Here is a 56042-nt window from a genome sequence, read left to right as displayed (position 1 = left end):
CCACCCAGACCACCTTCTTGCAGGAGGAGGCGGCCCAGGTCACCAGCGGGTCGTCGGCGTTGGCGATGACCACGGCCTCGGTGTCCTGGAGGCCCTCGCGCCACTTCTCGGCCATCATCCGGGTCTCGGCGGCGCGGTCGAGCTGGTCGCGGGAGAGGTTGAGCAGGGCGATCGCCTTCGGGCGGGTGTCGCGGGCGACCCCGGCCAGGTACTTCTCGTCCACCTCGATGACGCCGAAGCGGGCCTCCGAGCCACCGGCCAGGGCGGAGGTGATGCCGGCCGGCATGTTGGCGCCCAGGGCGTTGGAGACCACCGGGCCGGCGGCGCGCAGCGCCTCGGCGATCAGCCGGGTGGTCGTGGTCTTGCCGTTGGTGGCGCTGACCAGCACGACGTCCAGGTGGTCGGCGAGCGTGGCGAGCAGGTCGGGGTCGAGCTTGAGGGCGACCTTGCCGCCGATCACCGAGCCGCTTCCGCGGCCGGCCTTACGGGACACGGCGGCGGCCACCTTGCCGGCCGTGACCGCGATCTTGGCGCGGGCCGGCAGCGAGGCGTCGCGTGCGCCTGTGGGCTCCGATTCGGTGCCTGCCATGCTCAGTGGTTCCTCCTTGCTGCGGCACCGCCCGGGGCCGGATAACGAGCCGTTGGGCGGCGGGGACGGGGCCAGCCTACCGACTCCGCCACCCGGCTCGGCGATCCGGACCCCGTGCCGCCTGCTCCGGAGGCCCTGCCGGGGCCGTCGGCGGGCCCCTGACGCGGCGTCAGCAAAGACGGTGTACGGACGGGCCTTTCGCCGCTGGGGACGCCGTTCCGGGCTCCTGCGGTCCCCGCGGGCCGGGGCGCGGCGGGGCCGGACGGCGCGGTCGCCGTCCGGCCCGGGGTGTCCCGTGAGGATGTGGTGAAGAAACGACTACCGGCCCGGCCGGGTCGGCCAGGGCACGGGCAGCTCCTCGGCCGCCTCGGCCAGGTGCGCCGTGATCACCAGGGTGCCCTCCTCCACCTGGTAGTCCAGCGGGGCGGCCAGCTTCCGCATGGTGGCGATCAGTCCGGTGTTGGAGGACTGCGTGACGGCGTACACCGTCTCCACGCCCGCCTCCAGGGCCAGCGCCGCCATCCGCCGCATGAGGTCCAGGCCCAGCCCGCGCCGCTGCCAGGCGTCCTCGACCAGCACCGCGACCTCGGCGCCGTCGCCGTCCCACATCAGGTGCCCGAGGGCGACGATCCGCCCGTCCGCCGCCTCCACCGCGAGGGCCTGGCCGTGCCGGGCGTCCAGCAGGTGGTCCAGGTAGCGGTCGGCGTCCCGGACCGGGCCGTGGTAGCGCTTGCGCAGGGTGTCGGAGGAGCAGCGGTGGTGCATGGCCAGCGCCGCGTCCTTGTCGCCGGCGTCCGCGCGCCGCACGGTCAGGTCGGCCCCGGCGGGCTGGGCCAGCCGGGCCCGGACGTCCGGGACCCGCGGGCCGAGCAGGGTGTCCAGCTCGACCAGGGCCTGCGCCCGGGCGAACTCGGTCGGGGTGAACGGCAGCTGCGGGCGGCTGAGCTCGATCAGGTCGCCGGACGGCACCGGCAGGCGCATCACGTGGCCGTCCACGCCGGCGCCGTCGCGCCCGGCCGCACCCGGGTACTGCCGGATGGTGCACTGCCCGAAGAGCTGGCGCAGCGCGATCGGCAGCTCGGCGGCGTCCAGCGCGGTGCGGGTCGCCAGCGCCAGCACGTGGGTGGGCACGTCGACCAGGTCGTGCGCGTCGGCCGGGGCGCTCCAGATGTCGTGCCCGCCGGCGGCGGCCACCAGTGCGGCCAGGTCCGCCCGGGTCAGCGACCGCGGCGCGCGGACGAAGAACTCGTCCACGGTGCCGGTGGGCAGCGGGTGCGACTGCATCGAGACGATGTTGACCTGCCGCTGCGCGAAGGCCGTGCAGACCCGGGCCAGGCTGCCGGGGGAGTCCTGCACCGTGGTGCGCACCCGCCAGAGCGCGGTCTGCTCGAAGTCGTGCAGCGGCCCCTTCAACGGCTCCCCCGACACTCCCGGCTCTCCCGACACCCCCCGCGCCCCCGGCGCGGCCGGGGGTGCGGGCGCGTCCGGGGCCGGCGGCCCGTGCAGCTGGTGGCGGTGTGACCACCAGGTGTGGAAGAGCGCCGTGGCCACCAGGGCGACAGCGGAGGTGGCCAGCACCACCGGGCCGTCCGGGCCGTGCACCACGACCTTGGCCACCAGGTCGGCCGCGGTCACCGAGAGGAAGACCGCGGCGAGCTCGACGGTGTCGCGGCGCCAGCGGTGGGTGCGGGCGCCGCGCCGCTGGGCACGGGAGGGGGTCGGCGTCGAGGAGGCGGTCGGTTCGGTCGTCGTCAGCTGCTCCGTGTGCTCCATGCCGTCAAATCTGCCGCTCCGGTGTTTCGCGATCACGAATCCTCCGTGACCTGTCGGTTAATGTCTCCGGGCCCCGGTTAAGGCAGCTCGCGGGCGGCGGCCTTCACCTCGGCCAGCAGCAGTTCGAGGTCGGCCTCGGTGGTGGCGGCGTTGAGCAGGCAGGCGCGCAGCATCTCGCGGCCGTCCAGCCGGGCCCCGGTGACGAAGACCCGGCCGCGCCGCTGCACCGCCACCGGCAGCTCCCGGTTGACGGCGTCGAGGGCGGTCTCGTCCAGCCCGGCGGCGCGGTGACGGAACGCCACGATCGATGTCTGCACCTCGGCGAGGAGCTCCAACTCATCGTCCTTCTCGATGAGTTCGCCGAGCCTGCGGGCCAGGGCGGTGCACCGGGCGATGTCCCGGGAGAGGCCGTCGCGGCCGCGGTGGGCGATGGTGGCCCACACCTTGAGGGCGCGGAACGGGCGGGTCTGCTCGGTGCCGTACTCGGAGAACCAGCCGAGCGCGCCGGCCGCCTCGTCGCGAAGGTAGGAGGGGACGAGGCTGAAGGTCCCGCGCAGCTCCCCGGTGTCGCGGACCAGTGCGCAGCCGCAGTCCACCGGCACGCCGAGCCACTTGTGCGGGTCGAGGGCGAGCGAGTCGGCCCGCTCCATCCCGGCGTAGCGGTGCGCGATCGCCGGGTCCAGCACGCCGAAGGCCCCGTACGCGCCGTCCACGTGCAGCCAGAGCCGCTGCTCGGCGCAGAGGTCGGCGACCGGGTGGAAGGCGTCCACCGCGCCGGTGCCGACGGTGCCGGCCGAGGCGACCACCAGGAACGGCAGCAGTCCGGCGGCCCGGTCGCGCCCGATGGCGGCCCGCAGGTCGTCGACGTCGAGCAGGCCGTCTGGGCCGGTGGCGACGGTGCGCAGGTGCCTGCTGCCCAGTCCCAGCAGTTCGGCCGCCTTGCGGACGCAGGAGTGCGTCTCGCCGGTGACGTAGCCGACCAGTGGCGGCATCCCGGCGAGGCCGTCCTCGCGGACGTCCCACCCGGCCTCGCGGGCGGCCCGGTTGCGGGCGGCGGCCAGGCAGACGATGGTCGCCATCGAGGTGCCCGAGGTGAGCAGCCCGCCGCCGGCCGGGTGCGGGAAGCCGACGAGCTCGGCGATCCAGCGGACCACCGCCCGTTCCAGGTGGACGTCGGCGTGGTCGCCGCCGGCCGAGCTGGGGTTCATCGCGGAGGCGGCCAGCGTGGCGAGGACACCGGCCGGCGCGGGTGCGGAGTTCACCCAGCCGAAGAAGCGCGGGTTGCCGTTGCCCATCGGGTGCGGCAGGACGTCCCGGCCGATCGCGCCGAGCAGCTCGGTCAGCGGGCGGCCGGCGGCCGGCAGCGGCGCGTCCAGCAGGGCCCGGCGGGCTTCGTCGTCCATCGGCTGCCAGACCGGGCGGGCGGGCAGTTCGGCGAGGTAGTCGCTGACCAGGTCGGCGGCGGTGTGCGCGGCGGCGCGGAAGTCCTCGGAGGTCACGGCGGCTCCAGGTGGTGCGGGTCCTGGTGGCGCGGCGTCCTCGGCGCACCCGGGTCGGCCCGATCCTACGGAACCGGGCCCGCGCCGTGCGGCGCGGGCCCGGTGGGCGGGACGTGGCCCGGGGGCCGGGGCGGGGGCGGTCAGTCGAGCGAGGCGGAGAGCCCGCTCGCCGAGCGGCAGTAGCCCTGCATCTCCTTGTTGGTGATCTTGGCGCAGAGCCGTCCGGCCGCACCGGCGTCCGTGTAGTTCACCGTGTAGTAGCTGACCAGGCCCTCGGCGCAGGCCTTGCGCTGCCAGCCGTCGGCGGCGGTGGCGCACTGCTGGGCGGCCCAGTCCTCGCGGTCCAGGTTGTACTTCATGGTCCGCGAGCCGACGCCCCGGCTGCAGTCCACCGCGCCGCCGGAGGCCTTGCCGGCCAGGCACCACTTGAGCGCGTCGCCGTACACCTCGGGGTGGTTCGGGTAGTCGTGCGAGGAGAGGTAGAAGGTCGGCGCGTAGAAGTAGCAGGCGGACTGGAACAGCGCCGGCTGGTCCTTGCACGGGTAGAGCGGGTCCTGGGCGAGCTTGTCGGCGGGCAGGTTGGCCTTCGCCGTCTCGTCCTCCTCGTCCGGCCCGAAGAGCTGCATGAACAGGCCCTCGGAGCAGCGGATCCGGTTCTGGTCGGTGGTGAACTTGTTGCACAGGTCGCGGGCCTTGGCCACGTCCTGCTTGGCGACGAACATCGTGCCGTGGCCGACGCCGTGGATGCAGGGGCCGCTGTTCTTGGGTGCGCAGAGCTTCAGCAGGTCCACCTCGGGCTGGGTGGAGGCGTTCAGCATCTCCTCGACCGCGCCGTGCAGGTAGCCGGCCGCACACGTCTCGTGCGGGAAGGAGATGACCTTCTGGAAGTCGGCGTTGTACCGCTTGACCGCCTGGTGCCCGAGCTCGTGCGCGATCGGGTGGCAGAACCGGACGGTGTACGGCTTCTCCTTGGTGATCTTGTCGAGGTCGGCCAGCGCGACGCCGGGGTCGGTGGCCTCCATCTCGGCCATCATCTTGTTCCGCAGCGTCGAACGCGTCCAGACCGCGGGGTCACCGGTCGGGGTGGCCGCCGCCCCGGAGGCCTGGACGGCGCCGGCCCCCGGTGCCCCCGAGCCCGCCGCACCGGGGGCGGCCGACGCGGCCGCCTGGGTGCCGGTGGCGGGCGTCCAGTCGGTGACGGCCACCGATCCGAGGCCCAGGACCCCCAGCAGCAGAGCGGTGAGAATCGCGAAAGCTCGCGGTTGCATGACGGAGATCCCCCGGCGGATCGAGACGGACGGTTCGCTCCCCATCCTGACGGCACGCGGCTGCGAATCCGCGTTATCGGCCGCCATTCGGGAGGTGTCGGCGACGCTACCGCACGCCGCGCCCGCCCAACGAAGCGGGATGGCCGGGGGTCGCCACCCGGACGGCGCCGCGCCGTCCGGGGCCCGCGCCGCGCCGTCCGGGGGTGACGGCCGTTCAGAGTTCCAGCGAGACCCGGTACTCGGTCAGCCAGGTGTTGAGGTCCAGCGCCAGGTCGACCCCGAGGCGCACGGACTGCGGGTCGGTGTCCGGGGCGAGCGCGTCGACGAGCGCCCGGCGGTCCAGCAGCGGCAGGACGGGGGCGCCCGGGTCGGCGGCCACCTCGGCCAGCTCGGCCCGCAGCAGCGCCGGGTAGCGCGGGTCCTGGACGACGGGGTACGGGCTCTTCAGCCGGTCCGCGACCGCCGCCGGGAGGACGTCCCGGACGGCGGCGCGCAGCAGGCTCTTCTCCCGGCCGTCGAAGCTCTTCATCGCCCACGGGGTGTTGAAGACGTACTGGACCAGCCGGTGGTCGCAGAACGGCACCCGGACCTCGAGGCCGTTGGCCATGCTCATCCGGTCCTTGCGGTCCAGCAGGATGCCGACGAAGCGGGTGAGGTTGAGGTACGAGATCTCCCGCATCCGCCGCTCCACCGGGTCGGCGTCCGGCAGGTGCGGGACCTCGGCCAGCGCCTCGCGGTAGCGGGCCCGCCGGTACTCGTGCACGTCGAGCTTGCCGACCAGGCCCCGGTCCAGCAGCTGCTCGCGCGGCCCGGTGCCCGTGCCGCCCAGCTGGGCCACCGCACCCGCCCAGGGGAAGTCGTTGGCGGCGACCAGCTGCGGGTCGTGGAACCAGCGGTAGCCGCCGAACAGCTCGTCCGCCGACTCGCCCGACAGCGCCACCGTCGAGTGCCGCCGCACGCCGCGGAAGAGCAGCAGCAGCGAGATGTCCATGTCGCCGAAGCCGCCCGGCGCGTCCCGGGCGCGCAGCACGGTGGCGCGCTGCGCCGGGTCGCTGAGCGCGGCGCTGTCCAGCTCGACGACGCTGTGGTCGGCGCCGACGTGCTCGGCCAGCAGCCGGGCGTACGGGCCGTCCGGGGTGGAGCGGACCTCGTCGGCCTGGAAGTGCTCGCTCTGGCCGGTGAAGTCGACCGCGAAGGAGCGGATGGGGCCGGCCCCGGCGGCGCGCAGCTGCCTGGCGGCGAGCGCGGTGACGGCGCTGGAGTCGAGCCCGCCGGAGAGCAGCGAGCAGAGCGGTACGTCCGACTCCAGCTGGCGGTGGACGATGTCGTCGAGCAGGGCCCGCACGGTGGCCACGGTGGCCTCCAGGTCGTGGGTGTGCTCGCGGGCCTCCAGCGCCCAGTAGCGGCGGATCGAGACGCCCTCGCGGCGGACCCGGACCACGTGGCCGGGCGGCACCTCGACGACGCCCCGGTAGATCGAGCGCCCCGGGGTCTTGGTGACGGCGAACAGCTCGCGCAACCCGTCGAGGTCGACCACCGGCCGGACGTCGGGGTGGGCGAGCACGGCCTTCGCCTCGGAGCCGAAGACCACGCCGTGCCGGCTGCGGTGGTAGTGCAGCGGCTTGACGCCCATCCGGTCCCGGACCAGCAGCAGCTCCTCGCTGCGGGCGTCCCAGACGGCGAAGGCGAACATCCCGTTCAGCCGCTCGGCGAGGCCCTCGCCCCACTCCAGGTAGGCGTGCAGCACCACCTCGGTGTCGCTGCGGGTGCGGAAGCGGTGGCCGGCCGCGGTCAGTTCGGCGCGCAGCTCGCGGTGGTTGTACACCTCCCCGCTGTAGGTGAGGGCGGCCAGCACCCGGCCGTCGTGCTCCACCGTCATGGGCTGGGTGCCGCCCGCGATGTCGATCACGGCCAGGCGGCGGTGGCCGAGCGCGGCGTGCCGCTCCAGGTGGACCCCGCCGGCGTCAGGGCCGCGGCAGAGCTGGGTGGCCGTCATCGCGTCGAGCACAGGGCGTTCGGTGGTGAGGTCGCGGTCGAAGGCGACCCATCCGGTGATCCCGCACATCAGCAAGCCTCCGGTCTTCCGACACGCATCTCCGATGCGTGTGCGGAGAATCACGCTACGTGGCGATCCGGTGCCGCTTCAAGGGTGTGTCGACAAGGCGATGAACGTACTCCGCGCCCGCCGGGGCGGGCGGGTCGGGCGTCCGGCGGCGATCCTTGGGCCGAAAGCCTCGGGATCTGCCCGAATTCGGGCAGGATCTTTGATCTTCCCGGTCCGTCCGGCCTAGGCTCCTCACTCGTGTCCAGCTCACCCGGCGTCCCGCACCCCCACTCCTCGCACCACCCTCACGAGGAGCTGCTCGCCCACCTCACCCGGACCAGCCCGCTCGGGCCCCGGGAGGCGGCGCGGGTGGTCGCGGAGGTCCTGGCGTACTTCTCCGAGACGACCGAGGAGTACGTCCGCCGCCGCCACGGCGAGCTCCAGGCGCGCGGCCTGACCAACGAGCGGATCTTCGCCCGGCTCGCCGAGGAGCTTCCCGCCCGCCGGGTCGCGGCCCCCGGGCTCTCGGCCCGGCAACTGCGCCGGATCGTCTACGGCTGAGCACCGACCCCTGCTCGGCGAAGCCGCCCCCTCTGTCATTCGAAGGAGTCACCCAGATGTGCGGAATCGTGGCCTACATCGGCCCCAAGGACGCGACCCCCTTCCTGCTGGAGGGCCTGGCCCGGCTGGAGTACCGCGGCTACGACTCGGCCGGCGTGGCCGTCAGCGGCCGCACCGGCGGGCTGAAGGTCCGCAAGGTCAAGGGCCGGGTCGCCGACCTCGCCGCCGCCGTGCCCGCCCGGTTCAAGGGCACCACCGGCATCGGCCACACCCGCTGGGCCACCCACGGCGTGCCGAGCGACGCCAACGCCCACCCGCACCTGGACAACGCCGAGCGGATCGCCGTCGTCCACAACGGCATCATCGAGAACGCCGACGAGCTGCGCGCCCGCCTCACCGCCGAGGGCGCCGTCTTCCGCTCCGAGACCGACACCGAGGTGCTCGCCCACCTGATCGCCGCGCACGCCGCGGAGGGCGTCGAACTGGAGGAGGCCGTCCGCGCCGCGCTCGGCAAGGTGGTCGGCACCTACGGCATCGCCGTGCTCGACGCCGAGCAGCCCGACCGGATCGTCGTCGCCCGCAACGGCAGCCCGATCGTGCTCGGCATCGGCGAGAAGGAGATGTTCGCCGCCTCCGACGTCTCGGCGCTCGTCCGCTACACCCGCCAGGTCGTCCACCTGGAGGACGGCGAGCTGGCCACCGTCCGCGCCGACGGGTTCCGCACCTTCACCGAGGACGCCCGCACCACCCACCGCCAGCCGTCCACCGTGGACTGGGAGATCGACTCCTACGACACCGGCGGCTACGAGCACTTCCTGCTCAAGGAGATCCACGAGCAGCCCGGCTCGGTCGAGCGCACCCTCAGCGGCCGGCTCGACGAGCGGTTCAACACCGCCCACCTCGGCGGCCTCAACCTGGACGCCCGCGAGCTGCGCGAGATCCGCCGGGTCAAGATCCTCGGCTGCGGCTCCGCGTACTACGCCGGCGAGATGGGCGCCCAGCTGATCGAGGAGCTGGCCCGGATCCCCGCGCACAGCGAGCCCGCCTCCGAGTTCCGCTACCGCAACCCGGTGATCGAGGCGGACACCCTCTACGTCGCGGTCAGCCAGTCCGGCGAGACCTACGACACCCTGGCGGCCGTCCAGGAGATCAAGCGCAAGGGCGGGCGGGTGCTCGGTGTCGTCAACACCGTCGGCAGCGCCATCGCCCGGGAGTGCGACGGCGGCATCTACCTGCACGCCGGGCCCGAGATCTCGGTCGCCTCCACCAAGGCGTTCACCTCCACGGTCGTCGCCTTCGCGCTGCTCGCCCTGCACTTCGGCCGCATCCACGACCTCTCGCCCGCCGACGGCCGCCGCATCGTGGCCGGCCTCAAGGCGCTGCCCGGCCAGATCCGGGAGATCCTCGCCCAGAGCGACGCCATCGCCGAGCTGGCCGCCGAGTACGCCGAGTCCGAGGGCATGATGTTCATCGGCCGGGTCCGCGGCTTCCCGGTGGCCCGCGAGGGCGCGCAGAAGCTCAAGGAGATCTCCTACGTCCACGCCGAGGCCTACCCCGCCAGCGAGCTCAAGCACGGCCCGCTCGCGCTGATCAGCCCCGAGCTGCCGACCGTCGCCCTGGTGCCCGACGACGAGCTGCTGGACAAGAACCTCACCACCCTCGGCGAGATCAAGGCCCGCTCCGGCCGGGTGGTGGCCGTGGCCCACCGCCGGCCCGAGGCCAAGCTCGCGGACCACTGCATCCTGGTCCCGAAGAGCGAGCCCGAGCTCGACCCGCTGCTCCTCAACATCCCGCTCCAGCTGCTCGCCTACCACGCCGCCGTGGCGCTCAAGCGCGACGTCGACAAGCCGCGCAACCTGGCCAAGAGCGTCACGGTCGAGTAGCGGGCCGGGGCCGGACGTGCGCAGGCCCGCCGGGCTGCTGGGGCCGGGCGGGCCTGCGGGGTACCGGGCTACCGGCGGGGCCGGTGGCGTCGGAGCGGATGGGGGACGTTACAGCAGGTAGAGCTTGGCGAAGGGTGCAGTGATCCTCTTCTCCTGCGAGCCGAAGTCGACGAGGATCGCGGTGGCTCCGTCCTCGACGGCGACGACACGGCCGAGGCCGTACTCGTCGTGGGAGACGCGGTCGTCGAGGGCGAAGTGCTTGGGCGGTGGTGGCACCTTCGCGCGGAAGGGGCTGGTGGGCAGATGGCGCCTGGGCACGGGCTGGTTCGTCATTGCTGCCAGTATGCGCCCCTCCGGGCTCAGCCGGCCCGGTGGACCACCTCGCCGCCGACCACGGTGAGGTCGGCCCGGGCGTCAAGGAGGGCCTTCGGCTCCAGTGCGAAGAGGTCGTCCGAGAAGAGGACGAGGTCGCCCAGCTTGCCGGGGGTGATCGATCCCAGGCGGTCCTCCAGGAAGTTCGCGTGCGCGCTGCCGAGGGTGTAGCCGCGCAGGGCGGCGGCCAGCGTGACGGTCTCGTCGGGCATCCACGCCTCGCCGCCGGCCAGGCCCTGGCGGGTCACGGCGGTGTAGAGGCCGACCAGCGGGTCCATCTCGGCGACGTTCCAGTCGCTGGAGAAGGCCAGCACCGCGCCGGCGTCCCGGAGGCTGCGCATCGGCCAGGCCTTGGACCAGCGGTGCTCGCCGACCGCCTCGGCCCAGTCCTTGCCCGGGCCGGCGATGTCCGGGGAGCAGTGCCGGGGCTGCATGCAGGCGACCACGCCCAGCTCGGCGAAGCGCGGCACGTCGGCCGGGTCGAGGCACTCGACGTGCACCACCTGGTGGCGGGCGTCACGGGGGCCGTTGACCCGGCGGGCGTGCTCGACCGCGTCCAGCACGGTGCGGATTCCGCGGTCGCCGGTGGCGTGCACGAAGGCCTGGAAGCCGGCCGCGTCGAGGCGGGCCAGCACCTCGGCGAACTCCTCGGCCGGGTAGAAGGTCTCGCCCCGGTGGCTGTGGTGGCCCGCGTAGGGCTCCAGCAGCGCGGCCGTGTGCGGCTCAACGACGTCGTCGATGTACAGCTTCAGCGGGCCGACCCGGAACCGCTCGCCGTCGTGCCGGCGCGCCGCCGCCGCGAACTCGGCGAGCTCCGCGTCGGTGGTGCCCCGGGGGTGGAAGAGCGCGGCGACCAGGCGGGACCGGAGCCGGCCCTCGGCGATCGCCCGCTCGTACAGGGCCAGGTCGTCGAGGGAGTTCTGCGGTTCGACGACGGTGGTGATGCCGTAGCGGGCGGCCAGGTCGAGGCTGGCGGCGAGCCGGCCGTACTGGCGGTCGGGGTGGGCCCACGGGACGCCGGCGGCGCGCAGCGCGCGGTGGCCGTCGCGGGAGAGGCCGCGGACCGCGAAGTCGGTGAGGAAGCCGGTCGGCTCGCCGGTGGCCGGGTCCTTCTGCACCGTGCCGAAGGCGAGCTCGCGGGTGTCCGCGGTGATGCCGAGGCGCCGCAGGGCCGCGGTGTTCAGCCAGGCGGTGTGCACGTCGTAGCTGAGCACGAAAGCGGGCCGGCCGCCGGTGTACGGGTCCAGGTCGGCGGCGGTGGGCATCCGGCCGCCGGGGATCGCGGTGTAGTCGAAGGCCTCGGCCTCGATCCAGTCCGCCCCCGGGTTGCGGCGCAGCCAGTCGGCGATCCGGCGGCCGATCCCGGGCAGGTCGCCGGCGCCGGCGAGCTGGACGCAGGCGGAGTCGGAGCCGAGCCGGACGTGGTTGTGGCTGTCCACGATGCCGGGCACCAGCAGCCGGCCGCGGGCGTCCACCACCTCGGTGGCGGGGCCGGCCAGGTCGCGCCAGCCGTCGCCGTCGCCGACCCAGACGATCCGCCCGTCGCGCACGGCGACCGCCTCGGCGCGGGGGCGCCGGTCGTCGACGGTGTGGACGTGGGCGTTGTGGACGATCAGTTCGGCGGGGTGGTTCACGGGGTCTCCGAGGTGGCGGCGTAGGCGGAGGGGGCGGCGGTCGCGGAGGAGGCGTCCGCGGGGCCGGCCTGGTCGGCGGGGAGGCTGAGCACCCAGTGGGTGGCGCTGCGCGGGCGCAGGTAGAGGAACCAGTAGAGGACGCCGACGACCAGGACGGCGAGGGTGATCAGCAGGTCGCGCCCGGCCTGCTGGGTGAGCGTGTAGCCGAGGACCACGGTGGTGATCACCGGCGCGACGGGCCAGAGCGGCATCCGCCAGGCGTCGGTGGCGCGGTGGCGGCCCCGCCGGGCGGCCAGGGCGGCGACGCCGAGCAGCAGGTAGATCACCGCGACGACCACGCCGGTGAAGCCCAGCAGCGCGTCGATCGGCACGGTCAGCGCGAGGACGGCGCCGGGCAGGCCGATCGCCAGGGTGGCCACCCAGGGGGAGCCCCAGCGGGGGTGCAGGGTGCCCAGGGCGCGGTTCACCGGGCCGGGCCACGTCCGGTCACGGGCCGACGCGTACAGCACCCGGCCGTTCTGGATCACCATCACGATGACGGCGTTGAGGATGGCGGCGGCGATGCAGAGGCTGACGAACGTGCCGATGGCGCTGCCGGCCCAGTCGTCGACGATGGCGACCAGGTCCCCCGCGGCGAGCTGGTCCGGGGAGCTGACACCCAGGCAGATCGCGATCACCGGGAGGGTGATGACGAGGACCCCGGCCAGCAGGGACCAGAGTACCGTCCGGGCGACCGAGCGGCGCGGGTCGCGCAGGTCCTCGGACAGGTAGACGGCCGTCCCGAAGCCGTTGTAGGTGAAGATCGCGACGGCCAGGCCCGAGATCAGCAGCCCCGCGGTGAACGGGCTGGTGCCGCCCTGCCCGTCCGGGACGACCGCGTGCACCAGGGTCGAGGCCGGCTGGTGGACGTGGGTCAGGCCGAGGACGGTGACGACGCCGGCGGCGAGGACCTCCAGGCCCAGGAAGACGCCGGTGATCAGGGCGTTCGACTTGATGTCGAGGACGCCGACCGCGACGGCGAGGGCCATCACCGCGCCGCCGGCGACCGCCGGGTCCAGCGACAGCACCGAGCCCAGGTAGCCGGCGGTGCCCAGCGCGATGATCGGCGGGATCACCAGCAGCGAGACGATCGAGATCACGAACACCAGCCAGCCGGCCAGCCGGCCCAGCACCTGGCCCACGATCGAGTACTCGCCGCCGGCGCTGGGCACCAGCGTGCCGAGCTCGGCGTAGCAGAGGCCCACCCCGAGCGAGAGCACGGCGGCCACCAGCAGGCTGAGCACCGCGCCGCTGCCCTGCGACTGGAGCAGCGGGGGCACGACGATGAAGAGCGAGGACGCGGGCGTGACGCAGGACAGGGTCAGCAGGACCCCGCCGAACACGCCCAGGGAGCGCGGCAGCGCCTCGACCTGCGGCGGTGGGGGAGGAGAAGACGTCATCGGGGGACCGGATCTCTCGCGGGGGAAGGTGTCCGGCCATTGAAGGCGTGCGAAAAGAACGCGTCAAGAGTGGTTTGGAAACGATTAGCTTGCGACGGTGGCCATGCTGGGTGATTCGATGGTGAGGCTCTTTCCAGGCGATGGAATCGCCTAGTCGATGGGCAGATCGTAGGTGTAGGACTCCTTCACGATGTCCAGGTGCACCCACGACTCCGAGCGGGAGACGCCCGGCAGGGCGCGCACCGCCTCCAGGCCCGTGAGCAGCACCGACCGGTCCGGCGCGTCCAGGCCGCAGACCACGTCGAAGCGCCCGTAGCCGGTGGCCACGTAGTTCACCCCGGGCAGCGTGGCCGCCGCCTCCGCCACCGGCCGGACCGGCCCCCGCACCCCCAGCCCCACCCCCGCCGCCTCGCGCACGCCCAGCGCGCGGGACTCCACCAGCCCGGTCACGTGCACGGCGCCCTCCTCCAGCAGCCGCAGCACCCGTGCCCGGGTCGCCGGCTGGGAGAGGCCGATCCGCTCCGCGAGCGCGGCGAAGCTGGCGCGCCCGTCGAGCTGGAGCAGGCCGAGCAGCCGCCGGTCCGCCGCGTCCAGCTCGGGCGGCGGCCCCGCCCGCAGGCCCGCGACCTCGGGCGAGTAGGCGTCCCGGACCAGCTCGGCACAGCGGAACACCTCCAGCCCCCGCACGCCCGGGATCGCCCGCAGCGCAGCGAACTCGCGCTCCAGGGCGGCCCCGTCGGCGACCCGGACCTCCGCGAGCACGCTCTGCGGGCCCGCCGTGCAGGAGACGAAGCTGGTCGACCGCCGCCCGGCCGCCATCGCCGCGACCGGACGGCCGGCACCGGCGACGTCCAGCGACACGTGGGCCACCGCCGTGATCCCGGCGACGGCGGGCGGCACGATGCCGACGATCCGCACCTCGCCGCGCTGGAGCAGCCGCTGCACCCGGGCCCGGGCCGCCTCGCGGGAGATGCCGAGCAGCTCGGACAGCCGCTGGTAGCTGACCCGGCCGTCGTGCTGCAGTTCGCGGACGAGGGCGGCGTCGGTGGTGTCGAGCACGGGGGGCTCCTGGGGGCTCCGGGGGCGCGGCGGGGAGTCCCGGCAATCTACCGCCCTGCGGGCGGGGCGGTTCGGGGCGGGGTTTTCGGGGAGGGGCGAGGCTTCCGGGAGGGGCGGGGCTTCCGGGAGGGGCCTTGCGGCCGGGGCGCCGGGGCGGGGCTGCCGGGGCGGAAGGGTGGCGTCAGGCGTCGGTGGGCTCGGAGGCGGTGGGCTCCGGGGCGGCGGCGCGGAAGGCGATGAGGGCGATGTCGTCGCGGGCGTCCGGGACCCCGGCGAGCAGCCGGTCGCAGAGGTCCGGCAGCGGCAGGCCGTGGGCCTGCCCGGCGGAGGCGGCCAGCCGGGCCAGGCCGGTGGCCAGGTTCTCGCCGGGGACCTCGATCAGCCCGTCCGTGTAGAGCAGCAGGGTGTCGCCCGGGCCGACGGGAGTGCGGTGGGTGTGCCGCGGCTCGGTGGGGGCCACGCAGAGCGGGAGGTCGGCCTCCCCGGCGTCGAGGAAGCGCGGCGCGCCGTCGGCCGGGAGCAGCAGTGGCGGAGGGTGGCCGGCGTTGGACCAGGCCGCCAGCCAACCGCCGTCCGTCCCGGTGGCGCGGGCGAGGTGCAGGTGGACGGCGGTGGCGAAGACGGCGACGCCGAGCCCGTCGGCGGCGGCGTCCAGCCCGGTCAGGGCGTCGGCCGGGGTGTGCAGGTGGGTGCGGTTGTAGGCGATGGAGCGCAGCATGCTGCGCAGCTGGCCCATGGTGGTGGCGGCGGTGAGGTCGTGGCCCGCCACGTCGCCGATGGTCAGGGCGAGGGAGCCGTCGGGCAGCACGAAGGCGTCGTACCAGTCGCCGCCGACCTCGGCGGCGCGGTTGCCCGGCTGGTAGCGGGCGGTGAGCTCGGCGCCCGCTACGGCGGGCGGGGCGGTGAGCAGCGCCCGCTGGAGGACGAGGGCGACGTCCCGGGTGCGCTGGAGCTCCAGGCTCTGGCGCAGCGGCAGCTGGGCGCGCTGGAGGACGTCCTGGAGCAGCTCGATGTCGGCGCGGCCGGGTGGCGGGGTGTCGTCGCAGCCGGCGGCCGCGGCGAGGGCGACGGTCACGCCGTCGAGGACGATCGGCAGCAGGGTGAGACTGGTGGCGCGAGCCCGGGCCAGCCAGCGGGACGACTCCTCGGGGACCAGCCCGGGCGGGACGTGGCCGGCCGGGAAGGTCAGCAGGGCGGGGGCCTGCTCGGCGACCGCCCGGCGGGCCCTGGGCCCGAGCAGGAAGCTCTGCTGGCGCAGTGGCGGCAGCGGGGGCAGCCCGGGCCGGGCGGTGGAGGCGATCCGGGTGCCGCGGATCTCCCCGGGCTGCGAGGAGTACTCCCGGCCGGAGAGCACGAACACCGTGCAGGCGTCGGTGAGGTCGGGCACCACCAGGCCGGCGACGGCCGCGAAGGCGTCCTCCGGGCGGGGGGCCTCGGTGACCGCGACGGCCCGGGCGAGCAGGCGTTCGCGCAGCCGGTTGCGCCAGCGGTCCTCGATGTCGGAGGTGGCGCCGATCCACTCCACCAGGCGCCCGTCCCGCACGATCGGCACGGCCCGCGAGGCGACGTGGCGGTACTCGCCGGAGACGGTGCGGACCCGGAAGCCGTGTTCGAACATGCTCGGCTCGCCCTCCGCCGCGTCGAGCCAGCGCCGGGCCAGGCCCTCCCGGTCCTGGGGGTGGATGAGCTCGAACCAGCTCTCGTCCATGGTGTCCCGCCACGGGTACCCGGTCAGCTCCTCCCAGCCCGGGACCAGCTCGACCATGGTGCCGTCCGCGCGGGTGAGCCAGACCAGCTGGGAGACGGCCGACATCAGCGCCTCGTAGCGCTGGAGCGCGTGCAGGCGGTCCGTGGACAGCCGCTCGGCGCGCTGGGCGGAGTGCACCTCGGCGGTGGTGTCGATCGCGCTCACCAGGACACCGGGCCCGAAGCGGGAGGAGACCGGCGAGCAGCTGTAGACGAAGTGCCGGTGGCTCTCCGGGTCGTCCTCGGCGGTCTCGACGGTGCGCGGCGTGGTGACCTGGCGGGCCGTCCCGTCGGCGCGGACCAGGTCCAGGGTCTCGAAGAACCGGTCCACCCCCGGCTCGGTGAACACCTCCCGGATCGGCACCCCCATCGGGCGCGGGCCGAAGAGGGCCAGGAAGGCGTCGTTGCGGTAGACCAGGCGGTGTTCCGGCCCCGCGGTGAGGGCGATCGCCACGATGGCCCGGTCGAAGACCTCCGGAGTCAGCTGAGGCTCGGGCAACCCGTCTCGTCCCCTTCGGTGGTGCACGGCCGGGGCTCGCGCAGCGCGGCGGCCGGTCGGTGATCGACGGCTTCGACGGCCGGGCGGGCGAGCAGCGTGATCGACAGCGGCCGTCCCCCGAACGCTACCGGCGCAGCGGCTGCCCACGCGCCGCAGAGCCGCCCGGGCGGCCTGCGTGTCGCGAGGGCGAGGCGCTCCGGGCGGCCGCGGGCGTGGGCGTGGTCGTGGTCGCGGTCGCGGGTGTGGCGGGGGAGTGCGGGGCGGCTCCCGGTCAGCGGTCGGCGGGCCGGGCCGTCATGGAGTTGAGGAGTGCGGCGCCGCGCTCGGCGTCGTCGACGCTGACGGCGAAGTCGGAGCCCTTGCGCGGGTGGACGACCAGGCAGTCGCCGCGGCGGAGCATCACCGTGGTGCCGAGGCCGCTGAGGCGGTAGCCCCAGCCGCCGACCTGGGCCGGGGTGCGCTGTTCGGAGCGGGCCGACTCGATGGCGTCCAGGTGCCAGCGGCGCACCGGCCAGCCGAAGGGGCCGAAGGCGACCTCCAGCCCCTTCGGCGTCACCAGGGCCTGGACGGTGGAGCAGGCGGACACCGCGACGCCGGTGATCGCGAGCGCGGGGGCGACCACCCACAGCACGTCGGCCAGGCCGGCGGCCGCGGCGCCGACGCCGGCGGTGGCGGCCAGGCCGAACAGGGTGGCGGTGAGCTGGAGCCAGGGGTTGACGGTGCGGGAGAGCCAGGCGAAGCGCTCGCCGGCGGGGACGTCGAGCCGGGGGCCGTCGGTCGTTCCGTCGTTCGATCCGCCGGCCGTTCCGTCATTCGGTCCGCCGGCCGTTCCATCGGTCGTTCGATCGGTCGTTCCGCCGGTCCGGGCGGTTTCCGCGCTGGTGGCGCGACGACCGGCGAGGTGGCCGAGCAGACCGGCGGCCGCCGAAGCGGCCAGGACGACGACGACCTCGAATCCGACCGGGGCCGCGTCCGCCCAGGTGGTCCGGTCGAGGTTGGCGTGCACGATCGACGCCTGGGCACCGGTCAGCAGGACACCTCCGGAGAGCAGCACCACGCCGGCCCAGGACCGTGCCGCGGCGCCGGTCCACCGGACGGTGAGGGCGAGGGACAGTACCGTGACCGCCCAGAGTCCGGCCGGGAAGAGCGGCACCGCCCAGAACGGCATCGAGTCGTCCGGGTGGCCGTTCGAGCCCCAGTGGGTGGCCATCTCGTCCGGCAGTCGGCCGGCTGCCGCCAGCGGCATCGCGACCAGGGTCGCCAGGACCCCGGCCGTCCAGGCGGCCGCGCTCCACCACGCACCACGTATCCGGTTCCCCCCGCCGTTCACGGCAGCCTCCTGATCAGTTCCACGAGATCGGTCCTGCTGTAGCCCAGCCGTGCGGCCTCGGCGACCAGGGCGGCCGCCTTGGCGGCCAGTTCGGCCCGCTGGTCGGCGCCGGCGGCCACCGTCACGCCGCGACCGCGGCGGAACTCCAGGACCCCTTCGTCCCGGAGTGCGCGCAGGCCGCGCAGGACGGTGTTGGCGTTGACGCCCAGCGCCCGGGACAGCTCCCGCGCGGGCGGCAGTCGGTCGCCGGGCGCGCACTCGCCCTCGGCGATGGCGCGGCGGATCGCACCCGCCACCTGCTCGTGCAGGGGGCGGCTGTCCGCGAGATCGAGCTTCAGCAGCATGATGCTAGCGACAGTAGCACCATCGTTTCCGGGTGTGCTGCCGGGCTCCGGGCGGTGTGCTGCCCGGCATCGGGCGTGCTGCCGGGCATCTCGGCGGCGTGCGGCGCGGCCGGAGCCGGTGGGGGCAGGCGTTCGTGGGGGGTGACGTCATGGGTGCGGCCGGTTGCCCGCGGAGGGGTCCGCGGGCAACCGGCCGGGTGGGGCCGTGCCGTCGTGTGTGCCGTGCCGTCGTGTGCCGCCCGGTGGCGCGGTGGCGGCTCAGTAATCGACGCTGGGGGCGGCCGCGGTGGGGCCGAGGTCGGGCTGGTCGCGGAGTTCCACCGCCTCGGCGTGGGTCTCCAGTTCGAGGAGGACCAGCTCGTTGGCGCCCGCGCGCCAGAGCGGGGCCGGGGCGTAGAGGGTGCGCTGCGGGCCCTGGTGGGAGTAGCGGCCGAGCAGGAAGCCGTTGAGCCAGAGCAGCCCGCGGCCCCAGCCGGGGAGGGCGACGAAGGCGTCGGCGGGCGTGTCGAGGACGGCCTCGTAGCGGTGGAAGACCGGGTCGCCGTCGCTCGCCCCGACGGTGTCCGAGAAGGCGAGACCGCCGAGGTCCGCCAGGGGCAGCGGCCGGATCTCCCAGTCGTACAGGCGCTGGTGACCGTGCGAGACCCCGCGGCCGATGCCCTTGCGGTCGTTCTCCAGGAGTGGCCCGTAGTTCACCCGGCCGAGCGCCTCGACCAGGATGTCGAGCGTCGTGCCGGCCGGGCCGGTCTCCAGCGGCAGGGTCCCGTCGGGGGCGTTGCGGTCCAGGACGCCGAGCGGCACGCCGTCGGCGAACACGTGGGCGCGGTCGCCGATGCCGTCGATCCGCAGCGGCAGCGCGGCCCGCGGGCCGGGGACGCGGGTGCGGTAGTGGATCAGGCCGAGCGACTGGCCGACCTTCTCCATCGGCTCGGGAGCGGCCCGGTGTAGCGGGGCGGACAGGGTGTCGAGGGCGGCCAGCAGACGGGCGCGCCCGGTCGGGCGTTCGATCCGCTGCGGGGTGACGCGCGGCAGCGGTTCGGGGAGCTCCGTCTCGGGCAGCGGCGCGTACTTGCCGATGACGGCCCGGAACGCGTGGAACTTGGCGGTGAGTTCGCCCGCCTCGCCGATCGGCGCGTCGTAGTCGTAGCTGGTGACGGTGGGCTGGTGGCCGGCGTCCTCCGGCCGGGTGCCGGTGTGGTTCGCGCCGGCCCAGAAGCCGAAGTTGGTGCCGCCGTGCGCCATGTAGAGGTTGACGGAGGCACCGGTGGCGAGCAGGTCGTCGAGCGCGCGGGCGGACTCCCCGGCCTCCCGGACGTGGTGCGGTTCGCCGAGGTGGTCGAACCAGCCGATCCAGAACTCCATGGCGGTCAGCGGGCCCTTGGGCTGATGACGCCGGAGCACCTCGAACCGCTCGGCGGGCCGGGAGCCGAAGGTGGCGGTGGCGAGGTGGCCGGGGATCGTGCCGCCCTGCTGCATGGTGTCCTCGGCGCCGTCGGCGGTGAACAGCAGGCAGTCGACGCCCCGGGCGATCAGGCCGTCGCGGAGGTGGGCCAGGTAGGCGGCGTCGTTGCCGTAACTGCCGTACTCGTTCTCGACCTGGACGGCCACCACCGGACCGCCCCGGCTCGCCAGCAGCGGCAGGATCTCGGGCACCACGGCGTCGAACCAGCCGTCGACCTCAGCCAGGTAGGCCGGGTCGGCGCAGCGCAGCCGCAGGCCGTCGGTGGCGAGCAGCCGGGCCGGGAAGCCGCCGAACTCCCACTCCGCACAGATGTACGGGCCGGGGCGCAGGATGACGTCGAGACCGTTGGCCCGGGCCAGTTCGGCGAACCGGCCGAGGTCCCGCCAGCCGGTGAAGTCGTACTCGCCGGAGGGGAGTTCGTGGAAGTTCCAGGGGACGTAGGTGTCGACGGTGTTGGCGCCCAGGGCGCGCAGCCGGCGCAGGCGGTCGTCCCAGAGGTCGGGGTGGATGCGGAAGTAGTGCACGGCGCCGGAGATGATCCGGTGCGGCGCGCCGCCGCGGCGGAATCCGGTGTCGTCGAAGTCGAGCATGAGGACCGGCTTTCGGTGGGGACTCGGGCTGCTGGGCAGGATAGGCGGGCGGGCCGGGCGGAGGGCCGGTCCGGCGGCCCGGGCGAGCCGGGGTGAGCGGCCGGGCCCTCCGGGGTGGGTGTGAGGGCCCTCGGGGGTGGGACGCGGCGCGGTGGACGCCGTCCCGGGAGTCCTCGCGGACTCCCTCGCGGTCGACGGGTGGGTGAACGGCAACTCCCCTGTATGGCAGGCGAGTTCGTCGGCAGGCGGGTCGTAGCCGGCGAGGGGTCGCGTTCGGGGCGGCCGAGGCGACTGCGCGCGGTGCCGACGAGGGCGGTGCCGGCGAGGGCGGTGCCGACGGGGGTGGCGCCGTTGCGCGTCAGGGCGGGCCGGCGGCCGTCGGTCGGGTGGCAGGGCCCGGCGAGTGGTCGCCGCCGCGCGCCGGGCGGGCGGTGGCGTGGGCGGGTGCCGTGCGCGGGGTGCGGTGCGTCACTGCCGGGTCTTGAGGCCGTGGTTCTTGAGCTCGGCGAGCGTGGCCTGCTGGGCGGCGTCGAGGGCGCCCTGCACGCTGCCGCTCTGCGGGAGGCCCCACTGCCGGTTCGGCCTGATGGACCTGGCCGCGTCGGAGTACACCGCGTAGATGTCCTGGCCACCGTAGAAGTCCGCCCTGAACGCCGCCTTGGCGACCGGCACCAGGGCGGGGGCGTCCGGACCACTGTCGCCGCCGCTGCCGCAGGCCGCGAGGAGGGTGGCGCAGAGCGCGGCCGCGGTGGCGCCGGCGGCGGCCCGGAGGGCTCTGCGGCGGGAGGACGAACGTGAGGGCATGCACGGCTCCAGGGGGCGGGGTCGCAGTCCGGGACGGGGGCGTGGTGGCCCGCGGACCGCGAGGGTGGGGGCGAATGCACGCCATCTTGGGGCGGGCATTCGATCGGAGTCAAGGGAATGGGATCAAGTGATCCGATATGATCGCCGGCCAGGAGGATTGGGCGAGGCCGAAGGGGGCCTTCTGCCCAGATATTTCGGGCCTCGGCGGGGCGGCCGGGCGCTGTCACGATCTGATCGCATGGATCATTTGATCGACGAGGTTCCAGGGCGCGGGGCACCGGGCCGCCATTTCGCGGGTCGGTCGGTCGGACGGGCCCGTCGGGCTCGCGCAGGCCGTCGAGGATCAGCTCCCGACGCTCCTCGGCCGACATGGCCATGGTGTTCCCCGGGCTGATCCGGACGGCGCCTTAGCCTGATCGGACTGTATCGTTCGATCAATGTCCGAGCGGTGTCCGACCCTGGTCGGATCAAGATCCGACCAGGGTCGAGGGCTCGGGGCGCTCCCGTCCGTCCCCGCCGGGTACGGGGCTACCGGACGGCCGCCCCGGCGTCCCCGTGGAGGTCCGCCTGCCAGGGCGGGTTGGGCCCGGCGACGGCGCAGGTCAGGGCGGCCACGCGGGCGGCGAATCGGCAGGCGTCGCCGACTTCCTCCACCGTCAGTCCGTCGAGCCGGCCGCCGAGCCGGCCGAGTCCGCCGAGGTGGTGCAGCAGTCCGCCGGTGAAGGAGTCGCCGGCGCCGATGGTGTCGACCACGGTGGTCGCGGGTGCGGCGACGGTCAGCCGCTCGCCGTCCAGGGAGGCGAGGGCGCCCCGGCTGCCGAGGGTGATCACGACCAGCCGGACGCCCGCCAGGTGCCAGGTGTCGCAGGCGCGTTCGGGGGTGACGCCGGGCATCAGCAGGTCGAGGTCGTCGACGCTCAGCCGCAGGATGTCGGCCAGCGCGCACCAGCGCGGGAGCCGGGCGCGGTAGACGGCCGGATCGACCAGCAGCGGGCGGACGTTGGGGTCGATCGAGACGGTCGCGTCGGCCCGGCCGCGGGCGAGCAGCTCCTCGATCCGCGGGCCGCCCGGCTCGCGGACCAGCGCGAGCGAGCCGGTGTGCAGGCAGCCGGCGCCGGCCAGCGGCAGGGCCGCGAGTTCGTCGGAGGTCCACGCCCAGTCGGCGGTGCCCTCGGCGTGGAAGGTGAAACTCGCCTGGCCCTGCGGGTCGAAGGAGGCGACGGCCAGCGTGCTCGGCTCGGCGGCGTCCACGCAGCCGCCGAGGTCGGCACCGGAGGCGCTCAGGTGCTGCCGGAACAGGGCGCCGAACGGGTCGGCGGAGATCCGGCCGAGGAAGCGGGTGGGCGTGCCGAGCCGGGCCAGGGTGACGGCGGTGTTGGCGGGGCCGCCGCCCGGCAGGACGCGCAGGGCGAGTTCGCCGGGCCGGTGCTCGGCGGAGGGTTCGGCGAACGCGTCGGCGACGCACTCGCCGATGACCGCGACCGGGCGTTGGGGCATGGTGACCACTTTCGGGAGACGGAGGGGAGGCGTCCGAGGGCCTCAGCCGCCGACCGGCGGGGAGGGCGGAGAGGGTTCGACCGGTGGCGGCAGCGGTGAGTAGCGGGCGCGCCTGGCGTTGAAGTGTGCCAGGTGGTAGGTGACGCCCTCGTGCTCCAGTTCCATGGGCGGCGGGTCGGTGACCGCGGTCGCGTACCGGAAGAACTCCTCGCCCGCCCGCTGGACCTGGGCCGCCAGCCGGGGAACGGCCCGGTACCGCACGTACCGCTCCGCCTCCTCCGCGCTCCAGGACCCGCCGCCGAGGGCGCGGTGCAGCGCCGGGCTGTGGACGGCGCCGACCCGGAAGTTCTCCAGGAAGCGTTCCTGGACGACGATCGTGGTGTAGCGGCGGCCGTTGCCCCGGTGCCGGCCGGCCACGGTCACATGGCCGTTCCACCACCGCGGCGGCGCGATCCAGAGCTTGGCCCCGGGCGCGAAGTGCCGTAGGCCGGCGCGGATCTCCAGCCCGCCCTCGCCGTGGTCGGTCTCCTGCGCGACGTTGGCCACCACGCAGAGGCCCAGCGCCTCGGACGCGGCCCGGTCCGTCTCGTTCGTCCTGTCGGTCACGGCGCCATCATGGCCGGTCGGGGCCGGCCGGCAGTAGCCGGTTTCCGGGAGGGTGACGGGGTGTCCGGACGGACCGTCCGCGCCTAGACTGCGGAGCTCGCGCGCATTACCGGCCGGTAGGGATGGGGAGTTCGCATGGCGGATGAGCGGGTCCACGCGTTCGGGGACGATGCGCTGGGGGAGCACGACGCGGTGGCGCTGGCGGCCCTGGTGCGGGCCGGTGCGGTGAGCCCGGCGGAGCTGGCGGCGGCCGCCGTGGCGCGGGCCGAGCAGGTCGACGCGGCGCTGGCGCCGGTCGCGTTCGCCGCGTACGGGCAGCCGCGGAGCGCGCCGGCCGGTGACCGGGGCGCGCTGTTCGGGGTGCCCAGCTACCTGAAGGACAACGTGGACCTGCGGGGGATGCCGACCGGGCAGGGGAGTTCGGCGTTCCGGGCCAAGCCGGCGCGGCGGACGGCCGGCTTCGCCGAGCAGTTCCTCGGCACCGGCCTGGCCGTGCTCGGCAAGACCCGGTTGCCGGAGTTCGGCCTCAACGCCTCCACCGAGTTCGCCGAGGCCCGGCCGGTGCGCAACCCGTGGCGGCCCTCGCACTCGCCCGGGGCGTCCTCGGGCGGGGCGGCGGCGCTGGTCGCGGCGGGCGTCGTCCCGATCGCGCACGCCAACGACGGCGGCGGTTCGATCCGTATCCCGGCGGCCTGCTGCGGGCTGGTCGGGCTGAAGCCGACCCGGGGCCGCACCGTCCTCAACGACCAGGGCCGGCGGCTGCCGATCGACCTGGTCACCGACGGCGTGGTCACCCGCTCGGTCCGCGACACCGCCGCCTTCTTCGCGGCGGCCGAGCGGCACCACCGCAACCCGTCGCTACCGCCGATCGGCCTGGTGGAGGGGCCCGGCGACCGGCCGCTGCGGATCGGGCTGGTGGTGGACTCCCCGGTGGCGGTCACCGACGCCCCGACCCGGCACGCGGTCGAACGGACGGCGGGGCGGCTGGAGGCCATGGGCCACAAGGTGACGCCGGCGGTCCTGCCGTTCGGCGAGGAGTTCTCCCGGGACTTCACGGCCTACTGGGGGTACATCGCCTTCCTGATCGCCGCCACCGGCCGGCTCGTGCTGGACCCGGGCTTCCAGGCGCGGAAGCTGGACGGACTGACGTCGGGGCTGCGGCGTTCCTTCCACCGCGAGTTCCACCGGCTGCCGGGGGTGCTGCGCCGGCTCCGGCAGGCCGAGGCGGCGTACGCGGGCCTGTTCCGCGACCACGACGTGATCCTCTCGCCGGTGCTCGCACACACCGCCCCGCCGATCGGCCACCTGAGCCCGAACGTCGCGTTCGAGGAGTTGCTGGACCGGCTGCACCGCTACGTGGCGTTCACGCCGGTGAACAACGTGACGGGCGCACCGGCGATCGCGCTGCCCGCCGAGGCCGCGGGCAACGGCCTGCCGATCGGCGTCCACCTGTCGGCGGCGCACGGCCAGGAGCGGCTGCTGCTGGAACTGGCCTTCGCCCTGGAGGCGGACCGCCCCTGGCGGCGGATCCAGGACCAGGACACGGCCGTCTGACCAGCCGTCAGGCCGGGTGTCAGCCCGCCGGCCCGTTCCTCAGCCTGCCCGCCTGGCCCGCCCGCTCGCGGCCTGCTTCTCGGCGGGCGTGCGCGCTCAGCCCAGGGGGTCGGGGGCGGCGATCGCCAGGGCCGCCCGGACCTCCTGGTGCAGCGGGGCGAGCACACCGTCCGGCTGCTCCTCGGGGCCGTCCGAGCCGTCCGGGCCGTCCGAGCCGTCCGGGCCGTCCGGGCCGGCCTGCGTCGGCGGGGCCGCCGGTTCCGCGCCCGCGTGCAGGGCGTCCGCCAGCTCGTTCAGCTCCCGGGTGATGGCCGCGACCTCGGCCGCGGGCGGCGCCGGGTCGCCGTGGTCGATCCGGACCCGGGTGGCCGTGGTGGCCTCCACGATCCGCTCGACCGCGATCACCAGCGGCCACCAGGCGGCCGCCAGCGCCCCGGTCGGCGGTGGTTCGGTGAGTGCCCGCTGGAACTCCGAGCGGACGGTGGACAGGTCGCGGTAGAGCCGGCGCCGGTTGCGCAGCCGTACGGCCTGGTCCCGCCCGGGCGCCGCGGCGAAGGCCAGCGTGACGTAGGAGGCGGTGTCCGCCACGGCGTCGGCGAGCCGGTCGCCGATCCGGGTGTGCCAGGACTCCGGCCAGAGCAGGTAGCCGGCGATCAGCGAGATCGCGCAGCCGAGCAGGGAGTCGAGGAGCCGGGGCAGCACCAGCTGGAAGCCCTGGTGGTTGATCTGGTCGGAGAGGATCAGGATGACCGGGGTGATGGCGGCGGTCTGGAACGCGTAGCCCTTCGCCGAGAAGGCCGGGATCAGCATCGCGAGCAGGGCCGTCATCGGCACGTCCCACCACCCGCGCGGCACTTCGGCGAGGACCGGGATCGCGATCAGCAGCCCGGCCGCGGTGCCGAAGGCGCGCAGCACGGCGCGCGAGAAGACGGAGCCGAAGTCGGGCTTCATGACGAAGGTGACGGTCAGCGCCACCCAGTAGGAGCGGGGCACCGGCAGCGTCGAGACCAGCACCTGGGCGAGGCCGATGCAGAGCGCCAGCCGCAGGCCGTACCGCCAGGACGCCCCGGAGACCAGCGCCGCGCGTGCGGTGCGCCGGGCCCGGACCCGGAACGCGGCGGGGCGGCCGATGCGGTCGGCCGGGCCGAACGGGTCGGGGGCGGGTTCGGCGGCGACGGCGGCCGCGTACCGCAGCGCCTGGTCGATGGCGCGCTCGGAGGGGCCGGTGGGCGGCGGCAGGTCCAGCGCGGGCGTGTCGGGCCGGCCCTGTTCGACGGTGGCGGCCAGCTCCCGCACCGCCGCCGGGTACGCCTGCGGCAGCGGGCCGAGCGAGGGCGGGCGCAGCTTGGCCGCCGAGCCGGCCTCGACCACCGGGATCACCGAGTTGAGCTGGGCGATCAGCCGGGCGAGGCCGGGGGAGCGGCCGTGCCGGCGGGTGCGGTGGGCGAGCAGCAGGTCGTAGGACTCGTTGAGGGAGTGGGTGACGGCCTGCCGCCGCTCGTCGTGCACGGGTGTGCCCGCGGCCTGGAGGAAGTCGGCGACGGTCCGGTACGTCGCGGCGACCGCCGTCCGTTCCGGCACGCCGCCGCGCAGTGGCCAGGCGAACAGGGTGAGCAGCAGCACCACCAGCCCGCCGAGGGCGAGCAGCAGCGGCGGCTTCCACCAGGGCGAGGGCATCGGCAGGCCGGCGCCGACCACGGCGTTGAGCAGGAGCAGCAGCCCCGAGGCGGAGGCGACGGCGCCGATCGACGAGATCATGCCGGAGACCAGCGCGGTCACGGTGAGCACGGCGACGGCCGTCCACCCCTGGCCGTACACCAGCGATCCGAGGGTGACGCCGAGGGCGCCGAAGAGCTGGGGGACGGCGATGTTGAACAGCCGCATCCGGTAGGCGTCGGCGGTGTCGCCGATGACGGCGGAGAGCGCGCCCATCGACACGAGTGCGCCCTGGCCCGGGTTCCCGGCAGCCATCCCGACCGCGAGCGGTGCGGAGAGTGCGACGGCCGCCCGGGCGACGGCGGCCCACGGGATCGGCGCCGAGTGCGGCCGCAGGCCCGCGGTGAGCCAGCTGGGGGGTGCGAGCCGGCCGGCTCGTTCGCTCCGTGCCACAGGAACAACGTACGGCGCCGGGGCCGCCCGGGCTCGGCGCCGACGGGTGCCCGGGTGGCCGGGCGCCCGGGTGCGCCACGCGCCCCGGGGCGGGCACGGGAACGGGTCCCGTGTCCGCCCCGGGGCCGGTGCGGCTGCGCGGTTACCGGCGCAGCGGGCCCTCGCACGAGTACTCGGCGCTGCCGGCCCGGCCGGTGGGCCAGACGTCGACCTTGCCGAACCAGCAGTTCATGTCGGCGAGGTTGTTGGCGGCGGCGCCGCCGCGGGAGAGGAGGAAGTGGTCGATGGTGGCGGCCATGTCCTTGCGGACCTGTCCGGCGTCGGCGGAGTTGGTGAGGTTGGCGGTGATGCGCCCGGTGCAGCTGAACCGCATCTTGTTGTTCCAGTCGGCGTTGTCCTTGCAGACCGGGGTGTTCTGGGTGGCCGCGGCGAAGGCGTTCTGGACCTCGGAGGCCCAGGCGTACGTCAGGCTGCCGTTGGCGGTGTAGTGGGTGACGGGGACGTAGAGGGAGTCGGCGAGCGGAATCTCGGCGTCGAGGTAGGCGGTGTACTCGCGCTGGAGGGCGGCGTCGCGGCCGAGGCGGTCGCGCCAGGCGTTGTAGCCGTCGAGGTCGTCGGCGCGCAGCAGCCGGTACATCTCGGCCAGCTGGTCGGGGTGCTTCTCGCCGAGCAGGTTGAAGAACGTCGCCGCGTACGGGTAGGCGGAGAAGCCCTCGCCCTCCCAGGTGGCGTGGAGGATGCGGTCGACGCTCAGGCGGGGGGTGCCGGCCTGGTCGTCCCAGCCGATCTGGCGGACCATGTACTTGCGGGCCTTGACCCCGTCCTTGCCGGTGGAGCCGGCGAAGTACTCCGCGGTGCCCTCGTTCATGGCGAAGGTGGCGGCGCCGGGCCAGCGCTCGGTGTACCCGACCTCCGGGATCGCCCAGCGGGCGTTGAGGTAGTGCGTGTACTCGTGCCGGAAGAGCTCCTCCAGGCTGAAGTAGGACTCGGTGCTGGTCCGCTGGTAGGTGTAGAAGCTGGACTGCTCCTCCAGGAACATGCCGCCGTTGTTGACGTCGCCGATGCCGAACAGCGGGGACTGCAGCGCCTGGTAGTGGGACTTGGTGTCGTACAGCTGGACCGTCAGCACGGGGTGGTTGTCGCCGGTGAGCGGCTGGTCGGTGCCGAGGACGCGGAAGAACTGGGCCTTGACCTGCTTGGTGGCGTAGTAGAGCTGGTCGGCGGTGGCGCGGTCGAGGGCGGTGCGGACGATCAGCGAGCCGTTGTCGTAGGTGTACGTGTTGGGGAAGAACTCCTGCTTCAGGACCTCGCGGCAGACGTTGTACTGACCGCACAGGCCGAGGCTGTTGACCGGGCCGACGAGGTTGCCCCAGGGGCGGCTCAGCCGGCCGAAGACGCCGGTGGCCTGCTGGAGCGTGGGGCCGATGTCGGCGGTCAACTCGGCCTTGAGGGAGGCGATGCCGGCGAAGCGGCCGTACTCCAGCATCGCGTCGCCGGCGGCCCACTCGCTGTCGGTGCCCTTGAGGTGGGTGTAGCCGGCGTACGCGCGGAAGGCCTGGCGGTAGTCGGCGTCGGCGGCGACCGCGGCGCGGAAGAGGCCCTGCGGGTCCTCGCCGACGTTCTCGATGCCCTGGAAGTTGATCTGGAGGGCGCCCTGCACGGCCCAGTTCCAGCCGTGGTCGCCGACGACGGGGCTTCCCGGGGCGAACATCCGCAGGACCTGCTTGACCAGCGGGAGGCGGGCCACGCGCAGGCCCGGGGCGGTGCTGGTCTGGAGCAGCTCGCCCATCGTGTCGCCGTTGGTGCTGGTGGGGTCGAGGACGCGGGGGTTGGCGGTGTAGGCGCGGATGGCCCGGTCGATGGCCCCGACACTGGCCGCGTCGGAGATGTCGATCTCGGCGTGGCCGAAGTCGAAGAGGACGGCGACGTGCAGGAAGTACCAGAGTTCCTGCTGGTTGAGGTTGTTGGCGCCGTCGAAGCGCGGGGCGAGCTCGGTGATCCGGTTGGCGACGGCCTGGACGTGCGCGGGCGTCATCACCTTGGCGGTTTGAACGTTCCAATTGACCAGCAGAGGGCGCAGGCACTTCTGGTACGTGTGGCTGCGGTCGGAGAGGAAGTCGGCGAGCGCGGCCGGGGAGAGGGAGGTGAACGCCTCCGGGGAGCAGGTGGTGGCCTGGCCGGCGACGTCCGCGAGGGCCGGGGCGGCGGGGTCGCCCGGCTGGCTGCCGGTCGTCGGCTGGAGCGCGGCGGCTCCGGGCCAGCCCTGTGGGCCGGCCGAGCCCGCCCCGCCGGGGGCGGCCCGGTGCGCCGCCTGGTCGGCCGGGGCCGGGGCGGCCTGGGCCGACGCGGCGCCCTGGGTCGCGACGGGTGCCGAGGGGGCCGCGGCCTGCGCGCTCTGGATGAGCGGCACGGCGAGGGCGGCGGTGAGGGCTGCCGAGAGCAGGGCGTTGCGAACGGACGTGGTGGGGGGCACTGATGTTCCTCCGGTGAAGGTGTGGGGGTCGCGCGTGGTGCGTGGCGTCTGCCGGGGGAGGAGGCGGCAGGCGTTTCCTCACCGCAGTTGGGGTGCGGGAGGGGCCGACCTGTGTCGGCGATGTGATGTGTAACATAGTAATGTGAAATAGCATTCACAAGAGGGCGGGAAGTCCGTTACACATCCGTGCTGTAGTCGGCCCCTCCTGACGAGCAGCCGAAGAGGCCCCTCGGCGCTGGGGGCTGAGGGGCCTCTTCGGTTCCGTGCTGTGCGGGCGCCGGGCCCGCCGTGGATGTCCGGCCGGCGCTACTTCTTCGCCTGCGAGATCCGCACCATGTTGCCGGAGGGGTCGCGGAAGGCGCAGTCACGCGGGCCCCAGGCCTGGTCGATGGGCTCCTGGAGCACCTCGGCCCCGGAGGCCTGGACCTTCTCGAAGGCGGCGTCGAGATCGTCGGTGCGGAAGACGATCATCGGCAGCACGCCCTTGGTGAGCAGCGCCTGGAGGGCGTCGCCGTCGGCCTGGGAGCGGCCGGCGTGGGGCTCGGAGAGCACGAACTCCAGGTCCGGCTGGGCCGCGCTGCCGAGGGTGACCCACCGGTGCTCGCCCGAGGAGACGTCGTTGCGGACGTCCAGGCCGAGCGCGTCGCGGTAGAACGAGAGCGAGTCGTCCAGGTCGTTCACGGTGATGTGGCAGTACTGAAGTGCGATGTCCATGCGGGCAACGCTAGGCGGCGGACCGGTCGTCCGCTTCTCGATTCCTGCTCGATCCGCCCACCGGTCCGCCCACCGGTCCGCCCGTCGGTCCGCCGCGCGCGGGGCGGGTGCGCTGCTTCGCCACGCAGGCGGGCATCGCCGTGACGGCGGCGTGCTCACGGCTGCGGTAGACGCTCGGGGTGACGCCCACCACCTCGGTGAAGCGCGAGCTGAAGGAGCCCAGCGACGTACAGCCGACCGTCATGCAGGCGTCGGTCACGCTCATGCCCGCGCGCAGCAGAGCCATCGCGCGCTCGATCCGGCGGGTCATGAGGTAGCTGTACGGGGTCTCGCCGTAGGCAGCCCGGAACTGCCGCGAGAAGTGTGCCGGCGACATCAGCGCGTGGCCGGCCATCGTGGGCACGTCGAGCGGACGTGCGTACTCCCGGTCGATCAGGTCCCGCGCGCGCCGCAGGTGCGCGAGGTTGGCCAGCTCTTCCGGGGTCATGGGTCAAGGGTACGGACCGGTGCTCAGCCGTGTTCCGCCGAGCCGGTGAGCCGGAGCTTGCGCTGGGCCCGCTGGTAGAACGTGGTGTGGCCGAGCCGGACGACGCGTGCGGCGGCGGGCAGCATGGTCACCTCGACGACGTCGCCCGGTGAGACGTGGCCGGCCAGGAGGCCGTCGGCCTCGACGGCGAGGTCGCCGCTGTGCGGCAGGACCTCCAGGTCGAGCCGCTCGCCGCTGGAGAGGAAGACGGAGCGGTTGAACGCGGCGTGCGGAGCCACGGGGGTGATCAGCAGCCCCTCCGCGTTGGGGGAGACGATCGGGCCGCCGGCGGAGAAGCTGTACGCGGTGGAGCCGGTCGGCGTGGCGACCACGACCGCGTCGGCGGTGTAGGCCACGAAGGGCTGACCCTGCACCCGTACGGCGACCGCCGCGGACTTGTGTCCCGGGCTGCGCAGGAGCACGACGTCGTTGAGCGCCGTCTCCTGGGCGGCCCCGAAGCGGGCGTGGACGCCGGAGCGGGCTTCCACGGTGAAGCGTCGGGCGTCGATGGCGTCCAGTGCGGCGGGCAGTTCCGGTATGTCGACTTCGGCGAGGAAGCCCAGGCGTCCGACGTTGACGCCCAGGACGGGCGCGTGGCCCCCGGTCGCGAGCCGCATGGCGCGCAGCATGGTGCCGTCCCCGCCGAGGCTGATCATCAGGTCGGCGCTCGTGGTCATCTCCTCGGCCCCGACCGGAATCGCGTCGCAGCCGATCCGTGCCACTTCCGCGGCCAGCCCCAGGACCTTCGTCCCCCGGGCCCGGCTCCAACGGACCACGGCCTCCACGGTGGGCGCGCAGATGCGTTCGGGGTGGAGCACCAGCCCCACCGTGCCGATGAATCCCATCCGGAGCACCTCGATGTCGGCCGGGCCACTGTTGCTCCCTCCAGTCACGCACAGCCGGTCGCCACCTTCAAGGTCACCGCCGGGCCCTCGTGATCACGTCGAGGTCGCAATCGCCTTGACCGCCTCCCGTCGGCTCGGCCCGACCCGGCACGACCCGGGGCAGCACGATCCGGCACGGCACGGCACGGCACGGCACGGCACGGCCCGGCCCGCCCGGGACGACGGGACCGCCCGCTGCTGCTCGCCACGGAATCCCCGTGCGGGCCGGCTGGTTGGGATTCCAAGAGACGGTCCGACGGCTGCGGCCCCGACGTGCCGGACAGGCGCGCCCGGCCGAGCCCTCACCGGGAGGCGTGTCCCATGGCTGACAGCCCGATCCGGGGGATTGACCCCTCCGCGCGGCCGAGCGGAGAGGGGTGTGTGGAGTGCCTGGCGGGGGACGGGCCGGGGTGGTGGTTCCACCTGCGGCGCTGCGCCGCGTGCGGGCACATCGGCTGCTGCGACTCCTCGCCCTCGCAACACGGCACGAGGCATGCCCGGGAGGCGGGGCACCCGTTCCTCGCCAGTTTCGAGCCCGGTGAGGCGTGGTTGTGGAACGTCGAGACCGAGCAGTACTACGAGGGGCCGGAACTGGCGGCGCCCGCCGCGCATCCGGACTCGCAGCCGGTGCCCGGCCCGCGCGGCAAGGTCCCCGCCGACTGGCAGCTGCACCTGCACTGACGTACCCAAGAGGGTGGGCCGGCAGCCGCGGGCACTGGCGTGCTCAGAGCGGCGGGGCCGGCAGCCGCGGGTCCGTGATCCCACCCGGGCAGGCGAGGCGGCCGACGTCCCAGCCGGCCCGGGCGGCCCCGGCCTGGTACGCGCTCTCGTAGAAGGCGAGCACGGCCGCTCTCGGATCGGGCCGGGTACGGGCGTCGTCGTAGCGCAGGACCGCCAGGTGGCTGTCGTTGAGTTCGATCCACCGGGCGGATGCGGGACTGAGCGGGTCCTCGGCCAGGTGCGCCGGCTCGGGAGTCGTGTAGGAGTAGAAGGCCGGTTCGCCCAGGTTGGCGTCCCCGGGCCAGAACCCGAAGCTGATCAGCTCCCGGGAGTACGCCTCGCGGGTCACCGGGTCCACCTGCGCCGGCTGGTCGAGGGCGCTTCCGGAGAACCGGGTGTGGGCGATGTCGAGCGAGTGCCAGAAGAGGTGGACGGGGCTGACCTTGCCCGAGAACCGCGCCGCGAACTCCTCCAGCACCAGCCCGACCTGGCCGAGCACCTGCCAGTAGCGGTTCGCCCAGGCGGGATCGTAGGTCGCGTGCTCGAAGTCCTCGGCGAACGGGCGGTCGGAGTCGGCCAGCCGGTAGGGCCGGGGGACCGGGATCTCCACCCGGATGCCCGAGGCCGCCAGCGTCTCCAGGGTCTGCCGGTAGAACGAGGCGACGGACAGGCCGGTCAGGGGGAAGGACGCCGCCCTGCCGTCCGCCGTCGCGACGACCAGCCGGTGGTCGACGAAGTCGAAGTCGACGGTGAAGACCGGGTTGCCGTCGACCAGTCCCATGGGCCGGGTGGTGATCCCGCGCCCGGTGAGGTGGAAGGGGACGTTCCACCAGTGGTTGCGCCGCACGCTCGCCGCGAGGCGGACCTTGCCCACCACCTGCGCGAAGCGGTGCAGCGTCTCCTTCGTGTCCCGCCACTCGTCGAGCGGCATCGGTGGGAACAGCTCCATCGTGTGTCACTCCTGTCCGTCGGCCGCAGTTCCATGATGACCACGGTGGTCCGGACGGTGCAGACCGGAGGCCGGATCCAGCGCCCCGGCAGCGACTTCGGAGGGTCACGCCCGGCGGGCCGCGACGAGGTTCGGTCGGCAGCCGGTCGGCGTGCTCCGCTCCCGCGGCCTCCCGGCTCGCTTCGGCGCTGCGACATGCCGCGATCTAGCATGAGACAAGAGGTTCGGCTCGATGCCCCGCACCACGGGGTGAGGAGGCCGCCATGGCGCAGTACGGCAGCGGCGGATTCGGGCAGCCGGACGGTTCCCGGTATCCGCCGATCTCCGAGCACGGCCTGATCGGCGATCTCCGTACCGCCGCGCTCGTCGCCACCGACGGCACCATCGACTGGTACTGCTGCCCGCGCTTCGACGCACCCAGCGTGTTCGCGTCCATACTCGACGCCGACCGGGGCGGCAGCTTCGAACTGTCCGCGGACGTGCCGACCCGGACCCGGCAGTTCTACTTCCCCGACACCAACGTCCTGATCACCCGGTTCTTCGCCGCGGACGGGGTGGCGGAGATCCAGGACTTCATGCCCGTCGTCGACGAGTCCCGCGAGGCGGGCCGTCACCGACTGATCCGGCGGGTGGTGTGCGTCCGCGGGGTGCTCCCGTTCAGGGCGCGGATCGCCCCGCGCTTCGGCTACGGCGCCGAAGCGCACACCGTGCAACTCGAAGGCCACGAGGCCGTGTTCCGCTCGCCGTCACTGACGCTCGCACTGACCTCCACCGCACCCCTGGAGGGCGAGGGGGTGGACGTGCGGTCGCACTTCAAGCTCCTCGAGGGCGAGTCGCACGTGTTCGCCCTCGACCGGATCGGCGACGGCGTCCCGGCCCGGTCGTGCCCGCGTGCCGAGGCGCAGGAGCAGGCCGAGGCGACCGTCCGGTTCTGGCGTCACTGGCTGTCCCGCTCGCAGTACCACGGGCGGTGGCGGGAGATGGTGCACCGCTCCGCGCTCGTGCTGAAGCTGCTCACCTACGCGCCCACCGGCGCGATCATCGCCGCGCCGACCACCAGCCTGCCCGAGCAGGTCGGCGGCGAGCGCAACTGGGACTACCGCTACGTCTGGGTCCGCGACGCCGCCTTCTGCATCTACGCCCTGCTCCGCCTCGGGTTCACCTCGGAGGCCGAGGCGTTCATGGGCTTCATCTCCGAGCACGGGATCATGCGGGGCACCAGGGAGACCGGCCCGCTGCAGATCATGTACGGCATCGACGGGAGCTGCGACCTGCCCGAGTACGAGCTGTCCCACCTGGAGGGGTACCTCGGGTCCGCGCCGGTCCGGGTGGGGAACGCCGCCACCAGGCAGCTCCAGCTGGACATCTACGGCGCGCTGATCGACTCCGTCTACCTCTACGACAAGTGGGGGCAGCCGATCAGCAGCGGTCACTGGGACGAGGTCGGCGCCGTGGTGGACTGGCTCTGCGACCACTGGGACCAGCCCGACGAGGGGGTCTGGGAGACCCGTGGGGGCCGGCGCGACTTCGTGTACTCGCGGCTGATGTGCTGGGTCGCGCTGGAGCGGGCGATCCGGGTGGCGAACCGGCGCGGGCTCCCCGCCGACCTGCCCCGCTGGCGGCAGTGCCGCGACGCGATCTACCGGCAGATCATGGCCCGCGGCTGGTCGGCCGAGCGCGGCGCGTTCGTCCAGGGGCTGGACCACGAGGTCCTCGACGCGTCCCTGCTGATGATGCCGATGGCCAAGTTCATCTCGCCCACCGACCCCAAGTGGCTCTCCACCCTGGACGCGCTCACCTCGGACCTGGTCTCCGACTCGCTGGTCTACCGCTACGACCCGGAGGCCAGTCCGGACGGCCTCCGGGGCTCCGAGGGCACCTTCTCGATCTGCTCCTTCTGGTACGTCGAGGCGCTGGCCCGAGCGGGCCGGCTGGAGGAGGCCCGGCTGGCCTTCGAGAAGATGCTCACCTACGCCAACCACGTCGGCCTGTTCGCCGAGGAGATCGGCCGGACCGGCGAACAACTCGGCAACTTCCCCCAGGCGTTCACCCATCTCTCGCTGATCAGCGCCGCGTTCAACCTGGACCGCGCCCTGGGCTGACGGTGGCGTCACCGGAGTTCGCGCCGACGTCGCACGAGTCGGTGCCGACCTCGCAGGAGTCCGCGCCGACGTCGCAGGACAGGACGCCCGGTTCGCCCTCCGCGACGGTGCGGGCGAGCCGCGCGAGCAGGGAGCGCAGCACCGCCCGTTCGTCCTCGTCGAGGACGGAGAGCAGCGCGTCCTCCGCCGCCCTCACCTGTCGCTGGAGGTCACGGAGGGTTTCGACGCCCAGGGGGGTCGCGACGATCCTGCGGCGGCGCCGGTCGGCAGGGTCGAGCCGGCGTTCCACCAGGCCCGCCGCCACCAGGTCGTCGAGCAGGTAGGTCATCACCGTGCGGTCGATCCGCAGGTAGCCGGCCAGCGCGATCTGGTTCGGCCCGTCACCCTCGACCACGGCCGCGAGCGTCTGAAAGCCGCGGGCGCCCCGGGCGACGCCCGCGAGCACCGGGGAGACGGCGGTCCGGTAGGCATGCGCCACCGCCATGAGCGAGAAGCCGAAGTCCTCCGTGAGGTCGGGACACCCGGCTGCCGGCGTGGTCTGCGCCCCGCTGCCCGTACCAGGAATGCTGCGCATACCAGGAATGATAGGCAGCGGCCCGCTGTTGGCGAGACTGTCTGCTCCGCAGACGATCTGCCGGGCAGCACGAACTCCGCAGGTGCCGGTCGTGCCAGGCACCGCGAACGAGGAAGGCCAGGCCCGTCATGCTCAAGATCGGCATCATCCTCGGCAGCACCCGCCCCAACCGCAACGGCGAACAGGTCGCCACGTGGGTGCTCGACATCGCATCGCGCCGCACCGACGCCGCGTTCGAACTCATCGACCTCCGCGACCACCCGTTGCCGCACCTCGACGAGCCCGCGCCGCCGTCCCTGGGGAACTACCGGAACGAGCACACGCGGCGGTGGGCGGAGGAGATCGCATCGTTCGACGGCTTCGTCATCGTGACGCCGGAGTACAACCACGGCATCCCCGGCGTGCTGAAGAACGCGCTCGACTTCCTCTACGCCGAGTGGAACAACAAGGCGGTCGGCTACGTGTCCTACGGCGCGGTCGGCGGCGTCCGCGCCGTCGAACAGCTGCGCCTGGTCGCCGCCGAGCTCCAGATGGCCGACGTACGCCAGCAGGTCGCGCTGTCCCTGATCACCGAGTTCGAGGGCTACCACGTCTTCAAGCCCGGCGACTACAACCTGCCCGCCCTGAACACGATGCTCGACCAGGTCGTCGCCTGGAGCACCGCACTGGCGCCGCTGCGCGCCCCGTCACCCGTCGCGGCGTGAGCGGAACGGCCGCCGCGTGTCCGGCCCCTCCCTCACCCTGACCGGGGTGGGACCGGGGCCGGGGCCGGCCGCCAACGGTCACCCGGTGTCGATGAGGTCGATGAGACGGGGCGCGTGCGGCGCGGGCGGGCGTCGACGAGCCCGGTCAGCTGTCGCCCGGCAGGGACTCCATGGCCTCCCGGGCCCGCTTCTCCAGCTCCTCCGGCGGCACGTCCTCCACATGGGTGGCCACGTGCCACCGATGGCCGAACGGGTCCTCGAACTGCCCGGACCGGTCGCCGTAGAACTGGTCCTTCACCGGATCCAGCTCCGTGGCGCCCCCGGCGAGGGCCCGGGCGAAGGCCCCGTCGACGTCCTCCACGTAGACGTAGAGGTGCACCGACGTGCCGCCCACCGTCTTCGGCCCGCGGAATCCCATCTCCGGGAACTCGTCCGCGAGCATGATGACCGAGTTGCCGATCTGGAGCTCGGCGTGACCGAGCTTGCCGCCGGGCGCCGGCGACCTCATGCGCTCCGTCGCACCGAGGACGGAGACGTAGAAGTCGATCGCGGCTGCCGCTCCGTCGACGCAGAGATACGGCGTGACGCGCGGGTGGTCCTCCGGAACGGGCTTGACGCTCACTTGCTCCGCCTTCCGATCGGTAATGATCATTCCGATGCCCTGCACGACCCTCGAATTCGACTAAATCGGGCATATCGAACTGCAGGACCAGAATGGCACGCGCCGGCACGCCGTGCGGTCCGGTCGGGGTCGGCGGGCACGTCGTCGGCGCGGTGGCGGCATGCCCGCGTCCCCGCGGTCCTCGTACGTGCGAGTCGGGAGCAGGTGTGCCGGGTCCAATCCGTTCACCGCCCGTCTCCGAACTGCCAGGGACCACCCGGCGGCACGGGAGGAAGACCGATGACACACCACGGCACGCCCACCGCGGCCGCGGCACCGCCACGCACCGATTCCGGGGCCGGGCCCCCACCGCCCGGCGGAGTTCCACCGGCCCCGACCACAGGAGGAGCCCGAACGGACGACCGGGGACCGAGGAAGTGCCCGGGCGGAGCGGGAAGGCGGTGAGCGGGATGCCACGAGAGGCAGCAGCCGAGGTGATCGTGGTGGGGGCGGGCCTGGCCGGACTGGCCTGCGCGCTGGACCTCACCGCCGCGGGCCGCGAGGTACTCGTCCTGGAGGCCGCCGACGACGTGGGCGGGCGGATGCGCACCGACGTGGTGCAGGGGTTCCGTCTCGATCGCGGCTTCCAGGTCTTCAACACGTCCTATCCGCAGGTCAAGCGGCGTCTGGAGCCGGCTTCGCTGGGGCTGTGCCCGTTCACGCCCGGGTTCCTGCTCGCCGACGCGCGGGGCCTGCGTCGCGTGGTGGATCCGACCCGGCGCCCCGGGCAGGCCCTCGACCTGCTGACCGGCAGGCTGCTGCCGCTGCGCGACCTTGCGGCCCTGGGGTTGCTGGGGGCGGGCGATGCGGCGCTGCCCACCGCCGTGCTCAGACGGCTGCCGGAGACCAGCACCGGTCGGGCGCTGCGACGTGCCGGGGTGTCGCGTCGCACCGTCGACGAGGTGCTGGCCCCGTTCCTGGCCGGGGTGTTCCTGGAGGAGGGACTGGAGACCTCCAGCCGGATGTTCCACTTGGTGTGGCGCAGCCTGGTGCGTGGGAGCCTGTGCCTGCCGCGGGACGGCATCGGCGCCGTCCCGCGGCAGCTGGCGGCCCGGCTGCCGCCGGGCCGGCTGCTGTGCGGCACACGGGTGGACCGGGTGACGGCGGACGGTGTGGCGCTCGCCGACGGGTCGGCACTGCGGGCCGGCGTGGTCGTGGTGGCGACGGGGATGTCGCAGGCCGCCCGGCTGCTGCCGGGCCTACGGGTGCCGACGGCGCGGGCGGTGACGACGTTCTACCACGCGGCGCCGGTCAGCCCGCTGAGCGAGCCGACGCTCGTCGTGGACGCGGGCCGGCAGGTGCTCAACACCGTGGTGATGTCGGAGGTCGTCCCCGGTGTCTCTCCGGACGGTCGGGCGCTGGTGGCGACCTCGGTGCTGGGGACGGAGGCGAGCGAGGAGGCGGCCCGGTTGCGGGCGGGCGAGTTGTACGGGGCGGACACGTCGGGGTGGCGGCTGCTGTCCGACTACCGGATCGCGGAGGCCCTGCCGGCCGGGCCGGCCCCGCTCGCACTCAGCCGTGGCACCCGGTTCGGGCCGGGCCGTCACGTGTGCGGGGACCATCGGGCCACGGCCTCGGTGCAGGGTGCGCTGGCCTCGGGCGCGCGGGCGGCCCGGGAGGTGTCGGCCGACCTGGCCCGTGCGACGGGAGTCCGTACCGGACGGTGAAGGTATCCGTGCGAGGTCAGGTGGAAGCGCCGTCGGCGCAGCACCCGGCGGGCCACCACCACGACGACCGGTCCGTCCCGCAAAACGCTGCACAAACGGTTCAACTGGCCCCGGCACGGTGAATCGCTGCACCGTGACACCGTGACACCGCAAACGCAGGCCCATGACGATACGTGCTCCACCGGCCGGCCACGGCCGGGGGCCGAGAATCTGCGCAGCCTCCTCACGCTCTCGGCGCGCGGCGACGAAGCGGCGTACGAGCGGCTCTACCACGCGGTCGCCGGGCCGGTCTACGGAGTGGCACTTCGGACACTGCGCAATCCGGCCCACGCTGAGGAGGTCGCCCAGGAGGTCCTGCTGGAAGTGTGGCGCACCGCCGCGGCCTACCGGCCGGAGCGCGGGTCGGTGATGACCTGGGTCCTGACCATCGCGCACCACCGGGCGGTGGACCGGGTGCGCGCCGCCACGGCGGCCGCCGAGCGCGACCAGCGCGTCGCGTTCCGGGAGCCGGCGGAGAGCGATCCGCTGGACGATCAGGTGGTCCGCTCCCTGGACCGGGCGCGGGTCAGGGCCGCACTCGCGGGCCTGAGCCGGGTGCAGCGCGAAGCCGTGGTCCTGGCCTACTACGGCGGGTACTCGCAGCGGGAGATCGCGCACCTGGTCAGCGTGCCGCTGGGCACCGTCAAGACCCGGATCCGCGACGGCCTGACCCGTCTCAGGGCCGCCTTCGCGTTCGCCTCCGACCGGCCGGGCACGAGGGACGAGCCGACGGCGCTGCGCCCCGGTCGCCGGGCGGGAGCGGGAGGAGAACGATGACGCCTTCACGCCGTACGACCGAGTCGGTGTGGGACTACCCGCGTCCACCGATCGTCCGGGCCGCTCCCGGCCGACTGGTCGAGGTGTGGTTCGGCGGCACACTGGTCGCTTCCAGCAGGGGCGCCGTGCGGGTGCTCGAGACGAGCCACCCGCCGGTGTACTACCTGCCGGCCGGCGATGTGGTCACCGAACTGCTCACGCCGGCCGGGGGAGTGAGCTTCTGCGAGTGGAAGGGGCAGGCCCGCTACTGGGACCTGGAGGTCGGTTCCCGCCGGGCGGCGCGCGCGGCGTGGAGCTATCCGAAGCCCCTGCCTGCGTACCGGGACCTTCGCGACATGGTGGCGTTCTACCCCGGTCGCGTGGACCGGTGCACCGTGGACGGTGAAACCGTGCAGGCCCAGGAGGGCGACTTCTACGGCGGATGGATCACCGGCGAGATCACCGGCCCGTACAAGGGAGCCCCGGGTACATCGGGCTGGTGAGCGCGCCACGGCGGCCCTCCCTGTCGTCGCGTCCTCGTCGCGATGCGGTGCACAAACGCTGCGATTGCCCGGACGCGGCCGACAGGCCAGCATGGAGTCGTCAATCGATCAAGGGCGCCGGGCTCCGGGTTGCCGGGCTCCAGGAGGCACCGAAGCGCCACCGTCACATCCTGTCGGCCCGTTCTGTCGACCCCCTCGATCGAGGGGCGGCCGCCCGGGGCCCTCGGACCATCCCGACTGCGGGAGGACGCCATGACCGTCGACCAACAGCCCCTCGTGCGCGAGCGACCCGTTCCGGCGGGTCCGCCCGCCGAGACGCCCGAATGCGAGGCCTCCACGTGTGCGGGGATCTCCACTCCGGAGTCGGTCGAGCTGCACACGGCCTGGCCCGGCTGGATTCCCCTGATGGTCATCGTCGTCATGGTGGTGTCCTGCGTCGGCTTCGCGGTGGGGAGGATCGCAGGATGGTGACCTCGCCGACCGGCAACGACACCGGGGCACGGGACGGTGCCCCGCAGGGAGCGTCGGACCTCGTGGAGGACGCGGGGCTGCCGACCGGGGGTGTGGCGCAGCGCCTGGGCGTGTCACCCACCACCGTCCGCTCGTGGGAACGCCGCTACGGCATCGGCCCCGCCCGTCGGGAAGCAGGTCACCACCGCCGCTGGAGTCCGCAGGACATCGCCGTCCTGGAGGCGATGTGCCGCCTGACGGCCCGCGGGGTACCGCCGGGCGAAGCCGCCCGGGCCGCCCTGGCCGAACGCGCCGCGGCCAACCGTGACGCCGGGCTTCCTCTCGCCCTCCGTCAGCCCGCAACCGCCGGAGCCGGAGGCGAGCACGCCGGCCCGGGCCCGGGAGGGAGCCGCGCCCTGCGCGTGGGGACGGTACGCCCCGAGTGCCGCGGCCTGGCCCGGGCGGCGGTTCGGCTCGACGCGCCGGAGGTCGTCCGGATCCTGCGTGAAGCCGTCGGGGCACTCGGGGTGATCGACGCCTGGACGGAGGTCATCATGCCTGCCCTGCGCGCGGCCGGACGCAAGTGGGCCGCGGACGGCGAGCAGTACGTCGAGGTCGAGCACCTGCTCTCGTGGAACGTGTCGACCGTCCTGCGCGGCGTGGCGGTCGAGTCCGTCACCACCCGGTCCGTGCGGCCCGTGCGGCCCGTGCTCCTGGCGGCGACGCCCGCCGAACAGCACACCCTGCCGCTCGAAGCCACCGCCGCAGCGCTGACCGAGCGTGCCCTTCCCTTCCGCATGCTGGGCGCGGCCGTCCCGACCCGGGCCCTGCTGGACGCGGTCCACCGGCTCGGACCGGGCGCCGTGATGATCTGGTCCCAGGGCCACCACACTGCGGACCGGGAGCTGGCGGGCCGGGTGAGTGGGAGCACGTGGGGCCCGCGCGGCGCCCGCAGCCGGGCACTGGTGGTGACCGCCGGCCCCGGCTGGGCCCGCACCCGGCCCCTTGCCGGCACGGTCAGACCCCGTACCCTCGCAGCCGCCGTCGACCTGCTCGAACAGGCGGTCACGGGCTGAAGCCCGCACGTCGGCCCTTCCGCATCGCGGGTCACCCGCGTCCTGCACGGACACCGAGCGCCGGGAGTCCGCTCGCCTCCGCCCCGCCGCCGGCACCGGACAACACGGGCCGGGTGGGGCCACGGTTTTGTCGGTCCGGGTGAACGGAGCCGGCACGCGGCGCCTTCGTCGCCCCGAACGGTCCGGGCTCCTCACGGTCGGAAATTCGGGCCAATCCGCGTCCGAGCCGGTTCCGAAGGTTCCGTGCAACGACAATGCGGGCCCGCCGCGGCCCGTCGGGAGGGGCTCTCGTGACCGTGTTCGACAACGTTTCCACCACCCGGACCGCCCCTGCGGACGGCGCTGCCCGTGCGCGCCGGGTCGCGGTGGTCGGGGCCGGCGTGGCCGGGCTCACCGCGGCGTACGAGCTGTGCCGGGCCGGGGTGGAGGTCGAGCTGTTCGAGGCTGACGGACGTCTCGGGGGCCACGCCCACACCCAGGACGCGACCACGGCGGACGGGCGGGCACTGGCCCTGGACACCGGGTTCCTGGTCCACAACGAGCGGACCTACCCGCACCTGGTGCGTCTGTTCGCCGAGCTCGACGTCCGCACCCAGGACAGCGAGATGAGCATGTCCGTGCGCTGCGACGGCTGCGGCCTGGAGTACGCGGGCGCACGCGGACCGGCCGGCCTGCTCGCCCGCCCCGGCGCCCTGGTGCGCGGGCGGTACCTGCGGATGCTCACCGAGGTGCCGCGCTTCCACCGGCTCGCCCGCCGACTGCTCGCCGCCCCCGCAGCCGGCGACCCGAGCCTCGCCGACTTCCTCGCCGGCGCGGGCTTCTCGCCGTACTTCGTGAGCCACTTCATGACCCCGGTGGTGTCCGCCGTGTGGTCCTGCGCCCCCGACCTGGCGGGCGACTACCCGGCGCGCTACCTGTTCACCTTCCTCGACAACCACGGCATGCTCGGCGTGACGGGCTCACCGACCTGGCGGACCGTCGTCGGCGGCTCCCGCACCTACGTCGAGAGGATCGCCGAGCGGCTCACCGCCGTCCACCGCTCCACCCCGGTCCGGGCGGTGCGCCGCCACCCCGACGGCATCACCGTGACCACGGAGGACGGACACTCCACCGAGGCCGACGCCGTCGTGGTCGCCACCCACGCCGACCAGGCACTGCACCTACTCGCCGACCCGACCGCCGCCGAGCTCGACGTCCTCGGCGCCTTCACCTACTCCCGCAACCCGACCGTGCTCCACCGTGACCCCACCGTCCTGCCCACCGTGCGCTCGGCCCGCGGATCATGGAACTACCGGATGCCCCACTGCACCGCCCCCTCCGACCGGGTGCGGGTCAGCTACCACCTCAACCGGCTGCTGCGCCTGGACACCGCCGACCACTACCTGGTCACCCTCAACGAGGACCGCGACGCCCCGGTCCCGGAGCACCTGGTGGTCTCCCGCACCGTCTACGAGCACCCGGTCTACACCGCGCGCACCGTGGCCGCACAGCGCCGACTGCCCGAACTCGCCACCGCCCGAACGGCGTTCGCCGGCGCGTACCACGGCTGGGGCTTCCACGAGGACGGCTGCCGCTCGGGTGTCGAGGCGGCACGGTCCCTGCTGGGGGTGGTCGCGCCGTGAGCACTCTGCCCGGGCCCTGGGGCGCGGTCCTCTACGACGCCCGCACCACCCACGTGCGCACCGAGCCCCCGCGGCCCGCCTTCCGCCACCGCGGCTACCTGTGGCTGGTGGACCTGGACCGCCTTCCCCGGCTTCCGTGGCCGCTGCGGCCGCTGGCCGCCTTCCGGCCGCGCGACCACGGCCCCGCCCGTGACACGGGGGAGCCGACCATCCGTCAGGACATCGACCGGTACCTGGCGGCGCACGGAGTCCGGCTCGGGCGCGGCCGGGTGCTGATGCTCACCCAGGCCCGCTCGCTGGGGTACGTGTTCAACCCGCTGACCGTGTACTGGTGTCACGACGAGGCGGGTCGCCCGCTGTGCACGGTCGCCGAGGTCCACAACACCCACGGCGGCCGGCACCGCTACCTGCTGCCGCCGGACCCGGACGGCCGCAGCGAGACTCCGAAGGACTTCCACGTCTCACCGTTCTTCCCCGTCGACGGCCGCTACCGGATGGTGCTGCCCGAGCCGGGCGAGCGGCTGGGTCTGACCGTCCACCTGGAACGGGAGGGCTCCCGGGTCTTCACCGCCACCGTCCGCGGCACCGGCCGGCCCGCCGGCCCGGCCGCCCTCCTGCGCGCCGCGCTCACCCACCCGTTCGCCACCCGGGCCGTCAGCCTGCACATCCGCTACCGCGGCATCCGCCTGTGGCTGAGCGGCCTGCCCGTACACCCCTGCCCGCCCGCCGACGAGGCCCGGCCCGCGACGAACCCCACGCCCACGGAAGAGGTTCCAGCCCCATGACGACCACGGTCTCCCCGGCAGCGACGTCGGCACCCGTCGTCGACCCCGCGCGCTGGCCGGACGTCGCCCGGGTGCCGCAGGTGCCGCTGCGCGCGGCCGTCGCCGCACGGCTGCTGCGCCGGGTCGCCGCCCGCCGAGGTCTGCACGTCGAACTCCCCGACGGCCAGGCCCTGCAGCCCGCCCCGACCGGAGCGCCGGTCCTGCGCCTGCACCACCCGAAGGACTTCCTGCACCGGGTCGGCGAGAGCGGACTGATCGGCTTCGGCGAGTCCTACCAGGCCGGCGACTGGGACAGCCCCGACCTCGTCGCGCTCCTCACGGAGCTGGCCACCGCCCCCGAAACCCTGGTGCCCACCGGCGCCCAGTGGCTGCGCAGCCTCTACGTCCAGCGCCCGCCGGACGAGGAACTGTCCACAACGGCCAACGCCCGGCGCAACATCCACCGCCACTACGACCTGTCGAACGACCTGTTCGCGCTCTTCCTCGACCCGAGCATGACGTACTCCTCGGCACTCTTCCCAGCCGTCCCCGGCCGGCCGCCGGCCGCGCACCGGGCCGACCTGCCCGCCGCCCAGCACCGCAAGATCGACCGCCTGCTCGACCTCGCGAACGTCGGCCCCGGCACCCGGCTGCTGGAGATCGGCACCGGCTGGGGCGAACTCGCCGTGCGCGCCGCCGCCCGCGGCGCCCGCGTCGTCAGCCTCACCCTCTCCGAGGAGCAGCTCGCCCTCGCCCGCCGCCGGATCACCGACGCCGGCCACGGGGGGCGAGCAGAGGTCCGGCTGTGCGACTACCGCGCCGCCGAGGGCGAGTACGACGCGGTCGTGAGCGTGGAGATGATCGAGGCCGTGGGACGGCCGTTCTGGCCGGACTACTTCACCACCCTCGACCGCGTCCTCGCCCCCGGCGGACGCGTCGCCCTGCAAGCGATCACCATGCCGCACGACCGGATGCTCGCGAGCAGCCGCACCTACACCTGGATCCTCAAGTACATCTTCCCCGGCGGCCTCATTCCGTCCGTGCGGGCGATCCGGGAGACCACCGCGCGCCACACCCGGCTGCGTGTCACCCGTGCCGACGCGTACGGGCCGCACTACGCCGAAACCCTGCGCCTGTGGCGCGAGCGCTTCACCGAACAGTCCGCGCAGGTCGCGGCCCTCGGCTTCGACGAGGTGTTCCGGCGGATGTGGGAGCTCTACCTCGCCTACGCCGAAGCCGGCTTCCGCACCGGCTACCTGGACGTCCACCAGCTGCTCCTCACCCGGGACGAGGCGACGGCATGAGCGCCGCGGGCCCGCTCGAGAAGGCGAACGGACACCTGCTCGGCCGCCCGAGCGCCGGCACCGCCGGGCCACCGGCTCCGTTGCCCGTGCGGGCGCGGCCGACCCGGCAGGCCGGCGGCGGCGGGACCACCACGACGTCGAGCCCGTGGTCCACGACGCCCGGCGGATCCTCGTCCGAGGTCCGTCGGGCCGACCGGTGCGGGGGCCCGACGTGAACGCCGGCGCCTTCGCGCTCAACGCGGCCGTCAGCGCCGGTGTGGCCCTGGCCGTCTTCCTCGTCGCGTTCGCGGTCGGGGTGCGCAGCGGGCGCCACCGGGGTGCGGACGTGGCCTGGGGGCTGGCGTTCACCGCTGTCGCGCTGAGCGGCTACGCGTTCTCCGACGGCTCCGGTGACTCCGGGCGCCGGCTGCTCGCGACCGTGCTGGTCGTGGTGTGGGGCCTGCGCCTGTCCGCGCACCTGTGGTGGCGCTCCCGGGGCGCGCCGGAGGACCCGCGGTACGCCCGGATGCTCTCCCGCGGACCCGAGGGCGCGGCTCGTACCCGGTTCGCGCTGCGGATCGTCTACCTGTTGCAGGCCGCCCTCGTGTGGTTCGTCTCCCTGCCGGTCCAGGCCGCCCAGTACATCCCTCGTCCGCCCGGTGCGCTCGCCTGGGCGGGTACGGCGCTGTGGGCGGTCGGCCTGTTCTTCGAGGCGGCGGGGGACCGCCAGCTCACCCGCTTCAAGGCCGACCCCGCCAACCGGGGCCGGATCATGGACCGGGGTCTGTGGCGCTACACCCGTCACCCCAACTACTTCGGCGACGCCTGCGTCTGGTGGGGTCTCTTCCTCCTCGCCGCCGACACCCCGATCGGCTGGGCGTTCGTGCTCAGCCCGCTCCTGATGACCTACCTGCTCGCCTTCGGCAGCGGCAAGCCGCTGCTGGAGCGCCAGTTGGGCGCGCAGCGGCCGGGCTGGGCCGAGTACGCGGCCCGCACCAGCGGCTTCCTGCCCCTACCGCCTCGTCGAACTCCCAACGCCCCGTCGTCCCCGAGGTCCCGACCATGACCGTCTCGATCGCCCTGTTCACCCAGGACCTGCGCCTGCACGACAACCCCGTGCTGCACGCCGCGCATCGCACGGCCGACCAGGTCGTCCCCCTGTTCGTCCTCGGCCCTGCCGCGGAAGCCGCGGGCTTCGCCGCCCCCAACCGGCGGGCGTTCCTCGCTGACTGCCTTGTCGATCTCGACGGTTCACTGCGTCGCATCGGCTCCCGGCTGATCGTTCGCGCGGGCGACCCGGCCGAGGAGACGGCCCGCGTCGCCGTCGAGGCCGGCGCGGCCACCGTGCACGTCGCCGCGGGCGTCAGCGCCTTCGCCCACCGGCGCGAGGCACGGCTGCGAGAGCTGTTCGGCGACCGTCTGCACGTCCACGACGCCTCCGTGACCGTGGTCCCACCGGGCCGGATCACCCCGGCCGGCCGCGACCACTACGCGGTCTTCACCCCCTACCACCGTGCCTGGCAACAGGTGTCCCGCCGCGCGGTGTTCGGCGCACCCCGCGAGCTCGGTACGCCGAGCGGCCTCGGGAGCGAGGGGCTGTCCGTCGTCCGGCCGGACTCGCCCGCGTTGCCGCCGGGGGGTGAGAGCGCCGCCCGCGAGCGGTGGCGGCGGTGGGACGTCGACGCCTACGCCGACGTGCACGACGACCTCGCGGCGGACGACACCTCCAGGCTGTCGCCGTACCTGCACTTCGGCTGCCTGTCACCGACGGAACTCGTCACCCGCGCCCTGCGGCACGACGGTGCGGGCGCCCGGGCGTTCGTCCGGCAGCTCGCGTGGCGCGACTTCCACCACCAGGTCCTCGCCGCCCGCCCCGACGCGGCGAACGGCGACTACCGTGACCGGGACGACCACCGGCACCGTGACGAGGACGAGGCCGAGGCGTGGCGGCGGGGGCGCACCGGCTACCCGATCGTCGACGCCGGCATGCGCCAGCTCGCCCACGAGGGCTGGATGCACAACCGTGCCAGGCTGCTGACGGCGAGCTTCCTCGCCAAGAGCCTGTACCTGGACTGGCGCATCGGCGCCGCCCACTTCCTCTCGCTCCTGGTCGACGGCGACGTGGCCAACAACCAGCTCAACTGGCAGTGGGTCGCGGGTACGGGCACCGACACCCGGCCCAACCGCATCCTGAATCCGCTCCGTCAGGCCGACCGCTACGACCCGAGCGGGGCGTACGTGCGCCGGTGGGTGCCCGAACTCGCCCACCTGCCCGGTCCCGCCGTCCACCGGCCCTGGCTCTTCGGCGGAGACTACCCGGCCCCGATGATCGCGCCGGAGGCCCTGACCGTGCGGTTCCAGCACGGGAGACCCTGACGAGCGGCCCTCGCACGCCGGGAACCCGAGCGCAGCACGGGAGCAGTGGGAGCGGTCCGGGGACCGGACGCCCAGCGGCGGTGTTCGGCCCGGCCCCCGGACCGACCATGCCGTGACGATGGCTGGGCTGCGGGCGAAGCAGTCCGAGGCCGGTGGTGGACGGTGGGCCGGCCGGCCCACCACCGGTTCTCAGGTGAACGACAGCAGCATCACCGGTGCGGCGCTGGGGTGGGTCGAGCCCCCGGCCGGCTCCACCGTGACGCCGATGCCGGTCGCCCCGTCCAGCGGCCCGGACAACAGCAACGCGCCCTCCCCGCCGGGGAGGAGCCCGGCCGACCGCATCGTCCCGGAGTCGTTGAACCACAGCTGGTACGTGGTGCCCGCGGCCGTGGCCGGCAGGCCGGCGGCGATGAAGCCGGCCTGCCCACGGCTCTTCGACCACACCACCGTTCCCACACCGGCGCCGCCGGCCGCGGTGCCGGTGACCGTGCGGGCGTCAGGCGCGGTGAGCAGGCCGGCGAGCCGGTCCGCCTGGTGTCGGAGTGCGGCCGCCCGGGCCCGGGCCTGGTCGGCCTGCTGGTGCTGCTGTACGGCCAGGCCACCGGCGCCGGCCGCGACGGCCAAGCAGGCGGCCAGGGCGAGCTTCGTCCAACGGCTCGCCCGCCGACCGGACCGCAGTGCCCGAACGGGCGCGGGGACGGTGCGGGGTGCCTCCTGCCGCACGCTCGGCAGGGCAGCCATCACCCGCCTCCTCAGGGCCTCCGGAGGCACAACCGCCTGAGCGGCCCCGAGCCTGGCCAGAGTGCCGGCGAACTCGGCCACCTCCTGGGTGCAGGCCGCGCAGCGGGCCAGGTGTTCCTCGAACTCCGCGCGTTCGGCGGGCTCCAGGGCGTGCGTGGCGTAGGCGCCGGTCAGGGCGTGCAGGTCGGTGGCGTTCACGCTCCCACCCCCAGGCAGTCGCGCAGCCGGATCAGCCCGTCGCGCATACGGGTCTTGACCGTTCCCAGCGGTACGCCGAGGACCTCGGCGACCTGTGGGTAGGTGTAGCCGCGGTAGTACGCCAGCGTCAACGACTCCCGCTGCAATCCGGTCAACGTCCGCATGCACCGCCGGACCTGCTCGCGTTCCAGCCTGCCCTCGACCTGCTCGGCGACCTCGTCGAACGCCGGCGCGTGGGCGGCCGCCGCCGTCCGCTGGTCGCGATCGGCCGCCGCCTGCGCGGAGCGGACCCGGTTCACCGCGCGCCGGTGGGCGATGGTCAGAACCCACGGCATCACCTCGCCGTGCTCGGCCCGGTAGCGGGCCGCGGTGCGCCACACCTCCAGCAGCACCTCCTGGGCGACCTCCTCGGACTGCGCGGGATCGCGCAGCACCCGACGCACCAGGCCCAGCACCGGCCCGGCCACCGCGTCGTAGACCCCGGAGAACGCGTCCTGGTCCCCCAGGGCGACACGGCCGAGGAGTTCCTCCAGGTCGGGTCCGGTACGGCCCGGCCCGGAGAGGTGGACGACGGCGTTCATCCGGCCACCACTGCGGCACGAAGATCGGGCGGCAAGCCCCACGAGCGGGCGGCGGGCATCACGAGCCTCCCCACGATGCGGCCGGAGCGCAGCCCCGGCCGGGCGGACAGTACGAAACTCACATCCGCCCTTCGGAGCAGCGGAGCGCCCGGATTGGTCGGCGGGCACGCCCGTCCGCGATGGCGTCGGTGAGCCGGCGGGCCGACGAGGCGGCGGTGCGCAGGTCAGGCCGGGGTCGAGGTGCTGGGGGCGGAGGTGCCGGCGGTGCTGCGCGTGCGGGCGGCGGGGAAGTCCCGGGTGCGCCCGACGGGGGAGAACAGCAGGATCAGGGCGGCGAGCGGGACGCCGGCGGCGGTGAGCCACATCGCGGGGCGCAGGCCGAGCGTCGTACCGAGGACGCCGGCGAGGACGGCGCCGAGCGGGATGGTGCCGTAGTTGAGGACGGCGGCGCTGGCGGTGATCCTGCCGAGCAGTCCGGGCGGGCAGTAGCTCTGCAGGAAGCCCGACTTGAGGACGTTGCCCGCGACCACCCCGGCGGAGACGCTGAACCCGCCCGCGAGGTAGAGCAGCACGCCGGCGCCGCCGGTGGTGAGCGGGATCAGCAGGGCGAGGCCGGACAGGCCCAGTTCGAAGAGGAGCATCGCACGGGCGGTGCCGATCCGGGCGGCGGCCCGGCGGGCGGTGAACGCCCCGGCGATGCCGCCGCTCGCCGCGACCGCGATCAGCCCGCCGACCGTGCCGGAGGCGAGCCCGACCTCGCGGACCAGGAAGGCGACCTGGATCGACTGGTACCCCATCAGCGCCAGGTTGGAGGCGGCGCCGAACAGCGTCAGCGTGCGCAGCCAGCGGTCCCCGGCGACCAGGCGCAGGCCCTCGCCGACCTCGCGTCGCAACGCGCGCTCCCTGCGCGGGGCCGGGGTCTCGCGGTGGCGGATCCGGGCCAGGCAGACGAGCGAGACCAGGAAGGTGGCGGCGTTGGCGAGCATGCCGTTCACCGCGCCCGCGAACTGGGCGATCAGACCGCCGGAGCCGAGGCCGGCGATCTGGGCGGCGGAGGCGCTGCCGTGGAGTTTGGCGTTGCCCTCGGGCTGGTCGGCCGGGTCGAGCAGGTCGGGCAGGTAGGCGGTGTAGGCGGTCTGGAAGAAGACGGCGGCGGTGCCCGTCAGCAGCGAGACGGCCAGCAGCAGGCCGATGCTCAGGTGGCCGAGCCGGTCGGCCACCGGGACGGCGAGGAACAGCAGCAGTGAGACGGCGGCGGTGGCCAGCATGACGGGCCGGCGGGCTAAGCGGTCCACCCAGACACCGGCCGGCAGGCCGATCACCAGCCACGGCGCCCAGGCGGCGGCGTTGAGCAGGCTGATCTGCAGGGTGGAGGCGTTCAGGTCGGAGACGGCGATCAGTGGCAGGGCCACTCCGGTGACGGAGGCGCCGAACTTCCCGGCGGTCTCGCCGGACCAGAGAAGCCGGAAGTCGCGGTTGCGGCGCAGTAGTCCGCCGCGTGCGCCGCGGCTCACTCGGTGCCCCGGGGCCGGCGCGGGAAGGACTGGAGCTGCACCACGACCGGCAGCGCGCCCGGGTCGGGCACGCTGCCCGGGTCCGCGGTGTGGCGGGCGATGGCCTCGGCCAACTCCTCGTTGAGCGACTGGAGTTGTGCGGGCGTCAGGTGCAGCTTGGTCCAGTCCGAGATGGTGCCGACGTTGCGCCACTCGTCCTCCCACTCCTCGTTGACGTAGGAGGTGACCCGGTTGAAGTACTGCTGCACCAGCTCGTGCATGTAGAGGGAGAGCGCGCCGCGGGTCTCGGGGTCGTCGCGGAAGTCCGCGGTTTCGAGCCGGTTGGCCACGGGCACCCGGCGCCACCAGCGTTCGCGCTTGGTGCCGCGGCCGGTCTCCTCCTCGATGAAGCCGTGCTCGGCGAGGTGGCGCAGGTGCCAGCTGACGGTGCCGGTGTTCTCGCCGAGCCGCTTGGCGAGCCGGGTGGCGGTGGACGGGCCGTCCAGGTTGAGCAGTTCGAAGATCTGCATCCGCAGCGGGTGGGCCAGTCCGCGAAGGCTCCGGGCGTCGATCCGGCGCTGCGGCCGGGCGTGCGGGGCGGGCTGTTCGGGGTGCTCGGGGTGCTCGGGGTGTTCGGGACTCTCGCTCATGACGCCATCGTAGGTTGCAGAGGATCCTCTGCATAGAGGTGTCTGCAGAGAATCCTCTGCAACATGGAGATGACGGTCCGCGGCGCCGGCTCTGCGATCATGCCGGGATGCGATCACTGGCGGAGCTGACAGAGGTGGACGACCCGGCCTGGCCGGTGCTGGAGGAGCTGTTCGGGGGCGGCGCCGCGGAGGTCGAGGTCTGCCCGGCCGACCCGGCCCGCGGACCGGTCGGGCTGGAACAACTCCAGGTCACCACCAGGTCGTTCCTCGGCGCGGTGGTCGCCCACAGCGGCGGCCTGCTGCTGGACGGTGGCTGGCTGCGGGTCTACGGCGGGCCGGGCGGGCTGCCGTCGCTGGCCGAGGTCAACGCCTTTCCTGCGGCCGTCGACCCCGACTGGCGGCCGGCCGACGGGCTGGTCGTCGCCCACGACGTCCTCGGCGGGGTCTTCGCGCTCAACGGCATGGAACCGGAGCGGCCCGGGGCGCCGGGGGAGATCGTCTACTTCGCGCCCGACAGCCTGGAGTGGGAGGCGCTCGGCGCCGGGTACGCGGCCTGGCTGGAGTGGCTGCTGTCGGGGGCGCTCGACCAGTTCTACGAGAGCCTGCGCTGGCCGGGCTGGCGGGAGGAGACGGCCGGGCTGGCCGCGCACCAGGGTGTGGCGGTCTACCCGTTCCTCTGGACGGAGCAGGCCCGGGAGGATCTCGCCGGCACCACCCGCAAGCCGGTGCCGATGGCCGAACTCCTCGGCATCGCGGGTGACTTCTGTGCCCAGCTGGGCGTGGCCGATCCGGGCTTCCTCGGGCGGGTCGGCCAGTAGAGGCCGGTCGGTAGAGCCGCCTCGCCGTGGCCGAGTCCTCGGGCGGCGCCCCCGACGCGCCAGCTGCCCGGCCAGCGCCCCGACCAGGGCGAACCGTGCACCCGGCCGGGCCGCGCCGACGGCGGCGGTGAGCTGCTCGCCGCCGACGGTGTCCAGCAGTACGTCGATGCCGTCCGGCGCGGCCCCGGCCAGCTGCCCGCCGATCGGCCCGGCGCCGCGGACCAGCACCGCGTCGAAGCCGAGCTCGGCCGTCAGCCACTTCGCCTTGGCGGGTGAGCCGGTGGTGCCGATCACCCGCGAGGCGCCGAGCAGCCGGGCCACCTGTCCGGCCACCGTGCCGACCGCGCCCGCCGCCCCGGTGACCAGCACGACGTCGCCCGCCCGTACGCCGGCCGAGCGGGTCAGCCCGTCGGGGGCGGTGCGGAGCCGGACCTCGCGGGCGGTGGTCGGGAGCGGCATGGTGGAACTCCAGGAGGAACACGGCAGCGGCCGTCCCGCTGCGGGTGCCGGGACGCCAACCCCTGACCTGCGGGTCAGGGGCAAGGGCGCAGGGAGCCCTGGCAGGACGGAGTCTGACGGAGCGTTCGGCGGACGAGGGGATCGATGATCTTCTAGAGTCACCATCGGTACGACCGTATGACTGCAATGGGCGCCATGACCGCGCCGACTGCACCGCGTGCACCACGGAGAGGCAGCACCACCATGAGCGAGCAACAGGCCCCCGAGCCGTTCGAGCACGTCACCGAGGACTGGCAGACCGCACTGGCGGTCGTCGCCCACCCCGACGACATGGAGTACGGCGGCGCCGCCGCCGTCGCGCGTTGGACGTCGCAGGGCAAGAAGGTCGTCTATCTGATGGTCACCAGCGGCGAGGCCGGCATCGACTCGCTGAGCCCCGAGGAGTGCGGGCCGCTGCGCGAGGCCGAACAGATCGCCTCGGCCGCCGTGGTCGGCGTCGACACCGTCGAGTTCCTCGGTCACCCGGACGGAGTACTGGAGTACGGGCTGCCGCTGCGCCGCGACATCGCCCGCGCGGTCCGCCGGCACCGCCCGGACATCGTCATCACCAGCAACTTCCGCGAGACGTACGGCGGGACCTTCCTCAACCAGGCCGACCACATCGCCGTCGGCCGGGCCACCCTGGACGCGGTGCGGGACGCCGGCAACCGGTGGGTGTTCCGCGAGCTGACGGCCGAGGGCCACGAGCCGTGGAACGGCGTGCGCGAGGTCTGGGCGGTCGCCTCGCCCGACGCCCGGCACGCCGTGGACACCACCGACCACTTCGAGCAGGGCGTCGCCTCACTGGCCGAGCACAAGGCGTACCTGGCCGGACTGGGCGGCGCGATGGGCGATCCGCGCGAGTTCCTGGAGGGCTTCGGCCGGGGCGCCGGCAGCCGGCTCGGGACGCGCTTCGCCGTCCCGTTCGAGGTGTTCCCGCTCCGCTAGGGCCCCGGGCGCCCGGACTCCGGGCCCTCGGATTCCCGGCCCTCGGAGCCCGCGTCCGGGCCGGGGCCCGGTTCCGGGCCCTCGTCCGCATGCTCACGGGAGCCCTCGTCCGCCTGCTCGCGCCGCCCGCCGTCCGGCCTGCGGCGGCGCAGCAGGTGGCGGACGACGAGGGCCGCGCAGACGACGACGAGGGCGATCAGCAGCCAGAGCTGGTAGCGGACCGCCGTCCGGTACACCGCGCCGATGTTGGCGCCGGCCAGGTAGCCGAAGGCGGACCAGACGCCGACCCAGAGCGCGGCCCCGAGCACGTTGAACGGCTGGAACCGCCGCCAGGGCATCTCGGTCGTGCCGGCGATGATGCCGTTGGTCTGGCGCAGGCCGTCCACGAAGCGGGCGATCGTGACGACCTTGCCGCCGTGCCGGGCGAAGAAGCCGTCGGCGCGCTCCATCCGGGCCGGGGTGAGCAGGACGTAGCGGCCCCAGCGGTGGACGAAGGCACGGCCGCCGGTGCTGCCGATCAGGTAGCCGAGGCTGTTCCCGACGACCGCGGCGGCAAAGGCGATCACCACGACGGCGGCGAGGCTGAGGTGCCCGGCGCCCGCGTAGACGGCGGCGAGCACCAGGACGGTCTGGCCGGGCGCCGGGATGCCGCAGTTGTCGAGCAGCACGAAGAACGCCACGGCCAGGTAGCCGTACTGGTCGAGCAGGGGTGCGAGCCCGGCGAGCGCGCCGGGCAGTGCGGGGGCGGGGGCGGACACGTGAGTCACCACCCCGCGCCGCAGGCACGCGGGGTGGTGGCCGCCTGGGTCAGCGGAGCGCCTGGCGGGGTTCGATGTTGCAGTCGGGACCGGGGTAGATCAGGCCCGTGTGGCCGTCCTCGAAGCGGACCACGTACGGCGGCTCGCCCTCGGCGCCGCGCACCTCGATGATCTCGCCCTTCTGGTCGACCATGCCCACCGACCTGCTGTGGATGTGGAGCTGGTCACCTACCGCTGCGTGCATGGTCTTGCTCCTCGGGTAGCGGTGGCCGCGCGGGCGGCCGTTCTGCTTCCACTCTGCTGCGGTCCGCGCGGGCTCGCAACGGCGTGGTGCGCGGGCCCGGTGCGGGAACCGGTGCCGCGGCCGACCGGGCCGTCGCTCAGCGCGGGCCGACGGGTTCGGTGAGGTAGCGGCGGACCAGCCGCTTGGACTCGGCGATCATGGCCGGGTCGCCGTCCGGGTCGCAGCGGAAGGCGAGCTTGAGCACGGCGTCCGCCGCCTCCAGGGCCACCCGCAGGCGCAGCGTGACCACGGCCGGGTCCGCCGCCGCGAACAGTTCGCCGCCGAGCGCCTGGAGGCGCAGGGCGACGGCGGTGTTGTTGTCCAGTTCGGCGTCGATCAGGTGCCGGTCGTCCCGGACCCCGGTGGACACGGCGGCGTCGGCCAGCCCGAAGTCCACCTGGCCGAAGCCGGGCACGGTGCGCTTCATCGCCACGAACTCGTCCACGGCGAGGTCGGTGAACCCGGCCGGCCCGGGCGGGACCCCGGCGCCCAGCCGCCGGTCGAGGCGCTGGAGGTAGTGGTCGAGGTTGCGGCCGGCGAGCGCGGCCAGCAGGTCCTCCTTGCCGGCGAAGAACTGGTACAGCGTGCCGATCGGCACCTGGGCGCGGTGCGCGACCTCCTTGGTGGTGAGCGCGGTGGCCCCGACCTCGTCGAGCAGCCCGGCGCAGGCGTCCAGGATCCGGCCGTAGCGCTCCTGGCTGCGCTGCTGCACCGGCCGCCGGCGGCCGGCGGCGCGCTGCCCGGGGGCGAGGTGACTCCTGGTGTCCGCGCTCATGGGGCCACTGTGCCGCATCCGGCGCCGTCGCGGCCAATCACGAACGCGAGTACTGCGACATCCGGCCTCGGCCCGGCGGCCACGACGGCGGACGGCGGGCCGAGGCCGTCCTCAGGCGGCCTGCTGCCAGCTGACCGGCGAGAAGTAGGCCGGGCGGCGCTCCCGGCGCTGCCAGGTGGCGATCGGCTCGACCGGCGCCGAGGCGGCGGCCTGCCGGTCGGCCGCGCGGGCCATCAGCACGGCGGTCAGGGCGGCGAGCTCCTCGTCGGAGAGCGAGCCCCGGACGATGCGGACGAGAGGTTCGACGGGTACGGCCATGATCCGGTTTCTCCCCCGGCGGATGCGTGGTGGGCGGTCGGTGGCGCGGGAACTGAGGGCCGGCTGAACGGCGCTGCTACATCGGCGGGTTGCCGTGCTTGCGGCTGGGCAGGTCGGCGTGCTTGGTGCGGAGCATGGCGAGCGAGGAGGCGAGGACCTGGCGGGTCTCGGCGGGGTCGATGACGTCGTCGACGAGGCCGCGTTCGGCCGCGTAGTACGGGTGCATCAGCTCGCTCTTGTATTCCTTGATCTTCTGGGCGCGCATGGCCTCGGGGTCCTCGGCGCCGTTGATGTCGCGGCGGAAGATCACGTTGGCGGCGCCCTCGGCGCCCATCACGGCGATCTCGTTGGTCGGCCAGGCGAAGGAGAGGTCGGCGCCGATGGAGCGGGAGTCCATGACGATGTAGGCGCCGCCGTAGGCCTTGCGCAGGATGAGCTGGATGCGCGGCACGGTGGCGTTGCAGTAGGCGTAGAGG

General features: G+C 74.1%; 51 protein-coding genes and 1 pseudogene (1 of these 52 running past the window's edge). 18 read left to right on the top strand and 34 right to left on the bottom strand.

Annotated elements, in window-relative coordinates; all coding sequences use genetic code 11:
• The 5 genes from J5Y04_RS14590 to asnB all read right to left on the bottom strand — a co-directional run.
• Nucleotides 1–589, bottom strand: partial view of a MurT ligase domain-containing protein gene (locus J5Y04_RS14590; RefSeq protein WP_209412431.1) — the start only. Its footprint begins 674 nt before the window's first position; 589 of the gene's 1263 nt are visible here — the first part of the coding sequence; it begins with the start codon at nt 587–589; its stop codon lies off the left edge, out of view.
• A 318-nt stretch (nt 590–907) separates the two neighbouring features.
• Nucleotides 908–2362: a GNAT family N-acetyltransferase gene (locus J5Y04_RS14585; protein ID WP_209412430.1), complete on the bottom strand. Its 1455-nt coding sequence runs from the start codon at nt 2360–2362 to the stop codon at nt 908–910.
• A gap of 77 nt (nt 2363–2439) precedes the next feature.
• The gene (locus J5Y04_RS14580) at nt 2440–3861 is read right to left on the bottom strand and encodes an aspartate aminotransferase family protein (RefSeq protein ID WP_209412429.1); all 1422 of its coding nucleotides are present in this window, start codon (nt 3859–3861) and stop codon (nt 2440–2442) included.
• A gap of 140 nt (nt 3862–4001) precedes the next feature.
• The gene (locus J5Y04_RS14575; protein WP_209412428.1) at nt 4002–5129 is read right to left on the bottom strand and encodes a hypothetical protein; all 1128 of its coding nucleotides are present in this window, start codon (nt 5127–5129) and stop codon (nt 4002–4004) included.
• Nucleotides 5130–5343: 214 nt separating this feature from the next.
• Nucleotides 5344–7194 (bottom strand): asparagine synthase (glutamine-hydrolyzing), encoded by a 1851-nt coding sequence (gene asnB, locus J5Y04_RS14570; RefSeq protein ID WP_209412427.1) that lies wholly within the window; start codon nt 7192–7194, stop codon nt 5344–5346.
• 237 nt (nt 7195–7431) lie between these two features.
• Between asnB and J5Y04_RS14565 the strand changes: the two genes are divergently transcribed.
• Both J5Y04_RS14565 and glmS read left to right on the top strand, forming a co-directional pair.
• On the top strand, nt 7432–7734 hold the full coding sequence (locus J5Y04_RS14565) for a hypothetical protein (RefSeq protein ID WP_307853113.1): 303 nt from the start codon (nt 7432–7434) through the stop codon (nt 7732–7734).
• A gap of 56 nt (nt 7735–7790) precedes the next feature.
• Complete coding sequence (glmS, locus tag J5Y04_RS14560; RefSeq protein WP_209412426.1) at nt 7791–9617, top strand: glutamine--fructose-6-phosphate transaminase (isomerizing); 1827 nt, start codon at nt 7791–7793, stop codon at nt 9615–9617.
• Between the two features lie 108 nt (nt 9618–9725).
• Here glmS and J5Y04_RS14555 read toward each other — a convergent pair whose 3' ends face one another.
• The 11 genes from J5Y04_RS14555 to J5Y04_RS14505 all read right to left on the bottom strand — a co-directional run bounded on the left by J5Y04_RS14555 (nt 9726) and on the right by J5Y04_RS14505 (nt 22999).
• Nucleotides 9726–9950: a hypothetical protein gene (locus tag J5Y04_RS14555; RefSeq protein WP_148641305.1), complete on the bottom strand. Its 225-nt coding sequence runs from the start codon at nt 9948–9950 to the stop codon at nt 9726–9728.
• Between the two features lie 26 nt (nt 9951–9976).
• Nucleotides 9977–11623 (bottom strand): amidohydrolase, encoded by a 1647-nt coding sequence (locus J5Y04_RS14550; RefSeq protein WP_209412425.1) that lies wholly within the window; start codon nt 11621–11623, stop codon nt 9977–9979.
• Nucleotides 11620–13062, bottom strand: a complete 1443-nt coding sequence (locus J5Y04_RS14545; protein ID WP_209412424.1) for an APC family permease — start codon at nt 13060–13062, stop codon at nt 11620–11622. Before J5Y04_RS14545 ends, J5Y04_RS14550 begins: the two co-directional genes overlap by 4 nt.
• A gap of 150 nt (nt 13063–13212) precedes the next feature.
• Entirely contained in the window at nt 13213–14121 is a 909-nt protein-coding gene (locus J5Y04_RS14540; RefSeq protein WP_209412423.1) for an Lrp/AsnC family transcriptional regulator, read from the bottom strand.
• 181 nt (nt 14122–14302) lie between these two features.
• Entirely contained in the window at nt 14303–16366 is a 2064-nt protein-coding gene (locus J5Y04_RS14535; RefSeq protein WP_209412422.1) for a SpoIIE family protein phosphatase, read from the bottom strand.
• A 271-nt stretch (nt 16367–16637) separates the two neighbouring features.
• Nucleotides 16638–17696: a DUF1648 domain-containing protein gene (locus tag J5Y04_RS14530; RefSeq protein WP_307853112.1), complete on the bottom strand. Its 1059-nt coding sequence runs from the start codon at nt 17694–17696 to the stop codon at nt 16638–16640.
• Nucleotides 17693–18040, bottom strand: a complete 348-nt coding sequence (locus J5Y04_RS14525) for a GntR family transcriptional regulator (RefSeq protein ID WP_209412421.1) — start codon at nt 18038–18040, stop codon at nt 17693–17695. The genes J5Y04_RS14530 and J5Y04_RS14525 overlap by 4 nt, the downstream gene beginning before the upstream one ends.
• Nucleotides 18041–18298: 258 nt before the next feature.
• Entirely contained in the window at nt 18299–20092 is a 1794-nt protein-coding gene (locus tag J5Y04_RS14520) for a beta-galactosidase family protein (protein ID WP_209412420.1), read from the bottom strand.
• A gap of 468 nt (nt 20093–20560) precedes the next feature.
• A complete protein-coding gene (locus J5Y04_RS14515; protein WP_209412419.1) occupies nt 20561–20896 on the bottom strand; it encodes a hypothetical protein in 336 nt (111 codons plus the stop codon).
• Nucleotides 20897–21424: 528 nt separating this feature from the next.
• On the bottom strand, nt 21425–22393 hold the full coding sequence (locus J5Y04_RS14510; protein ID WP_209412418.1) for a carbohydrate kinase: 969 nt from the start codon (nt 22391–22393) through the stop codon (nt 21425–21427).
• A gap of 42 nt (nt 22394–22435) precedes the next feature.
• A complete protein-coding gene (locus J5Y04_RS14505) occupies nt 22436–22999 on the bottom strand; it encodes a hypothetical protein (protein ID WP_209412417.1) in 564 nt (187 codons plus the stop codon).
• Nucleotides 23000–23134: 135 nt separating this feature from the next.
• On the opposite strand from J5Y04_RS14505, the gene J5Y04_RS14500 reads away from it, so the two are divergent.
• The gene (locus J5Y04_RS14500; protein WP_209412416.1) at nt 23135–24553 is read left to right on the top strand and encodes an amidase; all 1419 of its coding nucleotides are present in this window, start codon (nt 23135–23137) and stop codon (nt 24551–24553) included.
• A 96-nt stretch (nt 24554–24649) separates the two neighbouring features.
• Here J5Y04_RS14500 and J5Y04_RS14495 read toward each other — a convergent pair whose 3' ends face one another.
• The 5 genes from J5Y04_RS14495 to J5Y04_RS14475 all read right to left on the bottom strand — a co-directional run bounded on the left by J5Y04_RS14495 (nt 24650) and on the right by J5Y04_RS14475 (nt 31220).
• Nucleotides 24650–26662 carry an FUSC family protein gene (locus tag J5Y04_RS14495; protein WP_307853111.1) on the bottom strand — a complete coding sequence of 671 codons (2013 nt, stop codon included), beginning with the start codon at nt 26660–26662 and terminating at the stop codon, nt 24650–24652.
• Between the two features lie 142 nt (nt 26663–26804).
• A complete protein-coding gene (locus J5Y04_RS14490; protein WP_307853110.1) occupies nt 26805–29135 on the bottom strand; it encodes a collagenase in 2331 nt (776 codons plus the stop codon).
• A gap of 306 nt (nt 29136–29441) precedes the next feature.
• Nucleotides 29442–29849, bottom strand: a complete 408-nt coding sequence (locus tag J5Y04_RS14485; RefSeq protein WP_209412415.1) for a VOC family protein — start codon at nt 29847–29849, stop codon at nt 29442–29444.
• Between the two features lie 10 nt (nt 29850–29859).
• A complete protein-coding gene (locus J5Y04_RS14480; RefSeq protein WP_209412414.1) occupies nt 29860–30336 on the bottom strand; it encodes a helix-turn-helix transcriptional regulator in 477 nt (158 codons plus the stop codon).
• Nucleotides 30337–30359: 23 nt separating this feature from the next.
• A complete protein-coding gene (locus J5Y04_RS14475) occupies nt 30360–31220 on the bottom strand; it encodes an NAD(+)/NADH kinase (RefSeq protein WP_245204823.1) in 861 nt (286 codons plus the stop codon).
• Nucleotides 31221–31580: 360 nt separating this feature from the next.
• On the opposite strand from J5Y04_RS14475, the gene J5Y04_RS14470 reads away from it, so the two are divergent.
• Nucleotides 31581–31940, top strand: a complete 360-nt coding sequence (locus J5Y04_RS14470; RefSeq protein WP_209412413.1) for a UBP-type zinc finger domain-containing protein — start codon at nt 31581–31583, stop codon at nt 31938–31940.
• A 43-nt stretch (nt 31941–31983) separates the two neighbouring features.
• Here J5Y04_RS14470 and J5Y04_RS14465 read toward each other — a convergent pair whose 3' ends face one another.
• Nucleotides 31984–32928 carry a DUF5996 family protein gene (locus J5Y04_RS14465; protein ID WP_209412412.1) on the bottom strand — a complete coding sequence of 315 codons (945 nt, stop codon included), beginning with the start codon at nt 32926–32928 and terminating at the stop codon, nt 31984–31986.
• Nucleotides 32929–33191: 263 nt separating this feature from the next.
• On the opposite strand from J5Y04_RS14465, the gene J5Y04_RS14460 reads away from it, so the two are divergent.
• Complete coding sequence (locus J5Y04_RS14460) at nt 33192–35030, top strand: glycoside hydrolase family 15 protein (protein ID WP_209412411.1); 1839 nt, start codon at nt 33192–33194, stop codon at nt 35028–35030.
• Here the strand turns inward: J5Y04_RS14460 and J5Y04_RS14455 are convergent.
• Nucleotides 35005–35604 carry a MarR family winged helix-turn-helix transcriptional regulator gene (locus tag J5Y04_RS14455; protein WP_209412410.1) on the bottom strand — a complete coding sequence of 200 codons (600 nt, stop codon included), beginning with the start codon at nt 35602–35604 and terminating at the stop codon, nt 35005–35007. The two genes, J5Y04_RS14460 and J5Y04_RS14455, sit on opposite strands and share 26 nt — an antisense overlap.
• A 128-nt stretch (nt 35605–35732) precedes the next feature.
• Between J5Y04_RS14455 and J5Y04_RS14450 the strand changes: the two genes are divergently transcribed.
• Complete coding sequence (locus J5Y04_RS14450; protein WP_209412409.1) at nt 35733–36308, top strand: NADPH-dependent FMN reductase; 576 nt, start codon at nt 35733–35735, stop codon at nt 36306–36308.
• A gap of 145 nt (nt 36309–36453) precedes the next feature.
• On the opposite strand, the gene J5Y04_RS14445 is transcribed toward J5Y04_RS14450, so the two are convergent.
• A complete protein-coding gene (locus J5Y04_RS14445; protein ID WP_209412408.1) occupies nt 36454–36930 on the bottom strand; it encodes a VOC family protein in 477 nt (158 codons plus the stop codon).
• Between the two features lie 449 nt (nt 36931–37379).
• Here J5Y04_RS14445 and J5Y04_RS14440 point away from each other — a divergent pair, with 449 nt between their 5' ends.
• From J5Y04_RS14440 to J5Y04_RS14395, 10 genes are all read left to right on the top strand, one after another.
• Nucleotides 37380–38636, top strand: coding sequence for an NAD(P)/FAD-dependent oxidoreductase (locus J5Y04_RS14440; RefSeq protein WP_209412407.1), 1257 nt, complete (start codon nt 37380–37382; stop codon nt 38634–38636).
• 141 nt (nt 38637–38777) lie between these two features.
• Nucleotides 38778–39452, top strand: coding sequence for a sigma-70 family RNA polymerase sigma factor (locus J5Y04_RS14435; protein ID WP_209412406.1), 675 nt, complete (start codon nt 38778–38780; stop codon nt 39450–39452).
• Entirely contained in the window at nt 39449–39934 is a 486-nt protein-coding gene (locus J5Y04_RS14430; protein ID WP_209412405.1) for a DUF427 domain-containing protein, read from the top strand. Before J5Y04_RS14435 ends, J5Y04_RS14430 begins: the two co-directional genes overlap by 4 nt.
• Nucleotides 39935–40186: 252 nt before the next feature.
• Nucleotides 40187–40405, top strand: coding sequence for a hypothetical protein (locus tag J5Y04_RS14425; RefSeq protein ID WP_209412404.1), 219 nt, complete (start codon nt 40187–40189; stop codon nt 40403–40405).
• On the top strand, nt 40399–41460 hold the full coding sequence (locus J5Y04_RS14420; RefSeq protein ID WP_209412403.1) for a MerR family transcriptional regulator: 1062 nt from the start codon (nt 40399–40401) through the stop codon (nt 41458–41460). Before J5Y04_RS14425 ends, J5Y04_RS14420 begins: the two co-directional genes overlap by 7 nt.
• A 296-nt stretch (nt 41461–41756) precedes the next feature.
• A complete protein-coding gene (locus J5Y04_RS14415; protein ID WP_307853130.1) occupies nt 41757–43082 on the top strand; it encodes an FAD-dependent oxidoreductase in 1326 nt (441 codons plus the stop codon).
• Nucleotides 43079–43867, top strand: coding sequence for a DUF1365 domain-containing protein (locus tag J5Y04_RS14410; protein ID WP_374106024.1), 789 nt, complete (start codon nt 43079–43081; stop codon nt 43865–43867). The genes J5Y04_RS14415 and J5Y04_RS14410 overlap by 4 nt, the downstream gene beginning before the upstream one ends.
• Entirely contained in the window at nt 43864–45150 is a 1287-nt protein-coding gene (locus J5Y04_RS14405) for a cyclopropane-fatty-acyl-phospholipid synthase family protein (protein ID WP_209412401.1), read from the top strand. Before J5Y04_RS14410 ends, J5Y04_RS14405 begins: the two co-directional genes overlap by 4 nt.
• 211 nt (nt 45151–45361) lie before the next feature.
• Nucleotides 45362–46195 (top strand): DUF1295 domain-containing protein, encoded by an 834-nt coding sequence (locus J5Y04_RS14400; protein ID WP_209412400.1) that lies wholly within the window; start codon nt 45362–45364, stop codon nt 46193–46195.
• Nucleotides 46192–47505, top strand: a complete 1314-nt coding sequence (locus J5Y04_RS14395; protein WP_209412399.1) for a deoxyribodipyrimidine photo-lyase — start codon at nt 46192–46194, stop codon at nt 47503–47505. Before J5Y04_RS14400 ends, J5Y04_RS14395 begins: the two co-directional genes overlap by 4 nt.
• A gap of 189 nt (nt 47506–47694) precedes the next feature.
• On the opposite strand, the gene J5Y04_RS14390 is transcribed toward J5Y04_RS14395, so the two are convergent.
• The 4 genes from J5Y04_RS14390 to J5Y04_RS14375 all read right to left on the bottom strand — a co-directional run bounded on the left by J5Y04_RS14390 (nt 47695) and on the right by J5Y04_RS14375 (nt 51168).
• Nucleotides 47695–48444, bottom strand: coding sequence for an anti-sigma factor domain-containing protein (locus tag J5Y04_RS14390; RefSeq protein WP_209412398.1), 750 nt, complete (start codon nt 48442–48444; stop codon nt 47695–47697).
• On the bottom strand, nt 48441–49025 hold the full coding sequence (locus tag J5Y04_RS14385) for a sigma-70 family RNA polymerase sigma factor (RefSeq protein WP_209412397.1): 585 nt from the start codon (nt 49023–49025) through the stop codon (nt 48441–48443). Before J5Y04_RS14385 ends, J5Y04_RS14390 begins: the two co-directional genes overlap by 4 nt.
• 224 nt (nt 49026–49249) lie before the next feature.
• Nucleotides 49250–50539: an MFS transporter gene (locus J5Y04_RS14380; RefSeq protein ID WP_209412396.1), complete on the bottom strand. Its 1290-nt coding sequence runs from the start codon at nt 50537–50539 to the stop codon at nt 49250–49252.
• The gene (locus J5Y04_RS14375; protein ID WP_209412395.1) at nt 50536–51168 is read right to left on the bottom strand and encodes a transcriptional regulator; all 633 of its coding nucleotides are present in this window, start codon (nt 51166–51168) and stop codon (nt 50536–50538) included. The genes J5Y04_RS14380 and J5Y04_RS14375 overlap by 4 nt, the downstream gene beginning before the upstream one ends.
• A 107-nt stretch (nt 51169–51275) precedes the next feature.
• Here J5Y04_RS14375 and J5Y04_RS14370 point away from each other — a divergent pair, with 107 nt between their 5' ends.
• On the top strand, nt 51276–51986 hold the full coding sequence (locus J5Y04_RS14370; RefSeq protein ID WP_209412394.1) for a DUF2625 family protein: 711 nt from the start codon (nt 51276–51278) through the stop codon (nt 51984–51986).
• A gap of 48 nt (nt 51987–52034) precedes the next feature.
• Here the strand turns inward: J5Y04_RS14370 and J5Y04_RS41745 are convergent.
• Nucleotides 52035–52394 (bottom strand): annotated as a pseudogene (locus J5Y04_RS41745) (zinc-binding dehydrogenase); the annotation flags it as partial.
• A gap of 294 nt (nt 52395–52688) precedes the next feature.
• Between J5Y04_RS41745 and J5Y04_RS14360 the strand changes: the two are divergent.
• Complete coding sequence (locus J5Y04_RS14360) at nt 52689–53432, top strand: PIG-L deacetylase family protein (RefSeq protein WP_209412393.1); 744 nt, start codon at nt 52689–52691, stop codon at nt 53430–53432.
• Here the strand turns inward: J5Y04_RS14360 and J5Y04_RS14355 are convergent.
• The 5 genes from J5Y04_RS14355 to J5Y04_RS14335 all read right to left on the bottom strand — a co-directional run.
• The gene (locus tag J5Y04_RS14355) at nt 53429–54190 is read right to left on the bottom strand and encodes a DedA family protein (RefSeq protein ID WP_209412392.1); all 762 of its coding nucleotides are present in this window, start codon (nt 54188–54190) and stop codon (nt 53429–53431) included. The two genes, J5Y04_RS14360 and J5Y04_RS14355, sit on opposite strands and share 4 nt — an antisense overlap.
• A 49-nt stretch (nt 54191–54239) precedes the next feature.
• Nucleotides 54240–54434, bottom strand: a complete 195-nt coding sequence (locus J5Y04_RS14350) for a DUF1918 domain-containing protein (RefSeq protein ID WP_148641280.1) — start codon at nt 54432–54434, stop codon at nt 54240–54242.
• Nucleotides 54435–54570: 136 nt separating this feature from the next.
• Nucleotides 54571–55248 carry a TetR/AcrR family transcriptional regulator gene (locus J5Y04_RS14345; protein ID WP_209412391.1) on the bottom strand — a complete coding sequence of 226 codons (678 nt, stop codon included), beginning with the start codon at nt 55246–55248 and terminating at the stop codon, nt 54571–54573.
• A 111-nt stretch (nt 55249–55359) separates the two neighbouring features.
• A complete protein-coding gene (locus J5Y04_RS14340) occupies nt 55360–55566 on the bottom strand; it encodes an acyl-CoA carboxylase subunit epsilon (RefSeq protein WP_209412390.1) in 207 nt (68 codons plus the stop codon).
• A gap of 76 nt (nt 55567–55642) precedes the next feature.
• A partial coding sequence (locus J5Y04_RS14335; RefSeq protein ID WP_305852838.1) for a carboxyl transferase domain-containing protein occupies nt 55643–56042 on the bottom strand: 400 nt, incomplete at its 5' end.

Origin of the sequence: Kitasatospora sp. RG8 (genome assembly GCF_017813315.1) — a bacterium.
In the GTDB taxonomy this organism is placed as follows: Bacteria; Actinomycetota; Actinomycetes; order Streptomycetales; family Streptomycetaceae; genus Kitasatospora.
Note: the sequence above shows the minus strand (reverse complement) of the source record. Positions and strands in the feature narration are given on the sequence as shown.

Excerpts from the sequence above, each read along its gene's own strand:
- J5Y04_RS14515 (WP_209412419.1), bottom strand. The coding sequence starts at position 20,896 with ATGCCCTCACGTTCGTCCTCCCGCCGCAGAGCCCTCCGGGCCGCCGCC.
- J5Y04_RS14385 (WP_209412397.1), bottom strand. The coding sequence starts at position 49,025 with ATGAACGCCGTCGTCCACCTCTCCGGGCCGGGCCGTACCGGACCCGAC.
- J5Y04_RS14345 (WP_209412391.1), bottom strand. The coding sequence starts at position 55,248 with ATGAGCGCGGACACCAGGAGTCACCTCGCCCCCGGGCAGCGCGCCGCC.
- J5Y04_RS14555 (WP_148641305.1), bottom strand. The coding sequence starts at position 9,950 with ATGACGAACCAGCCCGTGCCCAGGCGCCATCTGCCCACCAGCCCCTTC.
- J5Y04_RS14500 (WP_209412416.1), top strand. The coding sequence starts at position 23,135 with ATGGCGGATGAGCGGGTCCACGCGTTCGGGGACGATGCGCTGGGGGAG.
- J5Y04_RS14420 (WP_209412403.1), top strand. The coding sequence starts at position 40,399 with ATGGTGACCTCGCCGACCGGCAACGACACCGGGGCACGGGACGGTGCC.
- J5Y04_RS14370 (WP_209412394.1), top strand. The coding sequence starts at position 51,276 with ATGCGATCACTGGCGGAGCTGACAGAGGTGGACGACCCGGCCTGGCCG.
- J5Y04_RS14585 (WP_209412430.1), bottom strand. The coding sequence starts at position 2,362 with ATGGAGCACACGGAGCAGCTGACGACGACCGAACCGACCGCCTCCTCG.
- J5Y04_RS14425 (WP_209412404.1), top strand. The coding sequence starts at position 40,187 with ATGACCGTCGACCAACAGCCCCTCGTGCGCGAGCGACCCGTTCCGGCG.
- J5Y04_RS14450 (WP_209412409.1), top strand. The coding sequence starts at position 35,733 with ATGCTCAAGATCGGCATCATCCTCGGCAGCACCCGCCCCAACCGCAAC.
- J5Y04_RS14405 (WP_209412401.1), top strand. The coding sequence starts at position 43,864 with ATGACGACCACGGTCTCCCCGGCAGCGACGTCGGCACCCGTCGTCGAC.
- J5Y04_RS14525 (WP_209412421.1), bottom strand. The coding sequence starts at position 18,040 with ATGCTGCTGAAGCTCGATCTCGCGGACAGCCGCCCCCTGCACGAGCAG.
- J5Y04_RS14360 (WP_209412393.1), top strand. The coding sequence starts at position 52,689 with ATGAGCGAGCAACAGGCCCCCGAGCCGTTCGAGCACGTCACCGAGGAC.
- J5Y04_RS14480 (WP_209412414.1), bottom strand. The coding sequence starts at position 30,336 with ATGACCCCGGAAGAGCTGGCCAACCTCGCGCACCTGCGGCGCGCGCGG.
- J5Y04_RS14575 (WP_209412428.1), bottom strand. The coding sequence starts at position 5,129 with ATGCAACCGCGAGCTTTCGCGATTCTCACCGCTCTGCTGCTGGGGGTC.
- J5Y04_RS14455 (WP_209412410.1), bottom strand. The coding sequence starts at position 35,604 with ATGCGCAGCATTCCTGGTACGGGCAGCGGGGCGCAGACCACGCCGGCA.
- asnB (WP_209412427.1), bottom strand. The coding sequence starts at position 7,194 with ATGTGCGGGATCACCGGATGGGTCGCCTTCGACCGCGACCTCACCACC.
- J5Y04_RS14470 (WP_209412413.1), top strand. The coding sequence starts at position 31,581 with ATGGCTGACAGCCCGATCCGGGGGATTGACCCCTCCGCGCGGCCGAGC.
- J5Y04_RS14475 (WP_245204823.1), bottom strand. The coding sequence starts at position 31,220 with ATGGGATTCATCGGCACGGTGGGGCTGGTGCTCCACCCCGAACGCATC.
- J5Y04_RS14340 (WP_209412390.1), bottom strand. The coding sequence starts at position 55,566 with ATGGCCGTACCCGTCGAACCTCTCGTCCGCATCGTCCGGGGCTCGCTC.
- J5Y04_RS14430 (WP_209412405.1), top strand. The coding sequence starts at position 39,449 with ATGACGCCTTCACGCCGTACGACCGAGTCGGTGTGGGACTACCCGCGT.
- J5Y04_RS14520 (WP_209412420.1), bottom strand. The coding sequence starts at position 20,092 with ATGCTCGACTTCGACGACACCGGATTCCGCCGCGGCGGCGCGCCGCAC.
- J5Y04_RS14395 (WP_209412399.1), top strand. The coding sequence starts at position 46,192 with ATGACCGTCTCGATCGCCCTGTTCACCCAGGACCTGCGCCTGCACGAC.
- J5Y04_RS14350 (WP_148641280.1), bottom strand. The coding sequence starts at position 54,434 with ATGCACGCAGCGGTAGGTGACCAGCTCCACATCCACAGCAGGTCGGTG.
- J5Y04_RS14545 (WP_209412424.1), bottom strand. The coding sequence starts at position 13,062 with ATGACGTCTTCTCCTCCCCCACCGCCGCAGGTCGAGGCGCTGCCGCGC.
- glmS (WP_209412426.1), top strand. The coding sequence starts at position 7,791 with ATGTGCGGAATCGTGGCCTACATCGGCCCCAAGGACGCGACCCCCTTC.
- J5Y04_RS14375 (WP_209412395.1), bottom strand. The coding sequence starts at position 51,168 with ATGAGCGAGAGTCCCGAACACCCCGAGCACCCCGAGCACCCCGAACAG.
- J5Y04_RS14460 (WP_209412411.1), top strand. The coding sequence starts at position 33,192 with ATGGCGCAGTACGGCAGCGGCGGATTCGGGCAGCCGGACGGTTCCCGG.
- J5Y04_RS14510 (WP_209412418.1), bottom strand. The coding sequence starts at position 22,393 with ATGCCCCAACGCCCGGTCGCGGTCATCGGCGAGTGCGTCGCCGACGCG.
- J5Y04_RS14485 (WP_209412415.1), bottom strand. The coding sequence starts at position 29,849 with ATGGACATCGCACTTCAGTACTGCCACATCACCGTGAACGACCTGGAC.
- J5Y04_RS14440 (WP_209412407.1), top strand. The coding sequence starts at position 37,380 with ATGCCACGAGAGGCAGCAGCCGAGGTGATCGTGGTGGGGGCGGGCCTG.
- J5Y04_RS14465 (WP_209412412.1), bottom strand. The coding sequence starts at position 32,928 with ATGGAGCTGTTCCCACCGATGCCGCTCGACGAGTGGCGGGACACGAAG.